Here is a 55283-nt window from a genome sequence, read left to right on the forward strand (position 1 = left end):
TGCAGCAGGTGCGTGACCACCATGTCCTTGTAGGCGCCGGTGCTCTCGTAGAAGTTGGCGCGCTGGTCCAGACCGAGGGTCTCGGGGATGTCGATCTGGATGTGGTCGATGAAGTTGCGGTTCCAGATCGGCTCGAACAGCCCGTTGGCGAAGCGGAACGCCAGGATGTTCTGTGCGGCCTCCTTACCCAGGAAGTGATCGATGCGGAAGATCTGCCGCTCGCGGAACGTGTCGTGCACGAAGTCGTTCAGTTCGACGGCACTGGCCAGGTCGGTGCCGAACGGCTTCTCCATCACCACCCGGGAACGTTCGACCAGACCGGCGTCGCGCAGCATGGCGATGACGGCGCGGGCGGCCTTGGGCGGCACCGAAAGATAGTGCAGCCGTTGTGTGTCCGGTCCCAGCTGCGCCTCGGCGGTCGCGACGGCCGCGGCCAGGGCCTCTGGCCCGGCGCCCTGCGGCACGTAGGTGATGCGGCTGGCGAAGCTCTGCCACTGCTCGTCGGTCAGCTTGTGCGTGCTGAACGCGTCGACCGCCTCCTTGGTCAGCGCCCGGAACTCGTCGTCGGTGAGGTCCTCCAACGACGTGCCCACGACGCGGATCTTCGGTGCCAGGGACGACAGGACGAGATAGGCCATTCCAGGCAGCAACTTGCGCTTCGCCAGGTCGCCGGTCGCGCCGAAGAGGACGATCACGTGCGGTGCCAGCGCTGCATCGTCGTGGCGGTGGGGGCGCGCGCCCGGTGCGGGGTAGGCGATGGTCTGCGGATTGTCCGGCTGGTCTGTCGTCTCTGCTGCCACGGAGTTGATGCTTCCACTCGCTGGTGAACTGCGCACGACACTGCGCAGACCCCGCTAATGTCGCGGCATGGCAACCAGTGATTCGCGTGAAGTCGTCATTGAAGCTACGCCCGAGGAGATCCTGGACGTCATCGCCGACGTCGAAGCGACGCCGACGTGGTCACCGCAGTATCAGAAGGCGGAGATCCTCGACCGCTACCCCGACGGGCGGCCCAAGCAGGTCGAGATGACGGTGAAAGCCGCAGGCCTGACCGACGTCATGGTGATTGAGTACACCTGGTCTGACAACGGCGTGACGTGGACCCTGGTGTCGTCCGGGCAGCTGAAGGCGCAGGACGCCGGCTACACGCTGACCCCCTTGAGGGATACGGCGGACGAGAAGACCCGAGTCAAGTTCGACATGAAGATCGACCTGTCGATTCCGATGCCCGGCTTCATCCTGAAGCGCACCTTGAAGGGTGGGATGGAGACCGCAACCGACGGGCTGCGGAAGCAGGTCCTGAAGGTCAAGAAGGGTTGAGCACGGGACCCCTGGCGGGGGTGCGGGTCATCGAGCTCGGCGGTATCGGACCGGGCCCGCACGCGGCCATGATCCTTGCCGACATGGGTGCCGACGTCGTGCGTGTGCGGCGACCCGATCCGGGCGAGCGAGGCGACGGGACAAAGAGACCGCTCAAGATGCCTGCCGAGGACCTCGACCTGCTGCACCGCGGTAAGCGCATCGTTGATCTCGACGTGAAGGCCGACCCCCAGGCGTTGCTCGCCCTGGCGGCGAAGGCCGATGTGCTGCTCGACTGCTTCCGGCCGGGCACGTGCGAGCGGCTCGGCATCGGGCCCGACGACTGCGCGGCGGTCAACCCGCGGCTGATCTTCGCGCGCATCACCGGATGGGGGCAGGACGGGCCGATGGCCACCACGGCGGGCCACGACATCAACTACCTGTCGCAGACCGGGGCGCTGAGTGCCATCGGCTACCGCGACCGACCACCCGTCGCGCCGCTGAATCTCGTCGCCGACTTCGGTGGTGGGTCGATGTTGGTGGTGCTCGGCATCGTCGCCGCCCTGTACGAGCGGGAACGCTCCGGCAGGGGGCAGGTGATCGACGCCGCGATGGTCGACGGGGTCAGCATCCTGGCCCAGATGATGTGGACCATGAAGGCGACCGGCTCTCTGAAGGATCAGCGCGAGTCGTTCCTGCTCGACGGCGGCGCCCCGTTCTACCGCACCTACGAGTGCTCCGACGGCGGGTACATGGCCGTCGGGTCCATTGAGCCGCACTTCTTCGCGCAACTGGTCAGTGGGCTGGGCCTGAGCGCCGATGAGGTGCCCAACCAGTCCGAGCTGGGCCGCTACGACGAGATGCAGACGATCTTCGCCGAACGATTCGCGAGCAGGACGCGCGATGAGTGGACGGCGGTCTTCGCCGGTACCGATGCGTGTGTGACGCCCGTGCTCACCTGGACCGAGGCGGCGGTCAGCGAGCACCTGACGGCTCGGTCCACGATCGTGACCGCAGACGGGGTGACACAGGCTGCGCCCGCTCCCCGGTTCTCCCGCACGCCGTCCGGCCCCGCCGGTGCGCCGCCGCAGGTGACCACCCCGATTGACCAAATCGGCTGGTGAATCTCGGTTAGCTGGGCGTACGGCCTGCGACCCGCCGGAGTAAGGACTAAAATTTGCTCTATGGCAGTGCGAGCCAGTCGGGAAGTGGTGTTCGACGCATCACCCCACGCCATCCTCGATGCGCTTGCGGACATCGAGGATGTGCCGTCGTGGTCGACGCTGCACCGGCACGCCGAAGTGCTCGACCGGCATCCAGACGGTCGGCCACACCACGTCAAGGCGACGCTGAAGATCATGGGTATCACCGACAAGGAAGTGCTGGAGTACCACTGGGGTGAGGACTGGGTGGTGTGGGACGCCGAGGACACGTTCCAGCAGCGGGGTCAGCACGGCGAGTACAAGCTGACCCGCGAGGGCGATCAGACACGAGTGCGGTTCGACCTCATCATCGACCTGGCCGCGCCCATCCCGGAGTTCCTCATCAAGCGAGCCAAGAAGCAGGTCCTCGACGTTGCCGTGGACCGGCTTCGATGCCGCGTGACGCGCAATCACGGGTAGCTACCGGTCAGACTCGTGGTGATCCGAAGGGAATGCCTGCGTAGCCGCGTGCGGTTGTGAGCGATATGCCCACCGGAGTAGTGCTCTTGCCAGATGCTCGTGCCGACAACCACGTCGACGACGTCGTCGAGCAGGCCCGTAAGGCCTTCGATGTCGGTGTCCGCCAGATTTGGCTGGCCCAGCAGTTCGACCACGATGCCATCGCGCTGGCCGGGATCGTCGGCGCGGCCGTACCCGGCCTCGGTGTGGGTACATCGGTCGTGCCGATCAACCCGCGACACCCGCTGATCGTCGCGTCGCTGGCGCAGACCGCGCAGGCGGCATCGCACGGAAACTTCAGCCTCGGGCTAGGTCTCGGCGCGCACGCCCCCGAGCAGACGGCCTTCGGCACCGCGTGGCCCAACACCATCGACCGACTGCGCGAACACCTGCAGGTCCTGCGATCGATATTCGACACGGGTGCCGTCGACTTCCACGGGAACGAATTCACCGCAAGCCCGGAGTGGCCCGTCACGGTACCGGGCGGAAACCCAGTCCCGGTGTACGTCGCAGCCATGGGGCCCAAGGCTTTACGCGTGACCGGCGAACTGGCCGACGGCACGCTGCCGTTCCTCGCCGGGCCGCGCACCATCGAGGAACTCATTACGCCGACCATCACCGAGGCGGCGGCCGCGGCCGGACGTCCCGCACCGAGGGTCATCGCCATGGTTCCGGTTCTGGTCACCGACGACGTCGACGGGGGCCGTGAGGTTGCGGCCGAGCAATTGGCGTTCTACGGGACGATCCCGTCCTACCAGAAGGTCATCGCCCGCGAGGGTGTCGGCTCCGTCGCCGACTTGGCCGCGGTGGGTGACGCGGAATCCGTTCTGCGACAGTTACGTCGCTACCTCGACGCCGGTGCGACTGATGTCGTGCTGAGCCCGCTGCGCGGTGTCGATGCGGATCCGCGCCCGCTCTGGGAAGCCGCGTCGGCGATCTGAGGGTCACGGCATCAGGATGGGCGTCACGTCCAGCCCCAGTGTGGAGCCGGCGTGCATGATCACGTCGTCGACACCGGCGCGATCGTGTATTGCCCGGTAGGCCAGCCAGAATGCCGGGTCCGGCACCGAGGCTGCCGAGAGTCGTGCCGCGAGTGCCTCGATGAGCGCAACAGTGGCGGCCTTGGTGCTGTACTCCAGGACCAGGCATGGTTTCGTGTTGATCTGATCAAACGAGGCCAGCCCGTCGATCAGGTAGCCGCCGTCCAAGTCGGCCTGTTCCACCCGAATCGGAACCAGGTGTTTGGTACCGGAGATGGCCCGGCGCGGTTCGGTTTCAGCCGGCTTGTCATGTTCGGGCGGGTGGGCGCGCACCGCATCGAACGGGTCCGTTCGTGACCCGAGATTCTTCAGAAGCAGTGGTGTGATGCTCAGCCGGGGATGTTCAGCGGGGGAGGCCACTCTGCGCCGGTGCTCTTCGGCCAGATGCAGTACGTCGGAGTCCGACACCGTGGAGGTCTCGTTGTCGCGCAACAGCTTCGGCCGGGTACTTCGACGGTACTCCGTCGGGGTCTGATGAAACCAGTCGACGAAGCTGCGGGTGAAGTACTTGAGGTCGGAGAAGCCGCTGGCCGCCGAGATCTCCAGCACGGTGGCATCGGTCGCCAACAGCAGTCGTTCGGCCGCGGCGACCCGCAAGAACACGAGCAGATCGCGCAAGCTGATCGAGGACACCTCCTTGACCAGGTGGGAGACATACGACTTGGAGTAATGCTGCTGCGCGGCAATGAGATCCAGAACATCACGCTGGTTCGCGTGCTCGACGAGATGGCGGAAGATGGTCAGGAACTTCTCGCGGCGGCCGGTGCTGATGGGGGCGTCACGGTTGTAGTAGTGCTCCAGTGAGTACCCGTCGCACAGCAGGCGGATCAGCTCGTCGCATCTGGCGTGTGAAGCCGGCGTCCGGCCGCTCTCCGACGTGGTCGCCGCATCCTCGATGAGGCCGAGGAGCAGGCCACGCAGCAGGGCTTCCTGCCCGCGCCAGCGAGCGAGGTCGAACGACTCGCATGCGAAGACGATGTGCTCGACGAACGGGTCGACGTCGGCGAACGCGGCCAGGTCGAAATGCAGGACGGCGGTGACGTTGTCAGTCGAACCCTCGAGGTAGTGCGGGTCGCGTCGGTTGATCACCGCGTAGTCGCCTGGCTCCAGGTCGAAAGCCTCGCAACTGACCTGTACGTGCAGCTGGCCACGCAGCACGTACACGATCTCGAGTGCGTTCGGGTGCATGTGCATGGCTGTGGCGCGGATCGCCAGCATGTCGGCGTGCATCGGGAATCCCGGTTCGAACTCGACCGCCGCTTGAAACATCACCCCGCCGCCCGTGTGGAGGCCTCCCGGCCTGCGGCGCCCAGCCTAGTGGGCCGGTCGGTGGGCTACCAAGCGAACAGGCCGTCCTTCACCGTGAGCTTGCCATCGCAGAACGTGAGGTAGATGTTGTTGACGTCGTAGATGACCATCGGATCCTGCGTCGGGTCCTGGCGCAACACCAACAGATCGGCGAGCTTGCCCGGCTCGACGGTGCCGATCAGGTGCGACATCCCGACGGCCTCGGACCCCACCTGTGTCGCGGCGGTGATCGCCTCGCTGGTTGTCATGCCGTACTCGACCAGTGCGCGGAACTCCAGCGCGCTGTACTCGCCGTACTTGGTGAGCGGCTCGTACACCGTGTCCGAGCCGAGCGCGATCTTCACGCCCATCGACTTCGCTGTCTGGAAGCTCTGCACGGCCTTGCTGCTGTACTGGTGACCGAAGGCCTCGTCGTGGGTGTCGTACAGGTCGCGGTAGAGGAACGCATCCGGACGCGGTTTGGGTTGTGCGGCATCGCCGACCGGGACGAAGTCGCGATACCAGTTGACGATGAGCTGGAGGGTCGGCACCAGGATGGTGCCGTTGCGCGCCATCTTGGCCGCCAACTCCTCGTCGATGTCCTCACCGTGCTCGATGGTGTCGCACCCGGCGTCGACCGCCATGTTGATGGCTTCGCGGTTCTCGGCGTGGCACATCACGATCGTGCCCTTCTGCCGATGCGCCTCCTCGACGCAGGCCCGCAGTTCCTCGAACGAGTAGTGCACGTCGGCATTGCGGTCATGCGGCCAGTTGTCGCCGCCGCTGGCGAAGACCTTGATCGCGTCGGCGCCCTCCCGTAGCAGCAGGCGCACCGACTTGACGATCTCGTCGCAGCCGTCGGCCATGATGCCCCAGACGCCGTTCTCCTGGACGTAGTCGTGCGTGAACTGATGCAGATCGGCGTGCCCACCGGTGCGGGTCAGCCCAGGACCGCAGGCAATGACCTTCGGGCCGGGAATCTGCTGCTCGAAGAAGAGCCGCTTGAGGTAGAGGCCGTTCCACGACACGTCGCGGGCGGTGGTGACACCGCGTTTGAGCAGCTGCTGCGCCTCGTAGACCGAGCGCACCGCCCGCATCAGCTTGGGCTCGGCGATAACGCCGATCTCCTGGTCGTCGATCTGCGCCCGCCCACCCGACAGGTGGACGTGCGCGTCGATCAGGCCCGGCATGACGTAGTGGCCGGCCAGGTCGATTTCCTGCACATCACCGGTGCGCCGGTACTGCGACATCGGCAGCACGGCATCGATGCGTCCCCTTCGGACGATCACGGCCTGACCGTCGACGGGCGGTCCGCCGTACCCGTCGACGACGCTGACCGAGGTGAGGGCGAAGTTGTCTGCCACCTTCATCGGGGATTGGACTCCTGTTCCTGTAGGTCGTCGTCTTCCAGCCGCAACTCGACCGGCTTCTCGCGGAAACCCTTGGTGCTGAACGCCAGGTAGCCGACGCCGAGTGCCAGCCAGATCAGGCCCAGCAGCTTGGCGGAGGTATCGACGTTGAACCACAGCACCAGGCTCACCAGCACTCCGACACCGGGGACGATCAGGTACCGAACCAGGTCCCAGCCGTGACGCCGGTTGCCGCGGATGTAGTAGTGGTTGATCACCGAGTAGTTGACCAACACGAAACCGGTGAGCGCGCCGAAACTCATCAACGATGCTGCGCCGGAGAGGTTGTCGGCGTAGAAGATCGCGCTCAGTGCGATCAACGAGGTCAGCACGATGTTGTTGACCGGTGTGCGGAATCTGCGGTTCAGGGTGCCGAAGAAGCGCCTCGGCAGCGCCCCGTCGCGGCCCATCCCGTACAGGATTCGGGAGGCGGCGGCGAGTCCCGCCATCGCGCAGATCAGGCTGGCCAGATTGTCGGTGATCAGGAATGTCGTGGACAGCGCGGTGCCACCGATGCGTTCGAGCAGTTCGAAGATGCCAGCGTCCTGGTCGACGATCTCGGTGTAGCCCTGCGGCCACGCGATCTGAGTGAAGTACGAGATCAACGCGAAGCCAAGTCCGGCGGCGATCGGCACGATCATGATGGCTCGCGGGACCGTCTTGGCGGGGTCGATGGTCTCCTCCGCCATGGTGGACACCGCGTCGAAGCCCAGGAATGAGACGGCCAGGATCGAGGCGGCCAGCAGAACGTTGCCTGAGTCGAAGTTGCCCGGGTTGAGCAGTGCGGACGGGACGAACAACGATCCGCTGCCGTTGCCGCGCACCACATATCCGGCGATCAGTCCGATGAGCACGACGGAGAACAGGATCTGCGCGGCGATGATGACGGTGTTGATACGCCCGGTGGCCTTGACGCCGACGATGTTGGTCCAGGCGCCGATGACGGCAGCCGCCACCACCCACAACCACGTCGGCACGGCCGGAACGAACTCGTTCATGTAGATGCCGACCAGTAGGTAGCAGATCATCGGCAACAGCAGATAGTCGACCAGCATCACCCAGCCGGTGAGGAACCCGAGCCACGGATTGACGGCCTTGCGGACGTAGGTGTACGCCGAGCCTGCCACCGGATACGCCTTCACCATCGCGGCGTAGCTGTACGCGGTGAAGCACATGACGACTGTGGTGATCACGTAGGCCAGCGCCATCATGCCGCTGGTGAGGTTGGTGATGATGCCGTAGTAGTTGAACACCACGGTGGGTGCGAGGTACGCCAGGCCGAAGACGATCAGATACCGCAGGGTGAGGACGCGTTTGAGCGAGACACCCGATGCCGGCTGGCTGGCGTCTGTCATCTGGACCTCCCGGTAGGCGTGCATGGTCGGGGGCAAATGTAGGCCAGCCCCGGGGGGCGCGAACATGCCAAAGGCGCTCGGTGGACATGACGATGACGCTCTGCTGAGCGGTGACGCCCGAAAATGTCGCCAAACCCAATCCCATGCCGGAAGGGACCTACACAGTGTCACGGGCTTGGGTCGATCGCTTACACAATGGCAACGATCGTCTGCTGCCGCACCTGGCAGTGTGACGTGTCACATACAACTCCTGCTTGAGGTCGATAGTCGTGCCCGACACCATCTTCGAACGCCAACCACCATCGGAACACGTTGTGCGCCAAGCGCTGCGCGACACCGAGCTGGGGTGTTTCTGGGCTGCAGACCTCGGCGCGGTACCGCGGTATCCGCGTGCGACGGCAACCGCCCACTATGACCTGGTCATCGTTGGTGGTGGCTACACCGGACTGTGGAGCGCGCTGCTCGCGACGCAGCGCGATCCCGGTATCCGGGTGGCGCTGCTGGAGGCGGGGACGATCGGAAACGCCGCCTCGGGACGTAACGGCGGGTTCGTCGAGGCCAGCCTCACCCACGGTGAGGCGAACGGCCGCAGTCGCTGGCCCGCAGAGTTCGACACGCTGCAGCGGCTGGGTTACGAGAACCTCGACGACATCGAGAAGTCGGTGGTCGAGCTGGGTCTGGACTGCGACTTCGAACGCAACGGCGTGATCAACGTCGCGGTCGAGGACTACCAGGTCGAGGAGTTGCGGCAGTCCTCCGCCGGCCCGGATGTGACGCTGCTGGACCAGCGCCAGGTGCGTGAGCAGGTCAACTCCCCGACCTATCTGGCGGGCGCGTGGTCGGTCCGCGACGCCGCGACGGTCCAGCCGGCGAAGCTGGCCTCAGAACTCGCCCGGATGTGCCAGCGAAACGGTGTCAAGATCCACGAGAACACCGCCGTCACGGGGTTGACCGGTGCGCGCGGGCTGTCGCCGATTCAGATCGCCACCGACGCCACGACGTTGTTGGCCGACCGAGTCATCCTGGCTACCAACGCCTTCCCGTCGCTACTCAAGCGCTACCGGTATCACACCGTGCCGGTGTACGACTATGTCCTGATGACCGAGCCGCTCACCGGTGAACAGCTCGAGTCGATCGGGTGGTGGCGGCGACAGGGCGTCGCCGACATGTCCAACAAGTTCCACTACTACCGGTTGTCCGCCGACAACCGCATTCTGTGGGGCGGATACGACGCGGTCTATCACTACGGCCGACGGATCGACCCGAGCCTGGAGGACCGGCCCAGCTCCTACGCCACGCTGGCACGCCACTTCTTCACCACGTTTCCCCAGCTCGAAGGTATCAAGTTCACCCACCGCTGGGCTGGCGTCATCGACACGTCCACCCGGTTCTGCGCGTTCTTCGGCGCCGCCAACAAGGGGCGCATCGCCTATGCAGCCGGGTTCACCGGACTCGGCGTGGCGGCGACGCGGTTTGCCGCGAACGTCATGCTCGACAAGATCAACTCCCAGCGCACCGAGCGCACCGAGCTGTCCATGGTGTCGTCGAAGCCGCTGCCCTTTCCGCCGGAACCGTTGGCCTGGCTGGGGATCTCGGCGACAACGTGGTCGCTGGACCGGGCCGACCATCGCGAGGGCAAGCGCAACGTGCTGCTGCGGGCCTTGGACGCTGCTGGACTCGGATTCGATTCCTAAGGGAGGCAACAGATGTGCAACGATGTCCTTGCCGCCGGGCGCCCTGCCATCCCGGTCAGTCGCTGTCCGCGCAACCTGCCGCCACCAGCGCTCGATCAGTGGAGTTGGCAGCTGCACGGGCTCTGCCGGGATCATCCGGCAGAGGTCTTCTTCCCGGATGAGATTCGGGGTCGCCGTCTGGTGCGGCGTGAGGAGACGGCCAAGGGGATCTGTCGCGAATGTCCAGTCCTCGACCGGTGTCGGCAACATGCGATGACCGCGCCCGAGCCCTACGGCATCTGGGGTGCGATGACGGCACGTGAACGCGCCGCTGTGCTCGCCAGGACCGCTACCCCAGCACCTGCAGACGTCTGATCGCCTCGTCCATCGTCTCGTCGCGCTTGCAGAAGGCGAAGCGCACCAAGTGATTCCAGTCGCCGATGTGTTCGGCCTCGGGATCGCAGAACGCCGACATCGGGATGGCGGCGACCCCGGCGCGTTCGGGCAGCTGCGCGCAGAACGAGGTGCTGTCGGTGTAGCCGAGCGGGCGCGGGTCGGCGCACAGGAAGTAGGTGCCGAAACTGGGGTGCACGTTGAAGCCGATGTCGGTGAGCGCGGTGGCCAGCCGATCGCGCCTGTCCTGGAAGGACGCCCGCAGCTCGGCGACCCACGCGTCCTCGGTGTCAAGGGCGAGGGCGACGGCCGGCTGGAACGGGGCACCGCCGACGTAGGACATGTACTGCTTGGCCGCTCGCAGGCCGGCGATGAGGTCCCTTGGCCCGCATGCCCATCCGATCTTCCACCCGGTGGCGTTGAACATCTTTCCCGCACCTGAGATGGTGACGGTGCGCTCGGCCATGCCGGGGTAGCCGGCCAGCGGCAGGTGGCTGTGCCCGTCGAACACCAGTTGCTCGTAGACCTCGTCGGTGATGACCAACAGGTCGTGCTCCACGGCGATGGCGGCGATGGCGGCCAACTCCGCGTCTGAGGCCACCATGCCCGTCGGATTGTGCGGTGAGTTCAGGATCAGCGCCCGCGTCCGAGGCGTGACGGCACGCCGCAACCGGTCGATGTCGATCGCGAAGCCGCCTGCGTCGGATATCAGCGGGACGCTGACCCGATGACAGCCGGCCATCGCGATGACGGGGGAGTAGGAGTCGTAGAACGGTTCGATCAGCAGCACCTCGGAGCCCGGCTCGACCAGGCCGATCACCGCCGCGGCGATGGCCTCGGTCGCGCCGACCGTGACGAGCACCTCGGTGTCGGGGTCGTAGTCGATGCCGTAGTGCCGACTGCGCTGTGCGGCGATGGCCTCCCGCAGCGGGGCGATGCCCAGACCCGGCGGGTACTGGTTGACGCCGTCGGCGATGGCGTTCTGCGCCGCCTTGAGCATCGCCGCTGGCCCGTCCTCATCGGGGAAGCCCTGGCCCAGGTTGACCGCGCCCAGTCGCGCGGCCAGCGCGGATGTCTCGGCGAAGATCGTCACCGCGTAGGGCCTGAGCCGTTCGACCGTCATGGTCGCCGAGCCTAGGTGCTAGCCGACTCCCTCGAGGGCATCGGTCTCGGTCTGACCGATCCTGGCGATGACATCCGGGCGTTGACGTGCCAGCCGGAAGTACCACGCCAGCGCGACGGCGATGGTCGCCAGGAACAGGTACGGAATCACGTTGAGCGGGAATGCCGGGACCGGATAGACATTCGCGAAGAACGTGTACGCCATGGCGAGCACCGCGACGACGGCTGCGGCCCAGACAAGCCGGTTCGGCTGGCCCGTGCGCCGGGTGTAGATCACGCAGGCGACGGCGACCAGCGAGTAGGCGACCATGTAGCCGTAGGTGCCATAGGTGTCCACCCACACCACGATGTCCATGGGATGGACGTTGGCCGCGAGCAACAGGATGTCCAGGACTATGGCGGCGGGCCCCGCGATGAGCAGTACCCGGTGCGGGGTCAGATGGCTGTCATGGGTGCGACCGAACCGGTCAGCCACGACACCCTCCTTGCCCATCACGTAGACGATGCGTCCCACGACGTTGAGGGGGGCGACCACCACGGCGAAGAACGACGCGCCGACCCCGAACAGCAGGATCGGGGTGAACCACGACGGCATGCCGATCATGACGGAGATGTCCTGCAACGGATTCGCGCTCTCGGCCAGACCGTCCTTCAGCACTGCGATCTGGGTGTACGCGGCGAACACGTACAGAACTCCCACCACCAGGGCGCTCCACATGATCGCGCGGGGTATCGCGGTGTAGGGATTGCGTGCCTCGCGGCCCAGCGCGTCGGCCGAGGAGAATCCGACGAAGCCGAGAATGCCGAGCACCATGCCCGTCGCGACACCCTGCATCGGAACATCTTTCAGCGAGAACTGCGACGGGTCCCAGGCAGCCGGTCCCGCCCACACCAGCGCGAGCACCAGTAGGACGATGATGATGGAGACCGATATCAGCTCCAAGGTCAACGACACTCGCGCCGAGAGCCGGATACCGCGAATGGTGAACAGTGTCGCCAGGCCGCCGAGCACAATCGTGAGAGCGATCTGCCACCCCACGCCGTTGGCGGGAACTCCGAGATCCAACAGGAAGTCGTTCATGTACGACACGGCGCCGCCGAGGGAGCCAGCGGTGATCCCCCAGCACCCGACCAGGAGCGCGACACCCGCGAGGTAGGCGCCGAACGGTCCAAGCCCCTTGGACACATAGGTGTACAGGGAGCCCGCCGATGCGTGACGTCGCGCGAACACCACGACGCAGTAGCCGACGGACAGAATCACCACCGTCGCGAGGGCGAACGAGATGATCGTCCCCTTGCCCGCGGTGAGGTAGATGGCCGCCGCGGTGAACGCGATGACAGCGCTTGGGGCGATGTTCGCGATGGCCTGCGCAGCCAGTTCAGGTCCTGACATCACGCCGTGCCGAAGCCCGGCGTCCTCAGAGGTTTTGGTAGGCACGGTCATGTGTGGTCCTCGGAATTGGGAGTCATTCGTGGGCAACGTTTCTCAGGGCACCAGGAGGGTGCGTAGGGCCTCGCCGGACTCGAGATCGGCGAAGGCTGCGGCAGCCTCACCGAGAGGCCTGCGCGCCCAGATCAGTGCGTCGAGCTTGAGCTGACCGTCCATGTAGCGGTCGACGAGCGCGGGGATGTCGATCGACGGCCGAACTGATCCGTAGTTCGAGCCGAGGATGCGCTGATCGGCCTCGGCGAGCACCAGCGGTTCGAACGATGCCTTGGCGCCCGTCGGGGGAAGCCCGACCACCACGGCGGCGCCACCCAGGCCCAGCATCCGGATCGCCTGTTCGGTGGTGCTGGTGTGGCCGAAGGCGTCGAACGCGTAGTCAACGCCGTCGGGGATCAGGGCGCGGAGCTGTTCCTCGGCGTCGCCCTGGGAGGCGTTGATCCGATCGGTGGCACCGAACTGGATGGCCATCTGCGTCTTGTCATCACGGACATCGATCGCGATGATCCGGGCCGCGCCTGCGAGCTTCGCGCCCTGGATGACGTTGAGTCCGACGCCGCCACAGCCGATGACGGCCACGGTCGCGCCGGGCTCGACAGCGGCGGTGTTGAGGACCGCGCCGACGCCGGTGGCCACGGCACAACCGACCACCGCGATGACGTCCAGCGGGGCGTCCTCGCGCACCTTCACCGCGCCGGAGGCAGGCACGATGACCTCTTCGGCGAAGGAGGAGACGCCCAGGTAGTGATGGATCGACTCGCCGTTCGACGACAGGCGGGAGGTGCCGTCGAACAGCGTCCCCAAGGGGGCGACCACGGTGGCGACCTTCTGGCAGCGCGCCTCGTGACCGGAGCGGCAGTAGCGGCATTCGCCGCACGGCGGCACCCACGACAGCACCACGTGATCACCGACAGCGAGTGTGGTGACGCCCTCACCGAGCTGAGTCACGACACCGGAGCCCTCATGTCCCATGACCAGCGGTGCGGGCGCGTCCCACTCGCCACGCTTGACGTGCAGATCGGAGTGGCACACGCCGGCCGCGGCGATCTTCACCCGCACCTCACCGGCCTTCGGGCCTGCTAGGTCAACGTCGGTGTACTCGATGGGCAGAGCGGGTTCTCGGAAGACGATGGCTTTCACGGGGCTCCTTATGGCTCCTGGCGGGGCGTGAATCCCACGAATCGTAAGAAGCCGGTGACCGTATTGTCAGCCGCAAAAAGTGTGGTTCTGCTGTCAGCAATCATCATTTCGTACACTCGCTGCATGGCCTATGACGTGCGGTCGATCGCGGAGTACCTCGATGCCGAACTCGTCGTCGGCGCGGTGGACGGGGCGACGCCGGTCGAGGGCGCGATCCCTCTTGCCGACCTGGTGGTCGCGAGTACACCGGGATACGCCACCCTGGCCGTCGCCACAGCGGACCAGTGGGTACAGACACTGGAAGCCGACACACGGCTCCGCTCGTTGACCGGATCCGTGGCGGTCATTGCCGGCGGGCCGGCCGATCCTGGAATCAGGGCTGCGCTGAGCGGCCACGACCTCACCGCCGTCATCGTGTCTGACCTGGCCGCCGACGTCGTGCATCCGAAGCTGACCGCGCTGATCGCGGCCGACCAGGCTGCGGAGGACCGGCGGGTCACCACGGGAACCAAGGTGCTCACGCAGGTGGCCCGACGCGGCGGTGTGGTGGCCGTCGTCGCCGAACTCGCGCACCGAATCGACGGGTGGGCCGTGCTCCTCGACGCGCACGGTGAGGTGATCACCACGGCCGGCGCGGGCAGTCTGCATGTGCGGGACGCGGGATCAGTTGCCTTCGGCCGGCGAGTGCGCATCCGCCATCCGGGACTCCAGGTGCATCCAGTGGGACAGGGCGAGGATGTCAGTGCGTATCTCGTCATAGGTGCGCGCGGATCCACGAGCCGAAGCCGTGACCTTGCCTCTCAGGTCGCCGCCCTGCTCGACCTCATGTTGCACACCCCGAATCACCCCGCCACCGAACGCCTGGGCCGTGAGGTGATGTTGTCGACGCTGCTGCGTGGCGGCGCCGATGCGGCAACTCTGTTGCGCCGCTGGGGAGTTCACGACCCATCGCTGACGGCCTTCGCGGTCTCATCGCAGTCGCGTGCCATCGACCCCGAACGCCAGACCATCGGCTGGCTCGATGAGCTGGGCGCCATCCACGTCGTGTCGGCCGAGCGTGGGAGGGTGCTCGGTTTCATCGGCGACGATCGCGCGAACGAACTCGCCACGATGGTGGAACGACTGAGTGCAGATGCAGGCATGCCGCTGCGGATGGGGCTGGGTTCGTCGGCGAAACCCGAAGCGCTGGCCCGATCTGCCGCCGAGGCACGGCAGGCGCTGGAGATCGCGGTCGTCGACTCACGCCCGGTGGTCTGGTACCGCACGTTGGCCACGGTCTCCTATGTGCTGGATCATCTCGACGACAGCGCAACGACGCGCATCGCCGCGGTACTGGACCCGCTCCGAGACGATGGCGGTCGCCACGGTGCACTGGTGCGGACGCTCGAGGTGTACCTGGCCGAACACGGAGCGTGGGGATCGTCGGCCAGCCGGCTGAAGGTCCATCGCCAGACCCTGGCTGCCCGGATACAGCGCATCGAGGAACTCACCGGGCTGTCGATGTCCAGTCCGGACGACCGGGCCGCGGCGTGGCTGGCAATTCGTGCCCTGAAGAGCCCGGCGCGGCCTCGAGTCGGCTGACGCCCGGGGAATGAATGGGGCCATCGAGGCGCTTCATTGCTGCGTGACTTTCAAACTCGACGGCGACGCCGCACTGCTGAAGCCCATCCAGGTCGGCGCCACCACCGCGGAGAACCGAATCTTCATGGCGCCGTTGACGCGATCGCGCGCGCAGGCCGACGGCACCCCCTCTGAACTGGCAGCGCAGTACTACGCGCAGCGTGCATCCGCGGGCATCATCATCAGCGAGGCCACGGCGGTGTCCCAGGGTGCCAACGGTGCGTACGTCAACACACCCGGCAATTACACCGACCGGCATCAGGAGAAGTGGGCCGAGATCGCGGCCGCGGTGCACGAGGCGGGTGGCCGGATGTTCATGCAGCTGTGGCACGTCGGGCGGATGGCGCATCCGGAGATCAGCGGCGTCGAATCAGTGGCACCCTCGGCGGTCGCGGCGGACCTGTCGGCGCACACCCCGACCGGCAAGAAGCCGCTGCCCGCGCCCCGTGCGCTGGACACCGCCGAACTCGCTCCGATCGTCGAGCAGTTCAGGGCTGCGGCACGCCGCGCGGTCGACGCGGGCATGGACGGCGTCGAGATCCACGCCGCGAACGGCTACCTGCTGCACCAGTTCGCCTCCGATGTCACCAACCAGCGCATCGACGCCTACGGCGGGTCGCCGGAGAACCGGGCCCGCCTGGCAGCCGAGGTCGTCGAGGCCGTCGCCGCGGAGATCGGCGCGGGCCGCGTCGGGCTGCGCATCTCGCCGGGGAACACCGCGGGCGACATGCACGAGGTGGACACCGTCGGCGCGTACGAGGCGCTGCTGAATCGGATCTCCGCACTCGACATGGCCTATCTCCATGTCCTGATCGACCCCTCGGCACCCGAGTTCGGCACAATCCGCGCGCTGTGGTCGGGGACCCTGGTGCTGAACACCGGCCGAAATGTGGACACGAAGTTCTGCCAGCTCGAGGAACTCGCCGAGTGGGGCGTGATCGGCGCCGCGGCCGTCGGCCGAGGATTCCTCGCCAATCCGGATCTCATCGATCGACTCCGCGTCGGCGCGGAACTCAACGAGCCGGACCTCGCCACGTTCTACGCGCCCGGCCCCGTCGGCTACACCGACTACCCGACGCTGGCCGATCTCCGGCAACCCGAGTCCGCCTGACGCATCTCCACCCCTCCCGCGAGACTGAGGTCGTCGGGGAGGCTCCAGAGGGCTCGGACGCTGCCCAACCAACGGGTTGGGCGGGGCTGATAGGCTGGGCAAAGCGAGGACTAGCCTCCTACGTGGGCACGCGCCTGCTCGACCCAAATTGCACCGAACCATACATAGGCCTGGAGAGTCAGAACATGTCTGAAGAAGCCTTCATCTACGAGGCGATCCGCACGCCGCGTGGTAAGCAGCGCGGCGGCGCGCTCAACGAGATCAAGCCGGTGAACCTCGTCGTCGGTCTGATCGATGAGATCCGCCACCGCCACCCCGATCTGGACGAGAACCTCATCAGCGACGTCATCCTCGGCGTCGTCTCGCCAGTGGGTGACCAGGGCGGCGACATCGCCCGTACCGCCGCGCTCGTCGCGAAGCTCCCCGAGACCACCGGTGGCTTCCAGCTCAACCGGTTCTGCGCGTCGGGCCTCGAGGCCGTGAACACCGCGGCGCAGAAGGTGCGCTCCGGGTGGGACGACCTGGTGCTGGCCGGTGGTGTCGAGTCGATGAGCCGCGTGCCCATGGGTTCCGACGGCGGCGCCTGGGCCTCTGACCCCGAGACCAACTACCGGATCGGTTTCGTGCCCCAGGGCATCGGCGCCGACCTCATCGCCACCATCGAGGGCTTCTCGCGTGAGGACGTCGACGCCTACGCCGCGCGTTCGCAGCAGCGGGCCGCCGACGCATGGTCGGGTGGCTACTTCGCCAAGTCCGTGGTGCCGGTTCGTGACCAGAACGGCCTGATCGTTCTCGACCACGACGAGCACATGCGGCCCGGCTCCACCGTGGAGAGCCTCGGCAAGCTCAAGACCGCGTTCGACGGTGTTGGCGCGATGGGCGGTTTCGACGATGTGGCGCTGCAGAAGTACCACTACGTCGAGAAGATCAACCATGTCCACACCGGCGGCAACAGCTCGGGCATCGTCGACGGCGCGGCGCTTGTGCTGGTCGGCTCGGAGGCCGCAGGTAAGTCGCAGGGGCTGACCCCGCGGGCCCGGATCGTGGCCACCGCCACCAGTGGTGCGGATCCCGTCATCATGCTGACCGGTCCGACCCCGGCCACGCGCAAGGTGCTCGACCGCGCGGGTCTGACGGTCGACGATATCGACCTGTTCGAGCTGAATGAGGCGTTCGCCTCGGTGGTGCTCAAGTTCCAGAAGGATCTGAACATCCCCGACGAGAAGCTCAACGTCAACGGTGGCGCGATCGCGATGGGGCACCCGCTGGGTGCGACCGGCGCAATGATCACCGGAACCATGGTCGACGAACTCGAGCGCCGCGGCGCTCGTCGTGCCCTGATCACGCTCTGTGTGGGCGGCGGCATGGGCGTGGCCACCATCATCGAGAGGGTTTAAGCACATGGCCGAGAACACAATTGCTTGGGACAAGGATGCCGACGGCATCGTCACCCTGACGCTGGACGACCCGACTGGTTCGGCCAACGTGATGAACGAGCATTACAAGGAGTCGATGCACACTGCCGTCGAGCGTCTCTACGCCGAGCAGGAGTCGATCACCGGTGTGGTGATCACCAGCGCGAAGAAGACGTTCTTCGCAGGCGGTGACCTCAAGGGCATGATGAACGTCGGCCCCGACGACGCCGCGGGCGCCTTCGCCGAGGTTGAGCACATCAAGGCCGACCTTCGCACGCTCGAGACGCTCGGCAAGCCGGTGGTGGCCGCCATCAACGGTGCTGCCCTCGGCGGTGGCCTCGAGATCGCACTCGCCACCCACCACCGCATCGCCGCGGACGTCAAGGGTTCGGTGATCGGGCTGCCCGAGGTCACCCTCGGTCTGCTGCCCGGTGGCGGTGGCGTGGCCCGCACCGTGCGGATGTTCGGCATCCAGAAGGCGTTCATGGAGATCCTGAGCCAGGGCACTCGGTTCAAGCCCGCCAAGGCCAAGGAGATCGGCTTGGTCGACGAGCTCGTCGGCTCGGTCGAGGAACTGGTTCCCGCCGCCAAGGCGTGGATCAAGGCCAATCCCGACAGCCACACCCAGCCGTGGGACGTCAAGGGCTACAAGATGCCCGGCGGCACCCCGTCCAGCCCCGGACTGGCCGCGATCCTGCCGTCGTTCCCGGCACTTCTGCGCAAGCAGCTCAAGGGTGCCCCGATGCCCGCTCCGCGCGCCATCCTGGACGCCGCCGTGGAGGGTGCGCAGGTCGACTTCGACACCGCCAGCCGCATCGAGAGCCGGTACTTCACGTCGCTGGTGACCGGCCAGGTCGCCAAGAACATGATCCAGGCGTTCTTCCTGGATCTGCAGTACATCAACTCCGGTGGTTCGCGGCCCGAGGGCATCGGCAAGACACCGATCACCAAGATCGGTGTGCTGGGCGCGGGCATGATGGGCGCAGGTATCGCCTACGTGTCGGCCAAGGCCGGCTTCGACGTCGTGCTCAAGGACGTCGCCATCGAGGCGGCGCAGAAGGGCAAGGCCTACTCGGAGAAGATCGAGGCCAAGGCCCTCGAGCGTGGCCGCACCACGCAGGAGCGCTCCGACGCGCTGCTGGCGAGGATCACTCCCACCGCCGACGCGGCCGACTTCGCCGGTGTCGACTTCGTCATCGAGGCCGTCTTCGAGAGCCAGGAACTCAAGCACAAGGTGTTCGGCGAGATCGAGGACATCGTGGAGCCCAACGCAGTGCTGGGCTCGAACACCTCCACGCTGCCGATCACAGGTCTGGCGACCGGCGTGAAGCGCCAAGAGGACTTCATCGGCATCCACTTCTTCTCTCCGGTCGACAAGATGCCGCTGGTCGAGATCATCAAGGGCGAGAAGACCTCTGACGAGGCGCTGGCCCGCGTGTTCGACTACACCCTGGCCATCGGCAAGACCCCGATCGTCGTCAACGACAGCCGTGGGTTCTTCACCAGCCGCGTCATCGGCACCTTCGTCAACGAGGCGCTGGCGATGCTCGGCGAGGGTGTGGCACCGGCCAGCATCGAGCAGGCCGGCAGTCAGGCCGGTTACCCCGCGCCGCCGCTGCAGCTGTCCGACGAGCTCAACCTCGAGCTCATGCACAAGATCGCCGTCGCTACGCGTTTGGGTGAAGAAGATGCGGGACGAGTCCATATCGCGCACCCGGCCGAGGCCGTCGTCGAGAAGATGATCGAACTGGGTCGTCCGTCGCGGTTGGCCGGTGCAGGCTTCTACGAGTACGCCGACGGTAAGCGCGTCGGTCTGTGGTCGGGGCTCAAGGAAGCCTTCAGCTCGACTTCGATCGATATTCCGTTGCAGGACATGATCGACCGCATGCTGTTCGCCGAGGCGATCGAGACGCAGAAGTGCCTCGACGAGGGTGTGCTCACCTCGACCGCCGACGCCAACATCGGCTCGATCATGGGCATCGGCTACCCGCCCTACACCGGTGGCTCGGCGCAGTACATCGTCGGCTACGAGGGACCGGCAGGCGTTGGCAAGGAGGCCTTCGTGGCCCGCGCCAAGGAACTGGCCGCCAAGTACGGTGAGCGCTTCAACCCGCCCGCCTCGCTGACCAGCTAGCTCCAACTGAACGGGAAAAGCCCCGAAACACTCAGTGTTTCGGGGCTTTTCGCGTGTCCAGTGTCAGTCGCTGTCGCTGCTGCCCGAATCGGAGCCGCTGCCCGAGTCCGAACTTCCCGACGCGCTCGCGCCGCCGGTCGTCGCGCTCGCGGTGTCCTTGTCGGAGACCGGCTTCGTCTCGGAGACGGGCTTCGTGTCCGTCGACTCGGTCTTCGTCGCGGACCCGCTATCGGTGCCTGACGTGAGGCCACTCTTGCCGGGTTCGGCCTTCAGGCTGTCGCGTGTCACGGTGGTGGAACCCTTCGTGACGGTGGTGTCGGCCTCCGAAGCTGTCGTCTCCTTGGCCGGCTCCTCCGTGGTTGTCACTGCGGCGGTGACGGTTTCGGTTTCCGGCGCGGTGACGATGGTGTCCGCCACGGGGAGAGTGGCGACGGCTGTGTCCTCCTCGGCAACGGTGCCAGGCACCGACGTCTGCGTGGACTCGGTCTCAGCCGCGACCTCGGTCACCGTGCCCGCCGTGCCGTCGGTCGGTACCGTCGGTGACTCGGTGCCGGTGGCCGGTGCCGTCAGCTCCGCCGCTGCTGTCTCCGGCGCCGCGCCCGCAACGCTGAGGGCGGTCACGGGGTTGGGCGCCTGCAACGCCCTGACGATCGTGTCGCGGATGAAGGGGACAGTACCGGTCGTGAAGGCGTCCAGCTGCGTGATCAGGTTGAGCGTCACATCCGCGAAACCGTGCTGGATGGCGTTCAGCACGTTGATGGGGTTGAGCGTCGTCACCGCGGTCAGCACGGACTGGGTGCTCTTCACGATCTGCTGAATGAACGGTGTGGTTCCCGTGTCGAACCCGATACCGACCGTCGAGATCACCGCGGCCAGGGTGAGGCTCAGCGCCGCATCGAACAGGGCTGGCACCAATGCCTGGCCAACCGCAAACGGACGCTGCAACACAGCCTGCAACGGTGTCCAGACGCCGGTGATCATGCCTATGATCGGGTTGAGGCCGGCCGAGATGATGGCGTCGATCGCGCCGTTGACGTCACCGACCGCGAGCTTCGCGCCGGCGGCCTGCAGTGCCGCCGGGAGGCCGGCCGCCAGCTCGCCCACGCCCTTGGCTCCAGCCTGCACTGCCTGGAGAACCCCTGCCGCCGTGGTGATCTGGTTCGTGGCGATCTGCTGCAGGATGGGGAATGGGTTGGCGATCTCGCTCTGGATCGTCTTGGTGATCCAGCTACCCGCGGCGTCGACCACAGGCGCGAACACCTGGATGGGGTTGTCGATCGACGCGGTGAGATTCACCGCCGGCATGTGCACGGCGGAGGGCGGGGCGATGGGTGTCACCGCAATGACGCTGGCACCGACGAGCGCGATTCCAGCCGTGACGTACGGCCTGAGAGCCAACTGCATTGACATAGCTGATGATGTCCGTTCTTTGTGTTCGTTCACCGGATTCCCCCGGGCACGCGGAAACCTACCCACCAGTAGGTTGGGCCGCCAGCAAATCTCAAAAGTGGTGGCGCCTGCCACTTTTCAGAAACTGACAGACAACGAATTCATTGCATTGCCAGGGGAACACGTCGCGATCGGCGACTTGTCACATGGCTGATACATCTTCCATGTGTGTTACCAGCGTCGCGGCGCGACAACTCCTGCATTCGCGGCAAAATCGCCGCCATCCAGGGATTGCTGCGCGCTCAAAATCCATACGCGGACTTAGGTTTCCGCGCGTCCACATCGTGAGATGCGACGCGGTTTCGTGGCGTTAGAACGCGCCCAAGTCCGCCGACAGCCAGTGCTGCGGCTTCATGTAGATGGCCACGTTCTCGCCAAGGTTCTCGCGGGCGAATTCCAGGTAGCGGTCGGCAGACTCGCCCTCGAGGTAGCGCCGGGTGACCTCCTCCAGCTGGGCGTCCGTGGCGGTCTCGATGCGGCTTACGGCGCCGTCGACGGAGACGTATCGGGTCGTGGGCTCGGTCCGCTCGACCATCAGGGAGAAGTAGCCAGCGGCTTCGATCAGCCGATGCTTGCGCGAACCCGTCCCAGTCAGCACCCAGAGATCTCCGCCGGGCGAGTACCCATACCAGATGGGAACGGTCAACGGGCCGCGGTCAACCCCGGCGGACACGGACAGCGCACCGACGTGCGGCTCGGCAAGAAATTCTTCGCGGTCTTCTAGGGAGAGTGCCATGACGTCGAGGGTAATGACGAACAGTGACAATGCCCCCGGGTCAGGGGTTCTGGGCCAGCCACGAATCGGTGATCCGGACGATGTCGACTATTCCGTTGGCGAGTTGGCCTGCGATGAAGCCTGCGATGGAGCCACCGATGAGCGGAACGCCGACCCTGACGCTCGCGGTGCCCGCCAGCTGCGTCCCACGGCCGGACGGGGACAGGTGCACTGCGCCGTCTCCAGAGATGGGGGTCCGCTGCGCATCGATGACGATCTCGCCGCGTACGTTTCCGTCCGTGAGGGCATTCCAGCGCTCATGTTGAACAATCTGCAGTGAGCCCAGCCGCAACCGTTGAAGTGGTCCCGGAAGCTGGTCACCGCCGAACCGCATGGTCATGGTGACTGACGTCGTGCCTGCCTCGTCTGTCGCGAGGTCATCGAGGGTCGGCGCCGCCGCCTCGAAGTTGGCCAATCTGGCCCGCCAGTACCGCTCGTCGTCGAAGGCCGACCGAATTCGCTCGAGGCTGTTCGGTGACTCCGCGGTCAGACTCAATGAGCGTGGCACAGCAGGGCACGCTACAGATGCGGCCTGTTCGTCGCGACAAGTGCACGCGGTGGCGCTGCCGGCAAATGCCTACCGATGGGCGCTGCGGAAGTTGCGATGTGCACTAATTTGCGCCCGCGTGGATTCTCGCCACAGGTAACCGCATACACATCAGCAATGCTGGCTATCACGAAAAAAGCTGTCATTCAGCATTCGTATGGCTATACAGCAACTTATACGCGAGTTGCCACGACCAAGATCAACGCCGGATTTGATCGGGGGAATGTGAGAAGGGTCTGCCTGAGTTGAGGCAGTCCTGCTAGCTTGGCGAACATGCTGAAGGGGTCAGCTGACCTGCGCCGTCTTCAGGCCGACGTCACCAGCGGCGGCGGTTCAACGGTCGTCCGCAAGGGTCGGATTCGATCGCACGGTTCATGCAGCTGCGGCTGGGAGGGCAAACCCCACCTGTTGGTAGGTGTCGCCGTCCACGATGCCCATATGCACGCCGTGACTTCGCGGTGCCACCCCGCCGCGCCATTGGTGCGCTGAGCGGGCTGACTCCTTGGACGCTGGTTGGCTCTCGCCGATCAGATGAAGGGGATGCCGGGCGTCAAGTCGGGTGGCGGGGGAAGCCCAAGGGGATTCAGCGGGTTGATCGAGGGAAGCTTCGGCGCGCCAATCTGCGGCGTGGGAAGGTTCCCCAGGCCGCCCACACCGGAGCCCCCGAGTCCGCCAATATTGATCGGGAAGTCGGGGACGAGGCCGATGCCGAGGCTGGGTAGCACCAGGTCGGGCGCGTTGATGGTCCCCAGTGACGGGAAGCCTCCACCAACTCCCGGGATGCCCCCGCCGCCGCCCCCGCCGAAGCCGGAGAGCGAGGGGGGTGCCGGCAGGGCCTGCAGCTGCTTGCTGATGCCCGCCATCAGGTCGACGCACTTGCCGTTCTCTTCGTCGACGACCGTGCCGTCAGGGCAGGTGATCCCGCGGTCTTGCTGGCCACACTCGGCGCCTTCGGCCGCGCCGGCCTCGGTGCACTGGTCTGCGTTGCTGGCAGCTGGGGTGACCACCGTCGCGAATGCCATTGGTGCGATGGCCAGCGCTGACCCGGAAACGAGCGTCAGCAGCATCTGCTTTACGCGTGCGGTCATGAGAATCCCTTGAAATCGGTGCTCAACGAGTGAATGGGTTCGAGTGTAGACAATTCTCGGGCATGTAGGCCGCCCAGCCAAAAAACGGTCATAAGGAATGATTTGCTCGGCGGACTGCCAGCCGCGCCAGGATGACGCTTCTCACCTGGGTTGACCGTGGCTTTGCCATCGACTCACCCGATCCCCGCGGCCTAGAGTGGGCTCTCGTGCGCTTCGGACTCTTCATCCCGCAGGGTTGGCGGCTCGACCTCGTTGACATTCCCCCCGCAGATCAGTGGGAGGTGATGCGCGACCTCGCCCAGTACGTCGACGGCGGCCCGTGGGACTCGCTCTGGGTCTACGACCACTTCCACACCGTGCCGGTGCCGACGGAGGAGGCCACGCACGAGGCGTGGTCACTCATGTCGGCCTACGCGGCGACGACGACGAGGATCAAGCTCGGGCAGATGTGTACGGCCATGAGCTATCGGAACCCCGTGTATCTGGCGAAGGTCGCTGCAACGGCCGACATCATCTCCGGTGGTCGTGTCCAGATGGGCATCGGCGGCGGGTGGTACGAACACGAGTGGCGTGCCTACGGTTACGGCTTCCCGTCAGCAGGTGTGCGGTTGGGGCGCCTGGACGAGGGCGTGCAGATCATGCGCGACGCCTGGCGGGACGGGAAGGTCAGTTTCGACGGCAAGCACTACCAGGTGGACGGAGCCATCGTCGCGCCGCGGCCGCTGCAGGCCGACGGCATCCCCCTCTGGATCGCCGGCGGCGGTGAGAAGGTGACGTTGAGGATCGCCGCCAAGTACGCGCAGTACACCAACTTCACATCCGAGCCCGACGGGTTCAGGCACAAGTCGGAGGTCCTCCAGGGCCACTGCCGCGACGTTGGGACGAACTACGACGCCATCGTTCGCTCGGCCAACTTCAATGCCGTGGTCGCCACATCCGAGGCCGACCTCAAGGACCGCATCGGGCGGATCCGCGCGCGGCAGAGCGCCAAGGCCAATCCGGATGCCGTCGAGGGGATGCTGTCGACCGTCGCCTCACCCGACTCGGCCAGCGGTACGCCGGAGCAGATCATCGAGCGGCTGACCCGGATGCGCGACCTCGGGTGTGAGTACGCGATTCTGTACTTCCCCGAAGCGGCGTACGACCGCTCGGGTATCGAACTCTTTGAGCGCGAAGTGATTCCAGCCCTCAGCTGAGTCTCCTTGCGCTCTAGTCAGCCCGCGACGCCTGGTACTGGACAACCTCCCACCGGTCAACGGTTCGGACCAGCGTCACGCCGACGTTCAGCTCCAGTGCCGATCTGTCGACGAAGGAGAACGTCGCGGACAGGTAGCCGAGCACGACATCGTCTGCTGGCTTGCGGCTTTCGAGGATCCGGTACGCCACCGTCATGCCACGGGGCTGGGAGTCGTAGTAGTCGGTGACGGCGCCGCGGCCCACCCCGTATGGCCGCAACCCCTGGAACACCGCGTCCTCGGCGAACACCGCCGCCACGCGGCCGGGGTCGTGTGCGTCGATCCCGGCCGTCCACTCGTCCATGACACTGGCGACGATCTCGTCGCTGGTCTTCCGTGCGGGTGACATCAGTGGCCTGCGCTCTGGCCGCCGTCGAGGTGCAGGATCTCCCCGGTGACGAACGAGGCGTTCTCCAGGTACAGGACTGCGTCGACGACGTCGGTGACCTCGCCGACCCGGCCGACCGGATGCAGGCTGGCGAGTGCGTCATATGCCGAGGGCTCGTGCATGGGTGTCCTGATCACGCCGAGCGAGACCGCGTTGGAGCGGATACCGCGTCCGGCGTATTCGATGGCCAGGGCGCGGGTCGCAGCGTTCAGGCCGCCCTTTGTCAACGACGCCAATGCTGAGGGCACCTCAGAGTTGGCGTGCTCCACCAGCGTCGTCGAGATGGTGACCAGGTGCCCGCCCTCGCCTTGGGACAACATCGCCGCGACCGCAGCTCGCGAAACCTCGAAGAAGCCACGAAGATTCACGCCTGTGATGGCGTCGAACTCGTCGTCGGTGTAGTCGACGAATGCCTTGGGGATGAAGATCCCCGCGTTGTTGACCACGGTGTCGACTCGCCCGAATCGTTCGAGCGCCGCGTCAACGATCCGTTGCCCGACGCCGGGTTGGGCGATGTCGCCCGGTACCGCCAGCACCATCGGGTCATCGCCAGCACCGATGGTCCGGGAGTTGGCGGCGACGGCGTAGCCAAGCTTGCGGTAGCCGGACACCAGGCCCGCGCCGATGCCCTGGGATGCGCCGGTGATGATCGCGACGCGGGGAGTGGAGGTCGTGGTGGTGGAAGTCATGGTGGTGGTCCCTTCTCGTGTGTCTTGCCCATCGCAACGCAGCATCGGGTAGGTGCACTCCCCGCCGCCATGACCGGTTTGCTCGCTGCTGGTAGGTATCTCCTTCCACAGCCCACTACGCTGAGCCGGATGGAGCTGCGACAGCTGCGCTACTTCGTCACGGTCGCCGAGGAGTTGAACTTCGGGCGGGCTGCGCAGCGGCTGCGTATCGCGGGTCCGTCGCTCTCGCAGCAGATCAAGGCGCTCGAGCGCGATCTCAAGGTGCAACTGTTCGACCGTGACCGTCGATCGGTCGCCCTCACCGCTGCCGGCTCGACGCTGCTGCCGCAAGCGCGTGCTCTGATCGACCAGGCCGACGACCTCCGGCGACAGGCGTTGGGGCTGTCCGCGTCGGAGCCGGTCAGGATCGGTTGTGTGCAGTGGTGTCCGACGGACTGGGCGGAGCGAGCCGCGGGTGTTGCGCAGGTGCGAGTCGACACCTGGGTAATGCCGTCGCACGCGCAGGCCGCGCGGGTCGCCGATGGAAGCCTGGATCTGGCGATCTGCTGGGTGGAGTGCTCCGATCTCGATGCGCTGTCCCTCGACGCGCGACTGGTCGGGGCCGATCGGCTCTATGCGCTCAGTGCCGGAGCGGACACGTCGCAGGTGCAGGCCGGTGATGTGGCGGTGTTGCTGGATGCAGACGAGGCCAGCTGGTCGTCGTGGAATCGGTACGCCGAGCAGTTCGCCCGCGAGACGGGGGCGCACGTGGTCCGTGTGGAGGATGGTGGGGTCACCGGTTCGACATTCTTCGACCACGTCCGGCGCTTGCGGCGACCGGTGTTGAACAATCCCAAGGGGCAGAACGATGTAACGCCGGGTGATCTCACACGGCGGCCCGTGGTCGGCCCGACGCCGATGTGGACGTGGTCACTGGTGTGGCGACGCGGTGAGGGCAGCGGCGCGGTGCGCGCGGTCATCGAGGCGTTCACGGCCGACTTCGACCGATCGATGCTGGACGGCCCAGGAGTGTGGCTTCCGGCGGACGATCCGCATCGGCCGGCCGCGGGCTGAGGTCGGGGCAGCGCACACGTAGCCACATCGCGGTGAGCGCCGCCATCGACACCACGACGGCCGAGGTGATGAGTGCGTACCGGAAGCCATCCTGAACCCCTTGGTGCAGAAGGGGAGTCACCACCAGGGGGCCCAGGATCTGACCGACCGAGTACCCGCTGGTGAGCACGGCAACGGCCCGGGGAAACGCGAGCAGCCGTCCCGCAGCCAACGCGATGGTGCTCACGCCGATGAAGGTACCGCCGAACAGTACGGCCCCGATCAGGGCAGCCGCCACTCCACCGGCCAAGGCGGGCAACGCTATTCCGACAGCCTGAAGGACAAGGGCCGCCGTGAGCAGCGTCGGGTGCGACCACCGTGTGCTCGCCCAGGCCCACAACGCCGCGGACGGCGCGGCGGCCACGCCGACGACGATCCAGGCACCGTTGCCCAACCATCCCGCCGAGTGCTGCCCGATGGCCGCGACCAGGAACGTGCCCGCGATGATGTAGCCGATGCCCTCGAGTGTGTAGCAGGCGAACAACGCGACGAACCAACGGCGTGAATCAGGCTGCCGCGACGGCGAAGTCGCCTCCTGGGGCCGTGCATCCGGCGCGCCCCGCATGTGCCATGCCACCGCTGCGACGAGCGCGGCAAGCCCCGCCGATGTCCACCACGCGGCGCGCCAGCCCGAGGCTGGCAGCATCAGTACCAGTGCGCCGGACAGGGCAATGCCGACGCCGACGCCACCGAAGCCCCACCCGGGCAGCTGCGCAGACCGTCCACGGGCATGATCGAGCATCCAATCCACGGCGATGACGAAGAGGACGGCGCTGGCGAATCCGGCGACCACTCGGATGGCCAGCCAGACGATCACGCTGTGCGTCAACGGCATGGCGGCGAGGCTGGCGACGATTGCCGCCAGGGCTATTCGCCAGGTGGCCGTCGTGCGGACCAGTCGAGGAGCGGCCACGCCGGCGAGGGCGCCCGCCAGGTAGCCGACGTAGTTCGCCGTGGCGAGGCCGCCCGCCGACCCCGGGCTGAGACGGGCTTGCGCGGTCATCAGCGGCAGGATCGGTGTGTAGACGAATCGTCCGATGCCCATGGCTGCGGCCAGGCCGGCCGCCCCTCGGGCGATGTGTGCGTGCGCGTGCTGGCGGGACATCCTGCCATCGTCGACACTGTGCCGCAGCGTCGCCACGACATGTTTGCTTGCAGCTGGAAGGCGTTACCTCACAGCGGGGTTCGAGCTATGGCGTCGGCAGCAGTGGCGGCGGTGGGGGCGACACTCTCGGCTGGTACCCACCCGGCACGGGAGCCGGCGCGGGCGGAGGTCCATCGAAGTACCCGGGCGGCGGTGGCCCGTTCAGTGAGTAGTACCCCTCTGGCAGAGGCGGCCCACCCTCGTATGTCGCCGTCGGCGCAGGGCCGTTGGACGCCGGGTCGGTCAACGACTGGTATCCGGGTGGCAGCGGTGGTGCTGCACCGGCCCCGGGCGGCGGTGGGGTGGCAGCGGGCACCTCACCGGGCGCCATGCCCTGGAATCCGTACGGGTCCTGGGCCTGGTGCCAGGCATCCCTGAGGAAGCCCAGCGGGCCGGACGACTTACCGGACCCGTAGACCTGGTTCGCAACCTCCGGCACCATCGGCTCGCCGACCGGTGGTGGCGCGGGCGGAGGTGCGGGGTCGTCGGCAGCCACGATGACGGGCTGTCCGGGTGCGGGGGGAGGTGCCCCCGGCGTCACAGGCACCGGGACCGGCACGGCCGGGTCCACGGGTTCTGCGGCGGCGGGCCCCGCCAGAACCAGTGCGCCCAGGCTGACGGCCACGCCGGCCAGTGTCATCCTGGCGGCGTTCGTGGTCGAGGAGGCGCGGATGCGCTGTCGTCCAGTCATGAGTGTCGAGGTTAGCGCCTCACGCGGGTCTGTGTGATGTCGCGGGAGAAGTCGATGAGTGGGGCGGGCCCGAGGTGGTGCTGGCCGAGACCGTTACCTAGTCGCGGTGACTCAGCACGTTGACGACGTTGCCCGCACCGTCAGCGAAGAAGAACCGCCGCACGCCCCATTCCTCGTCCGTCAGGGGATGCACTATCTCCAGACCTGCGGCCAGCGCGTCGCGGTGCGCTGCGTCGACGTCATCGACCTCGACCGAGACCGTCGGATTGACGGTCGCGGTGCGGTCGTTGGTCATCAGGCTCAACTGATGGGTGCGCTCGGCGTCTGCCAGGGTGACTATCCAGCCGTGGTTCATCACCTCGATGAGCCCCAGCGTTGCCATGTAGGTACCGCGGGCCGCATCGACGTCATCGACGGTGAGGATCGGAACCACCCGCCGCACGGTCAAATCGCAGGTCCCAACAGGTCGTCGGCGTCCTTGATGATGTAGCCGTAGCCCTGCTCGGCCAGGAAGCGCTGTCGGTGCGCGGCGTACTCGGCGTCCAGGCTGTCCCGCGAGACCACGGAGTAGAAGATCGCTCCACCGCCGTCGGCCTTGGGTCGCAGCAACCGGCCCAACCGCTGCGCCTCCTCCTGCCGCGATCCGAAGGTGCCCGAAACCTGAACCGCCACGGAGGCTTCCGGGAGGTCGATGGAGAAGTTGGCCACCTTGGACACGACCAGGGTCTGAATCTCACCGCGCCGGAACTGGTCGAACAACAGTTCGCGCTCGGCGTTCTTGGTGGAACCCTGGATCACGGGCGCATTCAGCTCGGTGCCCAGCTCGTCCAGTTGGTCGAGGTAGGCGCCGATCACCAGCGTCGGCTCATCGGGGTGGCGGGCCAGGATCGACTTCACCACCGCGATCTTGGAGTGCGCCGTCGAGCACAACTTGTAGCGTTCCTCGGGTTCGGAGACCGCGTAGAGCATGCGCTCGTTGTCGGTCATCGTCACCCGCACCTCGATGCACTCCGCGGGAGCTATCCAGCCCTGGGCCTCGATGTCCTTCCACGGGGCGTCGTACCGCTTCGGCCCGATCAGGCTGAAGACATCGCCCTCGCGGCCGTCCTCCCGGATCAGCGTCGCGGTCAGGCCCAGTCGACGCCGAGACTGCAGGTCTGCGGTCATGCGGAACACCGGCGCGGGCAGCAGGTGCACCTCGTCGTAGATGATCAAGCCCCAGTCGCGGCTGTCGAAGAGCTCCAGGTGGCGGTACTCACCCTTCGTACGGCGGGTGATCACCTGGTAGGTAGCGATGGTCACCGGCCGTACTTCCTTGCGTTCACCGGAGTACTCGCCGATCTCCTCCTCGGTGAGCGAGGTGCGGGCGATCAGCTCGCGCTTCCACTGCCGCCCGGCCACCGTGTTGGTCACGAGGATCAACGTCGTGGCCCCGGCCTTGGCCATCGCCGCCGCGCCGACGATCGTCTTGCCCGCGCCACACGGCAGCACAACCACCCCGGACCCGCCCGCCCAGAACGAGTCGGTGGCCATCTGCTGGTAGTCGCGCAGATCCCAGCCGTCCTGGTCGAGGGTTATCGGATGCGCCTCACCGTTGACGTATCCGGCCAGGTCCTCGGCGGGCCAGCCGATCTTCAGCAGCATCTGCTTGACGCGCCCGCGCTCGCTGGGATGGACGAGCACCGTGTCATCGTCGATGCGGGCGCCGAGCATCGGGGCGATCTTCTTGTGGCGGAGGACCTCCTCGAGCACGGCGCGGTCCAGGCTGACCAGCATCAGGCCGTGCACGGGGCTCTTCACCAGCTGCAGACGGCCGTAACGGGCCATGGTGTCGACGATGTCGACCAGCAGGGGTTGGGGCACGGCGTACCGCGAGAACGACACGAGGGCGTCGACGACCTGCTCGGCGTCGTGGCCGGCCGCGCGCGCGTTCCACAGCGCCAGGGGAGTGATGCGGTAGGTGTGGATGTGCTCGGGAGCGCGCTCCAGCTCGGCGAACGGCGCGATGGCCGCTCGCGCCTCACCCGCCAGCTCGTGCTCGACTTCGAGCAGCACCGTCTTATCGGACTGCACGATCAGGGGTCCGTCGGTCATGCGCGATCCCGCTTCACTTCTCGCTGGTCGGTCATGCGCGATCCCGCTTCGCTTCTCGCTGGTCGGTCATCTCACCCATTATCCCGACTCGGCGGACACTACCGACGTCACGCGGTGAATCGCGAACTCGCGCACCCGGCCCGCCGCCGGGTCATACGCGGTCAGTTGGCCGCCCCGGACGTTGACGGGGGCCACCACCCGTTGCGTCGCGACACCGGCCGCGTCGACGTAACCGATGACCACCGACGCCTGCCGGTGCGCGGCCGACTGCAGCTGGGCCATCGCCTCCGCGGGGTCCAGCCGCGACCCACCGACCGGCGCTGACGCCATCTTGCGCAGCACCGCGACGATGGCACCGAGGGTCTGTGCGTTCGGCGTCGACAGCGGCCGGTAGCCGCGCCTGCGGCTCGGCGCCGCGACCCGAGCGCCTCGGGCCCGGATGTCGACGATCGTTCCCGACCAGTCCTCGGCAGCGGGTGCGAAACCTGCCGCGCGCAGGCCGGCGAGTACGTCGGCGATCGGGGCCGCCGACACCGCCACGGTGGGAGCCAGCGTCCGCATCTCCACGGCCGCCATCGCGGGCGCGGCGACCGCCTGGGCCAACAGGGTGGGGTCCTCGCACCGGACGAATGACGACGCCATTCCGACCCGCAGCTGGCCGTGGCGTCGCGCGACGTCGTCGATGAGGTAGGTCAGGCCCTGCGGCACGGGTGTCTTGGAATGGCGTTCGAACAACGCGTGCAATTCGGCCGCCGTGGACCCGCCGTCGAGTGCCCGCCGGATTGTCGTCTCGCTGATCCGGTACACCATCGCCGCGCCCGCCGACTCGACGGTGGCGACCGTTGAGAGTTTCTCGGCCAGATCGCGTTCCAGCGGGCCGGGCACGACGACGGTCAGGTCGGCCTGGAGGAGGAAGTGGTCGATGGCCTTGGGCAGCACCTTGGTCATCGCCGCCGTGACCTCGTCCTCGGACGCGTCGGTGAGCAGCAGACGGATCGGCGTCGCGATCGCGCCGCGGCCGACGACGCCCATCGCATGCGCCTCGGTGAGCAGCGCCGCGACGGGTGCGAGCTGAAGTCGTGCCGACCACCGCGGCCGTCGCCACGCCAGCGCCGCGGCGGCACTGGCGGCGTCGACGCCGGCACCGGGCGCCAGGTCAGCGAGAACCTCCAGGAACAATCGGCGATCCAGCGGTGCGGCGGTCGAGTACAGCGAGTCGGATAACGCGACATACGGCTTGCCGTCGGGCCCGCGCTCACCGATGAGGCTTGGGCGCGCAGCCAGTTCCAGCCACGTCGAGGCCAGCAGGTACCAGCGGGTGGCCGTCGAGGACTCGATGAACCGGTCGGCCGCCACCGTGGGAGCCCAGAAGCTGCCCGCCCCGTCGGCGGGTTCGGGGTCGGGCAGGCCCACGGCGATCAGGCCCGCCGCCGCGGCGACCTCGAGGATCAGCCCGAGGCGTTGCTCGTCGATGCCTGTCGTCTTGGTGAGTCGCTTGGCCTCGCGCACGCCGAGACCGCCGTTGCGCAGTTCGGGCACCGGTGCACCCGACATCGCCTCCAGCACCACCTCGACCTCGCGCAGCATGTCGATGGCCGCGCCCGCGGCGGTCGCGTCAGCGTCGGCGGGCTTCATCGTGGTCACGACGGGGTCGGGCGGATCGATTCCGCTTGGGCCGGTCTGTTGGCCACGCATCACCTGGCCGACCAGGCGCGGCAGGATCACGGTGTCGTCGTCAACCTGTCGCAGCAGGCCCGCCGCCAGCAGCCGCTGCACGGGGCGTTCGGGTGGTGTGCCGGGTGCGGCGTCCTTGGTCCGTCCGACCGGGGACCCGTCGACCAGGCGCTCCAGCAGATCGCGTTCCGCGGCGCCCACGCCCGAGAGTCGTTCAGCGATGGTGGCGGCGTCGGTGTCGGCGGACTCCAGGGTGACCTGGCCCGGGTACCACGGCAGACCCGATGTGGCCTCGGCCGTGACGCGGATGGCCGGATCGCCCCACACCAGGGCGCGGCTTCGCAGGCCATCGATGGCCGCCGTGATCTGCGTGGAGGTGTGTTTGCCCCCGCCGAACGTCGCGAGCAATTTGGCCACGGGCACCGCCGCGGCGTCGGCTTGCAGCAGCAATAGCGCGTCCAAGACGGCCAGGTGCAGGAAGTCGAGGTCGTCGGTGGCGGCCTTCACCGACTGCCGGGACTGCGCCCTGGCGGCCAGGGCCGCGATCGAGCCGGGCGGCGGCTGCGTGAGGTCGGGTCGCAACTCCAGCAGTCGGATCAGCTGTTCGTCGGACAGGTCGGCCAACCAGGCGCCCAACGGTATCGCGGAGTTGGGTTCGGTCATTGACCACCAGCCTAAGCCAGCCGACCGGTCTCGCCTGTCATCGATGCGCCTGTCACAATGTGGGGCGTGGCTGACAAGAAGGCTAATGACAAGGCCCAGAAGCACTACGTCGACAACGGCTGGCCGGCCGTCGAGGACGGCGATCACGCCGTCAGCGAACTCGCGACCGACCGGACCGGCGCTCTGTCGCCGTTCGGCGAGGTGACGTTCCCGCTGCCCGCTGAGCAGCTGCCGTATATGCACCCGGTCACCGTCGTCAACAGATAGCCGTGGCAGCCCAACCGCATCGGCTCTCGCACCTGGACGAATCGGGCGCGGCGCACATGGTTGACGTGACCGGCAAGGACGCGACCAAACGCACCGCCGTCGCGACGGGAACGCTGCGCACCCGCGCCGACGTCGTCGAACTCATCGCATCCGGCGGACTGCCCAAGGGTGACGCGCTGGCAACCGCGCGCATCGCGGGCATCCTGGCCGCCAAGCGAACAAGCGACCTCATCCCGCTGTGCCACCAACTCGCACTCACCGGAGTCGACGTCGAGTTCTCCATCGGCACAACCGATGTCGAAATCACCGCGACGGTGCGCACCACCGACCGCACGGGCGTCGAGATGGAGGCACTCACCGCGGTGAGCGTGGCCGCGCTGACGCTCTACGACATGCTCAAGGCCGTCGACCCGGCCGCCATCATCGATGGCATCGCCGTGGTGCGCAAAGACGGCGGCAAGACCGGGGCCTGGGAGCGGCAGTGACGGCCGCTCGCGCGCAGAGCCGTCGATGACACCTCGCACCGCCCGGGTCGTCATTGCCTCGACTCGCGCCGCTGCCGGCGTCTACGAGGACCGCACCGGTCCCGTCATCGTTGACTGGCTCACCCAGCGTGGTTTCGATGTGGCGCCCCCGACCGTGGTGTCCGACGGTGTCGCGGTCAGCCGGGCGCTGATAGGTGCTGTCAACGAGCGGGTCAACCTGATCCTGACATCTGGTGGCACGGGTATCTCGCCCACCGACGGGACCGCAGATGCGACCGCGGTGATCGTCGACTACGAGATTCCCGGGCTGGCCGATGCCATCCGGCGCTCCGGACTGCCGCATGTGCCCACCTCCGTGCTGTCACGCGGAGTGTGCGGAGTGCGGGACGGGACGCTCATTGTGAACCTGCCGGGCTCTCCCGGCGGTGTGAAGGACGGGCTCGGCGTCCTTGCCGATGTGCTCGAGCACGCCCTTGACCAACTCTCTGGAGGGGACCACCCACGATGACCGAAGTGCTGCGCGTCGCGCTCACCGAGGAGACGATCGACCTTGCCGAGTACGAGGCACTGGTCTCCCACGAGGCCGCAGGGGCCGTGGTCGGATTCTCCGGTGTGGTGCGCGATCACGACGGAGGACGAAGCGTCGTCCGGTTGGAGTACTCGGCACACCCGACCGCGCTGCAGACTCTGACCGACGTGGCCCAGGAGATCGCCAGCAGCTGTCAGGGCGTCCGTGCGATCGCGGTGAGCCACCGCATCGGCACCCTGCACATCGGTGATGCGGCGTTGGTCGCCGCTGTGTCCGCCGATCATCGAAAGGCCGCATTCGAGACGTGCGCGCTGCTCGTCGACACCGTCAAGGAGCGGTTACCGGTGTGGAAGCACCAGTACTTCTCCGACGGCACCGAGGAGTGGGTCGGCTCGGCCTAACCGCGCACCGACCCACCCCTGCGTGACTACGCCGGGGGCAGCGGTGCTTCGGGAAGAACCGGTGCGGGTCCAGGTGCCGGCACGGGAGCCCCGGGAGGTGGCGGCGGTCCGGCAGCCGGATCGACGGGGCCGAGCGGAACGTTCGGGCCCGGAGCCTGCTCGGGGTACGGCGTGTTCATGCCACGCTGAGCGATACCCATGATCAGGGCTTCCTTGCCGCTGATCTCCTGGCTCTGCACGGCCTGCCACAGATCCTTGAGGTAACTGACATTGGGGCGCTCGTTGCCCTGGGCGCTGGGATCCATCGTGGACCCCGGGGGAAGCGCATCCGGGCTGGGGATGTGCGGGGTGCCCTCTGCCGGCGCGGGAAGCGTGCCTGCGGCCTCGGCGACAGGCGCCGTGCTGTCCACGGCGTTCAGCGGCGCCAGTGGATCGGCTGCGGCTGCCGGCGCTGCGGCAGGTGCCGGCGGGACGGGAGGCAGTGGCGGCGCGGGAAGCACGGGGTCGAGTGCGAGGTCACCCGCGTGCAATGCCCAGACCTCAGGCTGCTCGACGGGGGCCGGTGCCTCCGGTGCGACGTCCCAGTTGGCTGCCTCGATCACCGGCGGAGCCGGTGGCGGGGGAAGCATCGGGTCGACAGGTGCGGGGGCGCCGACGGTCAGCGCGGGATCGATCGGTGCGTCGAGTGGCATGACGGCCGGGTCGGCCGGCGGTGCGAGGGCCGGATCGACGGGCAGCGGTGCGTCCAGCGGTGCGGCGCCCTCGGGGGGCGGCGGCGGCAGGTCGGGTGCGGGCGGCGGTGCGAGGGCCGGATCGACGGGCAGCGGTGCGTCCAGCGGCACGGCACCCTCAGGGGGCGGCGGGGGAAGGTCGGGTGCGGGCGGCGGTGGCGGAGGGGCCTCCGGCAGCGGTGCGTCCAGCGGCATGAAGCCCTCGGGCGGCGGCGGCAACTCGGGAGCCGGCGGGGCGGCCGGGACGGGTGCTGCCCACAGCTCGGGAGCGGGCGGCAGTTCGCCGTTGATCTGGGGGTTGTCGAGCGGCTGCGGGGCATCGGCGAGAACGTTGCGCGGTGTCGATGCGGAGAGTCCGCGGCCGCAGGTGGGCCATGCGCCGCGGCCCTGCGAGGCCAGCACGCGCTCAGCGACGGCGATCTGTTGGTCCTTGCTGGCAAGGTGCGCGGCGGGGGCGTACTCGCCACCGCCGTGGCCCGACCAGGTGCCGGGCGAGAACTGCAGCCCACCCTGGTAGCCGTTGCCGGTATTGATGGCCCAGTTTCCACCGGATTCACAACTTGCGACGGTGTCCCATTCGCCGTCGGTCGCAGCGCCTGCCTGTCCGGCGAGGGCAAGGCTGCCGCCGCCGATCACCGCGCCAGTGAAGGCGATCTTGGCGACGCTTTTCGCAGTGGGGGATGCAGTTGGCTTACGGTGCCGTGCACTCATAGGTACAAGAAGTCCTCTCGTCCACGCCTACGAGGTCAGCTGTCGGGTTCGGGCTCAAGAGGTTGCCCGGCCGGCACGAGTGTCGGCTTCACCCCAAGGGATCGCATGCGATCCCTGGTCCTTATTGCTCGGTGGACCGGTTGGGTCCCCCGCCTCCATCCACGAAGTTGTTGTCAGCCGTGCCCAACGGATGGAAGTTCGGCGTAATCGGGCACAGCGGGCCACCCAATGGGGGTCAAGTGGCTTGGGGTCTGACGCTAACGGGTAGGCCCAGTCCCGTCATCTTTTGCCGCCCACGGCGTTTCCGGTTCTGGCAAATATTATGAGGACTTTAAAGGCGCAGGCCGCTCGGACGTTTCCCCTGGAGTTCAGACACATAACTACTGGTGGTGGCCAGTTCGTGACCATTTCGTTATGTGACGCAAATCACGATTATCCACCGGCGAACGGTGGCAAGACATCGACCGTCTGATTTGTTGCGAGCCGCGCGGTGCGGTCCCGTACGGCCATGCCGTCGCAGAGGAATGAGCATCGGTCGAGCACGCTGGCCAGGTCGGCGCTCCGGCCCCGCAGCGCTCCCACCAGGCCGTCGATGGTGGTGCCGGGCGCCAGGCCCAGCGTTTCCGACTCCGTGCCGGCAGCGGCGCGCGCGGCAGCGAAGTATCGAATGGTCACCTCAAGCACCGTCAGCCCCCGATCGCGCTCATGGGCCGGTCCGGCTGTACGAAGCCGGGCTCGTTGATGCCGTGCCCCGCTGGCTTGGCCCACATCGCGGCCCGCCAGGCACTCTCGATCGCGTCGTCTGATCCGCCGGAGCGCAGTAGTCGCTTGAGATCGGTCTCCTCGGTGGAGAACAGGCAGCTTCGGATCTGGCCGTCGGCGGTGAGGCGGGTGCGGTCGCATGCCGAACAGAAGGACTCCGACACCGACGCGATGACGCCGACTGTGGCTGGCCCGCCGTCGACCCGCCAGAGCTGCGCGGGGGCGGATCCTCGGGGCTCGCTATCGGGCTGCAGATCGAAGTGGCGGCGCAGCGCGCCGAGGATGTCGGCGCCGGTGATGTTCTCGTCGCGGCGCCACAGGTGTTCGGCGTCCAGCGGCATCTGCTCGATGATGCGCAACTGATAGCCGTGCAGCAGGCAGAACCTCAGCAGTTGCACCGCGTCGTCGAGACCCGTCACGGGATCCAGCACTGCGTTGACCTTCACCGGTGCGAGGCCCGCGGCCGCTGCGGCGGCGAGCCCCTCGAGGACGTCGGTGAGCCGGTCACGCCGGGTGATGTGGGTGAACCGCGCGGCGTCCACCGTGTCCAGTGAGACATTCACCCGGTCCAGGCCCGCCGCCTTGAGCTTCGCCGCCCGCCGGGCCAGCGCGACGCCGTTGGTGGTCAACGCGATCTGGGGGCGGGGTCGCAGTGCTGCCGCCGCGGCGATCACATCCTCCAGATGGCTCGACACCAGGGGCTCGCCGCCGGTGAACCGCACGTTGGTGATGCCGAGGCGGGTGACGGCGATGCCCAGCAGCCTGGCCAGCTCGGCCGCGGTCAGCAGCTGCTCCCCGGGAAGCCAGTCCAGCCCCTCGGCGGGCATGCAGTAGGTGCAGCGCAGGTTGCAGCGGTCGGTGAGGCTGACGCGCAGGTCCTTGGCCGCGCGCCCAAAGGTGTCGAGCAGGGGGCCGTCGGCCGGCGCCTCGGACACCGGTCCGCGGGGGCGCTGCACCGTTGGCAGGCCGAGATTGGTCGGGGTCATGCTGACGCTCCCAGGCGGCCCGACGCGACGTCGGCGGGGACGATCTCCTTGCCGAGTGGGAACAGTGAGACCGGGATCAGTTTCAGATTCGCCAGTGCCAGCGGGATTCCGATGATGGTGATCGCCATTGCGATGGCGGTCAGAACGTGGCCGATGGCCAGCCAGATACCCGCCACGATGACCCAGATGACGTTGCCTATCAGCGCACCGGGGCGGGGGCCGGGCTTGTCGACCACGGTGTAGCCGAACGGCCACAGCGCGTAGACGCCGATGCGGAACGCGGCGAAGCCGAAGGGGATGGTGACGATGAGGATGAAGCAGATGATCCCCGCGAGGAAGTACCCCAGCGCGAGCCACAGGCCGCCGAAGATCAACCAGATGACGTTCAGTATCAGGCGCATTGTCTTCCTCCTGCGGTGGTTCTCAGGCTACCGACCAAAGGGGTCGCTGGCCGTGGCGGCGTCCGAGTAGGATCGTCGGCATTCGCGTCCTGCTTAGGCGGGACGCGTTAATGATGTTATTGATGATGTCCAGCGAGATGACGAGCGGGTGAACTCCAGTGCCGACCGGCAAGGTTAAGTGGTACAACGCCGACAAGGGTTACGGCTTCCTTTCCCAGGAAGAGGGCGAGGACGTCTATGTCGGTTCGTCGGCTCTGCCGTCGGGGGTCGAGGAACTCAAGCCCGGCCAAAAGGTCGAGTTCGGCATCGCCGCGGGACGGCGCGGGCCCCAGGCGCTGAGCGTCAAGGTGCTCGACCCGCCACCGAGCCTGACCCGCACGCGCCGCGAGGCCGCCTCATCGGCCGTCGAGCGCAAGCACACCCCCGATGAGCTGCACGGGATGGTCGAGGACATGATCACACTGCTCGAGGGAGCGGTGCAGCCCGAGCTGCGCAAGGGGCGTTACCCCGACCGCAAGATCGCGCGCCGGGTGTCCGAGGTGGTCAAGGCCGTCGCGCAGGAACTCGACGCCTAGGTCTGGTGTCCGCCGAGCGTGAAGAAATGTGCGAACTCGCGCTGATTTCTCACACACGAGTTCACGTTCGGCGCGCAAGACTGGGTGGGTGAGCTACGTGAACCCCAAGGGCGAGTTCTCCCGAGACACCAACTACATCTCCACCCGCATCACCGCCGACGGTAGAGACGGCTATCCCGTCGAGCCGGGTAGATACCGTCTGGTGGTCGCCAGGGCCTGCCCGTGGGCGAACCGTGCGATCATCGTCCGTCGGCTACTGGGGCTGGAAGACGTTCTGTCCATTGGGTTCTGCGGGCCGACACATGACCAGCGGTCCTGGACATTCGACCTGGATCCCGGCGGTGTGGACCCGGTGCTGCGGATTCCGCGGCTGCAGGACGCCTACTTCAAGCGCGATCCGCAGTACCCGAAGGGCATCACGGTGCCGGCGATCGTCGACGTGCCCACCGGAGCGGTCGTCACCAACGACTTCGCCCAGATGACGCTGGACCTCTCGACGGAGTGGACGGCGTATCACCGCGACGGCGCGCCGAAGCTCTACCCCGAACCGCTGCGCGCCGAGATCGATGAGGTCGCCAAGCGCGTCTACACCGAGGTCAACAACGGCGTCTATCGGTGCGGCTTCGCCGGTTCACAGGAGGCGTACGACGCCGCCTATGACCGACTGTTCACCGCTCTGGACTGGCTCACCGAGCGGCTGAGTGGTCAGCGATACCTGGTGGGGGACACCATCACCGAGGCCGACGTGCGGCTGTTCACCACGCTGGCGCGCTTCGATCCCGTCTATCACGGCCACTTCAAGTGCAATCGGGCCAAGCTCGCCGAGATGCCGGTGTTGTGGGCCTACGCGCGTGATCTGTTCCAGACGCCCGGATTCGGCGACACCGTGGACTTCGTGCAAATCAAGGCGCACTACTACATCGTGCACGCCGACATCAACCCGACCCGCATCGTGCCCAAGGGGCCCGAACTCGCCGACTGGCTCGACCCGCACGGTCGAGAGGCGTTGGGCGGCAGGCCGTTCGGTGACGGCACCCCACCCGGGCCGACGCGCGAGGGTGAGCGCGTGCCCGAGGGCCACGGGGCCGGCTAGGACCAGACGGTCCGGACCGACCACTCGGCGTGCGGCCACGGGAACTGGTTGTCCTGCTCGTCGCGCACCAGGGTGGGCAGCATTACCGCGATGCCGGTGAGCCTGCCGCGGTGCGGGTCGACGGTCGGGATGGTCACGGCGATCTTGCTGTCGGGCCGGAACTCCTGGGTGTCCTCGGACTTCCCGTCCTCGTAGGACCGCAGCAGCACCCACGGGGCACGTGCGATGGCCGGGGGCACCGAGAGTTGCACGGGATCACCCGACGAGACGTTGAGCTCGCCGACGGTCTCGGGGATGTCGCAGCGGTTGAGGTCGTAGACGTCGCAGTAGCGGTACGGCCCGACGCGCTCCAACTGACCGTGCGTGTACGCGCTGATCTCGGGATGCCCGGCGTGATGACCGCGGCTGAGCTGCCAGATCAACACCGCCGTGGCCGCCGTGGCCAGCACCGCCACGACGCCCAGTACCGCGATGACCTTCTTCACTTTCGGGACACCGGCGCCGAGTTCATCCGTCCGCCCTCCTGGTTGGCCAGCACTGGGCGGTTACCGCCAAAGCCTGGGATTAGCGAGTCGCCGTTGTAGCTCACCAACGTCTGGGCCAGGCCGAGGATGAGGACGGCGGTTATCGCGGTGAACCCTACCCACAGGTCGGTGTAGATCAGCACGCCCATCGCGCCGCCGGACACCCAGCCCAACTGCAGAAGGGACTCCGACCGGCCGAATGCCGAGGCACGGGACTCCTCGGGGAGGTCATCCTGCAGCGAGGCGTCCAGCGAGGCCTTGGCCACCGCGCTCGCTCCCGACGTGACGAGAGTGGCGAACGCGGCGACGTACAGGTTGCCGGTGACCGCGGTCAACAGCGCCACGGCGGTCACCGCGGTCACCGCACGCACCACCAGCTTCGCGGGATGGCCGAGACGCAGGCGCGCGCTGGCGAAGTTGCCCGCGAAGTTTCCGATGGCCGCGGCCGCGCCTATCAGCCCCAGGATGCGCAGCTGCTCCCACCCGCTGGCGTCGTGGGACTTGGCGACGAAGGCCGGATAGAGGAACAGGAACCCGACCATGACCTTGATGGTGACGTTGCCCCACAACGAGGTGATGATGTTGCGGCCCATGGGTTGTCGGGCGGGCTTGCCGGGCCTGACGGGGTGGCCGTCGACGGTCCGGCCGAGCTTCTCGGTGGGGCCGTGATAGCTGAAGGTGGTGGGCACCTCACCCTCGGTGACCTCCACCCACTTCGGTATCCGCATCGAGAGCACCGCGCCGGCCACCGTCACCGCAACCATGACGTAGAGCGCGCCGGGCAGTCCGAACATGTTGAACAGATACTCCACGCCCGCGGCGATGGCCCCGCCCACGATGGTGCCGCCCAGCAGCCCGAACACGGTCAGCCGCGAGTTCACCCGAACCAGGTCGATGCTCGGTGGCAGCACGCGAGGCGTCATCGCGCTGCGGAGGACGCTGAACGACTTCGACGACACCATGGCGCCGAGCGCGCAGGGGTAGAGCACCCAGGACGGGAAGCTGCCGTTGGCGCCGTCGTAGTTGGCGATGAGCACCACTGCCAGCACGGTGCGCAATCCGAATGACAACGCCAGCGCGACGCGGCGGCCGTGCTGCAGCCGGTCCAGGGCGGGACCGATCAGCGGGGCGATGATGGCGAACGGGGCGATGGTGATCAGTAGGTAGAGCGCGACCTTGCCCTTGCTCTCCCCGGAGGCGGCGGCGAAGAACAGGGTGTTGGCCAGCGCGACAGCCATCGCGGAGTCGGCCGCGAAGTTGGCCATCACGGGATATGTCAGTGCGGTCAGCCCGGATTTGTCAGCGCCGTCGGCGGTGGCCGCACGATGGAACAGGCCGTACGCCTTGGATCCGATCTCGCGGCTGCGCTGTGCGGCCGCACGGGTGACGGTGACTCGCTGCCCGGCGCTCTGGCCCACGCCGGCGCGCGGCGAGTCGGAGTATCTCTCGTAGCTCTGCTGGCCCTGGGGTTCGTCGAGCGGTGGCAGCCAGCGGTTCGCGCTCTCCGACGATGAATTTCGACGGGTCCGCCGGCGGTACTCGGCGTCGCCGCTGGGGTAGTTGGCCATCCCCGGGTGTTCGGCGCCACGGTCGGTGGGCGGCCGTGGCGGGTGGTACTGGTGATGCCGCGGGTCCCCCTGATCGGCGGGGTCATGACGCGGTCCGTTCACACTCTCGATTGTTCCCCATGCACCAGACGGCGGCCCGCAGGGCAGCCGGTGTGGCTTTGCTCGCCCTGCGTCAGGCAGAATCGACTGTGATGGACAGCATGACCGAACCCGCCGAGCTCGACTCCGCAGCCGCTTCGCCGATTAACTCGGTGGATCTCACCGCGGTGCTGATGGGCGCCGTGGACTTGGCGCGCTCCGCGATCGTCGACGCCTCGGGGGAGGCAGCCGAGGATCAGGTCGGCGAATACCTCGGCGCGAGCTTCGACGATCTGACCGCCGCCACGCACCGCTTCCTCGCGAACATGCCGGGCTATCAAGGCTGGCAGTGGGCCGTTGTGGTGGCCGCGTATCCGGGCGCAGACCACGCGACGGTCAGCGAGGTCGTGCTGGTTCCCGGGCCGACGGCGCTGTTGGCGCCGAAGTGGGTCCCGTGGCACGAGCGGGTGCAGCCGGGCGATCTGGGCCCCGGTGACCTGCTGGCACCGCCGCCCAACGATCCCCGTCTGGTGCCGGGGTTCCTATCCTCCGGTGACGAGGAACTCGACGAACTCGCTGGCGAGATCGGCCTTGGCCGCAAGCAGGTGCTCAGCGATCTGGGCCGCGTCGAGGCGGCGCAGCGCTGGTTTGAGGGCGACTACGGGCCGGGATCGGCGATGGCCAAGTCCACCCGCAAGGTGTGCCGCGACTGCGGTTTCTACCTCCCGCTGGCCGGATCACTGGGCAGGATGTTCGGTGTGTGCGCCAACGACATGTCGGCCGACGGACACGTGGTGGCGGATGAGTACGGCTGCGGTGCGCACTCGGACACACCGCCTGCCGCGCAGATCGGCTCGCCGCTGTTCGAGCCGTTCGACGACGGTGTGATCGACCTCACCGACCCGTAGCTAGGCCTCCGCGGCCGCTGATTCCTAAACCGCCTCCGCGGCGGCCTTGATACGAGATAACGAATCGTTCATCCCCTCGAGCAGTTCCTGTTCGAAGCTGGGCACACCGCCCATCAGGGAGTTCACCAGAGCGTTCGACACGGCCTTGACGCCGTTCTCGGCGTGCCGGCTCTCGATGAGGCGGGTGCCGGTGGCAGTGGGTTCCAGTTCGTAGGACCAGACGGTGTTGTTCTCGTTGACCCGGAACGCCAGCCTGCGCTCCGGGTCGAACTCGGTGATCCGGCTGGTGGTCGGCCAGAACATGTAGCCGCGCCGGTTCAGGTTGACGGTCCGGGTGCCCGGGCGAAGCGGGCCGAACGCCCGCATCATCCGGCACTGCGGGCTCCAGCGAGGCATCTGGGAGAGGTCCGACACCAATGCCCACACCTTGGCGGGCGGTGCGGTGATGTCGATCTCGGCTTGCAACAACGGTTCCGCCATTACCCCTCCAGCTTTCAGGTCAGGCCGCTCTGGGCTCCACGGGAGCCGCGGCGTACGGCGCGACGTTGCCACAGAAAGATCGCTGTGCCAAGGACTCCGACGCCGAGGCCCGCGATGGTGACGGGGCGACACTCGTGCAGAGCGGGCAGCGTGAAGGCCAGGATTGCCGCGATGAACCACCCCGCGGCGATAACCACGATGACCGGCCACGGCTGCAGCAGGGCGGCAGGCAGCGCGGGTGGTTCGGGCGCCTCCCGCTGGGCGGGCGCGCCGGGGTCGGATCCGGCCACAAAGTCAACCTAGTCGATGCGCGGCTGCGTCCCTGCGACCGATCCAGGTGGCCGGTCGGTAGTCTGATGCCTCGTGAGCGACGCCAACGCCCGCCTGGCCAGCGACCTGTCGTTGGCGGTGGTGCGGCTGGCCAGGCAGTTGCGCTTCCGCAGACCGGATTCACCGGTGTCGCTGTCGCAGTTGTCGGCACTGGCCTCGCTGGCCAAGGAGGGACCGATGACCCCCGGTGCGCTGGCCGTGCGTGAACGCGTGCGTCCGCCGTCGATGACGCGGGTTATCGCCTCGCTGGCCGACCTGGGCTTCGTGAACCGGGCCGCTCATCCCGACGACGGCCGCCAGGTGCTGGTGTCGGCGTCGCAGTCGGGTCTCGAGCTGATCGAGGCGGAGCGCCGCGCCAGCCGCGAGTGGCTGCAGCAGCGGCTGGCCGAACTGACGCCCGACCAGCGCGAGACCCTGCTCCAGGCCGCCGATCTCATGTCGGCGATCGTCGACGAAGGCACGTGAGCGGGCCCGCCCGCGCGGCCAACGTCGTTGACGTTGACGATCCGGCCGACCCCCGACTCGATGACTTTCGAGACCTCAACAGCATTGACCGCAGGCCCGATCTGCCGAGCGGCAAGGGTTTGGTGATCGCCGAGGGTGTGCTGGTGGTGCAGCGCATGCTGGTGTCGCGGTTCACCCCGCGCGCCTTCCTCGGAACCGACCGGCGGCTGCGCGAGCTGACCGACGACCTCGCACGCACCGACGCCCCGTACTACCGCGCCAGCGCCGAGGTGATGGCCGAGGTGGTCGGCTTCCACCTCAACCGCGGGGTTCTCGCGGCGGCTGCCCGGCCCGCGGAGTTGACGCTGGAGGCGGTGCTGGACGGCGCCCGCACCGTGGCGGTGCTCGAGGGTGTCAACGACCACGAGAATCTGGGCTCGATATTCCGCAACGCGGCGGGCCTGGACGTTGACGCGGTGGTGTTCGGCACCGGCTGCGCCGATCCGCTCTATCGGCGGGCGGTCCGGGTCTCCATGGGGCATGCGCTGCTGGTGCCCTACGCTTGGGCTCCGGACTGGCCGGCTGATCTGGATACGCTGCGAGACAAGGGGTTCCGGTTGCTGGCCATGACACCCGCTCCGGCCGCGCCATCGCTGGCGGAGGCGATGTCGGGGCTGGCCGATGATCGGGTCGCGATGCTCGTCGGCGCTGAGGGGCCCGGCTTGAGCGAGCGGGCGATGCGTGCGAGCGATGTGCGCGTGCGGATCCCGATGTCGCGTGGCACCGACTCGCTCAACGTCGCGACTGCTGCCGCGCTGGCGTTCTACGAGCGGGCTAGGGTTCACCCGTGACGGACGAAGCCACGCCCTGGGGGACCGGGCTGACGGTGGCCGCATTCGTCGCGGCGCTGACGGCTGCGGCGATCATCGTGCTGAGCCTCGGTCTCACCCGTGTGCATCCACTACTGGCGGTGGGCCTCAACATCGTCGCGGTCGGTGGTCTCGCACCGACGGTGTGGGGATGGCGCACCCGCCCGGTATGGCGGTGGTTCGTCCTGGGCAGTGCCGTCGGCGTCGCGATCGGTTGGGTGGCGATGCTGGCGATCGTGCTCGGCGGCTAGACCGCCAGGATCAGCTCACGGCTGGGTGCCGGAGCGGACGCCCAGCAGGACGTCCTCCCAGGCAGGCACCTCGGGCTTGCGTCGACGCGCGCGTGCCGGCTTGGCCGCGGGAGGGGCGGCTGGCGGTTCGGGTGCGGCGACCGGTTCAGGCGCAGGAGCAGGTGCCGGCGGGGCAACAGGTGCGGGCATCGAGAAGTCCAGCTGCGGCACGGGTGCCACGGCGCGCAGCGGGCGCCGGTCGAAGTCGGGGTCGACGAGTTCGGCGGCGGCATCGTCGAACGCGGTGGCCGTGCCGCCGTGTGCGCCGGGCGTGAACCGGAAGTGCGCGACGTTATCCGACCTGCCGGCCTTCCACGCCAGCTGTACCGTCCAGCGGCCGTCCTCATTGCGCCAGGCATCCCAGTTCGTCGACTCCGGGTCGAGGCCGCGTCCTACGAGTGACGTCGTCACCGTCTCGAGCAGTGTCAGCACCGACGGGCCGTCGGCGAGCACCGGGTGTGCGGCGGTCGCGAGTTCGGCCGCGCGCGAGCGCTCGAGAAGCACCGGGTGAGCGAATCTCTCGACGCGTGCGATGTCAACACCGGCCGCCGAGGCGACCTGTTCGACGGATGCGCCCGCGCGGATCTTGGCTTGGATGTCTCGGGGGCGCAACGTGTTCGGAATCTCGACCTCGACTTCGGGTTGACGCGATATGACGCGCTCCCCGCGCACTGCGGCGCGCAGGCGGTCATCGACATTCAGGATGAACTTCTCTGGGGAGTCCGTGCTTTCGCAGATGATGCGATCGGCGTCGACGTCGAGTCCAACAACCTTGAGTTCCCGCATTCCAGACCTCCTCTGGCCGCCGGACCTAGCGCGGCTTAATCGATGACCCTACTGCGTTACCGACTCGTGACCGCGTTGACACGCGGGGGTTGACTGCAGGTGCTGCCTACAACCGCTCAACGACCCAGTCGACGCACGCGGTGAGCGCACTGATGTCGTCGGGTTCGACGGCGGGGAACATCGCGATCCGGAGCTGGTTGCGGCCGAGCTTGCGGTACGGCTCGGTGTCGACGATGCCGTTGGCGCGGAGCACCTTGGCGACCGCGGCGGCATCGACCGAATCGCTGAAGTCGATGGTGCCGACGACCTGCGAGCGCAGGGCGGGGTCGGCAACGAACGGTGTGGCGTAACTGGATGCCTCGGCCCACGTGTACAGCCGCGACGACGAGTCGGCTGTGCGCTTGACGGCCCAGTCGAGGCCGCCGTTGCCGTTGAGCCAGTCGAGCTGCTCGGCCATCATCACCAGCGTGCCGATGGCCGGTGTGTTGTACGTCTGGTTCTTGAGGCTGTTGTCGATCGCGATCGGCAGCGACAGGAAGTCGGGCACCCACCGGCCCGACGCGGCGATCGACTCGACGCGGGCCAGCGCGGCCGGGCTCATGACGGCCAGCCACAGCCCGCCGTCGGAGGCGAAGTTCTTCTGCGGCGCGAAGTAGTAGGCGTCGGTATCGGAGATGTCGACGGGCAGGCCGCCGGCCGCCGACGTCGCATCGATGACGACCAGGGCGTCACCGGCCGGACGCTGCACTCCAAGTGCGACGCCCGTCGAGGTTTCGTTGTGGGCCCATGCGACGACGTCCACCGACGGATCCGACTGCGGCTGCGACGCGCTGCCTGCGTCGGCCTTGATGACGATGGGGTCGCCGACGAAGGGGTTGGCCGCCACCGCCGAGGCGAACTTCGCGCTGAACTCGCCGTAGGTCAGATGCAGCGAACGCTTGTCGACCAGGCCGAACGCGGCGGCGTCCCAGAACGCGGTGGAGCCGCCGTTGCCGAGGATGACCTCGTAGCCGTCGGGCAGCGCAAAGAGCGACCGGATGCCGTCGCGGACCCGACCGACCAGGTTCTTCACCGGAGCCTGCCGATGCGACGTGCCGAACAGGTGGCCCGCGGCGGCGAGCGCCTGCAGCTGTTCGGGGCGGACCTTGGACGGCCCGCATCCGAAGCGTCCGTCGGCGGGCTTGAGGTCGGCGGGAATCACGAGTTCGGCCATGCCGCTAAGGGTAGTGACCGGACTTGCGCACTTTCTGGCCGGGGAGGGCGTGCAGAAAAACCCGAAATGTGGGTACCCCCTCCTTGCATTGAACCCCGTGGTGTCCACCCGGGGAGGGGTCGGGGACTGACCTCTTGGAGGGCATGTGATCAGTCGCGGAAGAATTTCGACGCTTGACTCGATATGTGTGGCGGCCATGGTGGTGTTCGGAACGGCGCTCGCCGCGGTGCCGGCCCAGGCCGACGGCCCGGACGGACCCGTAGGCGGTGATCAGGGCGGCGCGGTGCTGAGCGAGATCAACGCGACTCGCGCGGCGAACGGCTGTGGGCCCGTCGCGGCCAACCCGCAGCTGACTGCATCCGCGGAGCGGCACGCCAGGGACATGCTCGTGAGCGGGGTGGCCGAGCACACCGGTTCGGACGGCTCCTCCCTGGTCCAGCGCGTCACGGACGCCGGCTACACGCAGTACGCCGAAGTCGGCGAGGTCGTCTTCTGGGGCACCGGCTCCGCGGGCAACCCGGCAACCGCGGTCACGTCGTGGATGAACAGCCCAGGTCACCGCGCGATCATCACGGACTGCGGTTTGACCGAGGCGGGGTTCTCGGCGGTCAGCGACGGCAACAAGATGACCGCGACGGGGGATTTCGGGACCCGGTAGAGCCGCCGAAATGCCTCCCGGCCGTCGTCAGTTGGTCAGGATTCGGGCACCGTCGGCGGTGACGGCGACGGTGTGCTCACTGTGCGCGGCACGCGCCCCGCTGGCGGTGCGCAGCGTCCAACCGTCGGAGTCGTGCTTGTAGTCGTCGGAGCCGTCGGCGATCAGCATGGGTTCGATCGCGATGACAAGGCCGGGCCGCAGTTTCATGCCCTTGCCGGGACGGCCCTCGTTGGGCACGTGGGGATCTTCGTGCATGGTGCGGCCGATGCCGTGACCGCCGTGGTCGGCGAGCATCCCGTAACCTGCGCGCCGCGCGGACGTGGCGATCGCGTGGCCGATATCGCCGAGGGTGTTCCCCGGTCGGACCGCGGCGATACCCGCGGCCAGGGCGGCGTTGGTTGCCTCGATGAGTGCGGTGTCGCGGGGATCTGCCGCGCCGATGACGAAGCTGCGGGCGGCGTCACCGCACCAGCCGTTCAGGACGGCACCGAAGTCCACCGAGACCAGGTCGCCCTCGGCGAGCACCGCAGTCGTGGGGATGCCGTGCACGACGGCGTCGTTGACGCTGGTGCACAGGACCGCGGGAAACGGTGAGGGCGCCCACCGCGGGTGGTAGTTCAGGAACGGCGATGTCGCCCCGTGCCTGGCCAGCACGTCGGCGGCCACGGCGTCGAGGTCCCTTGTCGAGCAGCCCGGAGCGGCGTGCGCGACGACTGCGCGCAGGGCCTCGGCGACGACGGCACCCGCCGCGGCCATCGACTCGATCTCGGCGGCGCTCTTCAGCTTCACCATTTGACGTGACCTGCCTCACATGTGACTGGGATTACCTGGCTGGCGCACATATCGCGCAAGTCATGTTCAAAACCTGGGACCACGGGTACTGTGTTTAGACAGCAAGCCGACAAATGTAAACCTCACGGGAGGCTTCGAATGGCCGTCAAGACCGCACCCAATCCGGGTAGGACGCGCATCATCCGGCGCTGGCGCAAGAACATGGACGTCCTCGACGACACCGCATACGTGGACATGCTCAACACACTGTCCGAGGGCTCGGTGCGACGCAACTTCAATCCCTACACCGACATCGCGTGGGACTCGCCGGAGTTCGCGGTGATCCCGAACGATGAGCGCTGGATCCTGCCCGGGACGGACCCGTTCGGAAAACACGCCTGGTACCAGGCGCAGTCCAAGGAACGTCAGATCGAGATCGGCATGTGGCGCCAGGCCAACGTCGCCAAGGTCGGCCTGCACTTCGAGTCGATCCTGATCCGCGGCCTGATGGAGTACGCGTTCTGGGCGCCCAATGGTTCGCCGGAGTACCGCTACTGCCTGCACGAGGCGGTCGAGGAGTGCAACCACACCATGATGTTCCAGGAGATGGTGAACCGCATCGGCGTCGATGTGCCCGGCATGCCGCGGCTACTCAAGTGGATACAGCCGACCATCCCGCTGGTCGCCGGACCGCTGCCGATCCCGTTCTGGTTCGGCATTCTCGCCGGCGAGGAACCGATCGACCACACGCAGAAGAACGTCCTGCGTGAGGGCAAGACCCTGCATCCGATCATGGAGCGTGTCATGGCCATTCACGTGGCCGAGGAGGCGCGGCACATCTCATTCGCCCATGAGTACCTGCGCAAGCGCGTTCCCCATCTGCCGCGACGCAAGCGGTTCTGGCTGTCGCTCTACGTCCCGCTGACGATGCGGATCCTGTGTTCGGCCATCATCGTGCCGCCGCGGGCGTTCTGGAAGGAATTCGACATCCCGCGCTCGGTGCGCAAGGAGATCTTCTTCCGCTCGCCCGAGTCTCGGCAGATGCTGCGCGACATGTTCGGCGACGTGCGGATGCTGGCCCACGACACCGGCCTGATGAACCCGCTTGCCAAGCTCATGTGGCGGATCTGCCGGATCAACGGCACACCCAGCCGCTACCGCAGCGAGCCGCAACGCCAGCACCTGGTCCCGGTCGCGTAGGCGCATGCCTCATGTGATCACCCAGTCGTGTTGCAGCGACGGGTCCTGTGTTTACGCGTGTCCGGTGAACTGCATCCATCCATCACCGGATGAGCCGGGCTTCGCGACGGCGGAGATGCTCTACATCGACCCAGTGGCATGCGTCGACTGTGGGGCGTGTGTCTCGGCCTGTCCGGTCGGCGCCATCGCGCCCGCCTCGAAGCTCGAGCCCGAGCAGCTGCCGTTCATCGAACTCAACGCGTCCTTCTACCCGAAGCGCGAGGGCAAGCTGCCGCCGACGTCGAAGCTGGCGCCGGTGATCGAGGCACCCATGATTCACCCGCGTCCGAGCGGCCCGTTGACCGTGGCGATCGTCGGGTCCGGGCCGGCAGCCATGTATGCCGCCGACGAGCTTCTGACGCAAAAGGGTGTGCGCGTCAACGTCTTCGAGAAGCTGCCGACACCGTACGGGTTGGTCCGGGCCGGCGTCGCCCCCGATCACCAGACCACCAAGCGCGTCACCTGGCTGTTCGATCGGACGGCACGCACGTCGGGGTTCACCTTCTACCTCAACGTCGAGGTCGGATCCCATGTCAGCCATGCCGAGCTGATGGCACATCACCATGCCGTGCTCTACGCCGTGGGAGCGCCCAACGACCGTCGGCTCGATGTCGAGGGTATGGGTCTGCCGGGCTGCGGAACCGCCACCGAACTGGTGGCGTGGATCAACGGGCATCCCGACTTCACCACGCTTCCGGTGGATCTGAGCCATGAGCGGGTGGTGATCGTCGGCAATGGCAACGTCGCATTTGATGTCGCCCGGATTCTGACGAGTGACCCGGACAGGTTGGCCCGCACCGACATATCCGATCAGGCGTTGGCAGCGCTGCGCGACTCGCGGGTACGGGAGGTCGTGATCGCGGCCCGGCGTGGTCCCGCGCAGTCCGCCTTCACGCTGCCTGAGTTGATCGGGTTGACGAACACGCACGAGGTGGTGCTCGACACTGCGGATCACGAGCTGGTGCTGCGCGACCTCGCGAACGAAACCGATCCGTTGACGCGCAATAAACTTGAGGTCCTGTCGAAGCTCGGCGACGCCTCGACTCCGAGCATGCGACCCCGCATCAGGTTGGCCTACCAGCTGACCCCTCAGCGCGTGCTCGGTGAGTCGCACGTGCAGGGTATGACCTTCGCGGTCACCGGCACCGACGAGCTTCGGTCACTGGAGGCCGGGTTGATACTCACGTCGATCGGCTACCGCGGCAAGCCAATTCGCGACCTGCCGTTCGACGACGACGCCGACGTGGTGCCCAACGACGCCGGGCGGGTCCTCGACCCCGGCAGCGGGACGGCAGTGCCCGGCACGTACGTCGCGGGCTGGATCAAACGCGGCCCGACAGGGTTCATCGGCACCAACAAGTCGTGTGCGGCGCAGACCGTCGCTGAGTTGGTGGCCGACTACAACACGGGCCGGCTCGCCGATCCGACGGGTGGATCGGCCGCGATGGACCGGCTGGTGCGTAGCCGTCAGCCCGACATCGTCGACGGTGCCGGATGGAAGGCCATCGATGCCGCGGAGATCGCCCGCGGCGGCGATTTGCGGCCCCGCGACAAGTTCACCACGATCCCCGAGATGCTCGATGCCGCGGCGAGCGCACCGACCCCCTCACTGGGACGGCGCCTGCTCGCGGGATTGCGCCGCTAGCGGTTTCAGCCCTGACCCATCGACTTGGCGACCTCGTCCATGTCCACCTCGCGAACGGTCTGCGCCAGTGACCAGTGATGCCCGAACGGATCACGGACGGCGCCGTAGCGGTCGCCCCAGAACTGGTCCTCCAGCGGGGCGATGACGGTGGCGCCGGCATCAAGTGCCCGTTGGAATCTGGCATCGACGTCGTCAGCGAACTGCAGGTGGATGGTGACTGGGCTGCCGCCCAGGGCGGTCGGCGTCATCGACTTTCCCCCGCTCATCTTGGGAAAGTCGTCATTCAGCATGACCATCGTCCCGTTGATGTCCAGCGCGGCGTGGATCAACTTGCCATCGGGTCCGGGCATGCGTATCCACTCGGTGGCCCCGAATGCCTTGACGTAGAAGTCAATGGCTGCGGCAGCGTCGTCGACGACGAGGTGGGGGACGAGGAAGGGGGCGGTGGGACGTGTCGGCTCGGTCATGGGGAGCTCCTCTCGAGGGCGGGTGTTCACCACTACCGACCATCCGCTCGAGGGAAACTCATCGCAATGGGATTTCACCAGCCTCGCGCTACACGACGGAGAATCCGGCGGGCAGCGGCGCGCGGCCCGTCAGCGACAGCAGCACCGCCTCGCCGTGCCCCAGGGCGACACCGATACGCGCGGCAAGCGCGGTCGCCTCGTCGAGGACTGGTGCCGGCGGCGTGAAATCGATTCCGGTGGCGCGGGCGATGTCCAGACCGTGCACGGCCATCTCGAAGGTGCGCGTCGGCAGATAGCCGCTCAGCCGGATGCCCAGCCCGCCGATCACCGCGATCAACGGGTCGTCGTCGATAGCGGCCAGGTCGGCCAGCACGCGGCGGCGCAGATCGGCCACCGCCACGGCGGGGTCGGCGCCGAGGTCTCGGCCGGCCTGCCTGCCCCGCTCGGTGACGTCGGCGGCGCCGAGGGAGGCCGCGACGTCGCGCATGCGGGTGTAGTACTCGACAGGGCCCGCGAGGTCCTCGCGCTCAGCCGGGGTCTGCAGGTAGGTGCTCACCGTGATCAACGAACGCGAGGTGTGACCGACCAGCGAGCGCACATCCCAGTCGCCAAGGCCGGGCCCGTCCCACGCATCGGCGGGGATGGCACCGACGAGGTCGACGAACGCCTCGGCGGCGGTAGCGAAGGTCTTCGACGTCGAGGCGCTCACGCGACCGAGACGCGGTCCCACCCGACGACCGACTCCACGCTGCGTGGCTGCGGGCCGACGTAAATGGCCGACGGGCGCACCAGCTTGCCGAGACGCTTCTGCTCCATGATGTGAGCGCACCAGCCCGCGGTCCGACCGCAGGTGAACATGGCGGGCATCATCGTGGTGGGTACCTCGGCGAAGTCCAGCATCACCGCGGCCCAGAACTCGACATTGGTCTCGATGGCACGGTCCGGGCGGCGTTCGCGCAGTTCGGCGAGCGCGGCCTGCTCGAGCGCGGCGGCCACCTCGTAGCGGGGTGCGTCGAGCCGTTTCGCGGTCGCCCGCAAGACCCGGGCGCGCGGATCCTCGGCCCGGTAGACCCGGTGCCCGAAGCCCATCAGCTTGTCCTTGCGGTCGAGGATGTCCTTGACCACTGCGCGCGCATCACCGCTGCGCTCGACCTCGTCGATCATCGGCAGCACCCGGGCCGGTGCGCCACCGTGCAGCGGCCCGCTCATCGCGCCGACCGCCCCGGACAGCGCAGCCGCCACGTCGGCACCTGTGGAGGCGATTACACGGGCGGTGAACGTCGACGCGTTCATACCGTGTTCGGCCGCGCTCACCCAGTACGCGTCGATCGCCTCGACATGCCGGGGATCCGGGTCGCCCTTCCAGCGGGTCATGAAACGCTCTGTCACGGTGGAGCATTGGTCGATGGTGCGCTGCGGCACTGCCGGTTGATGGATGCCGCGGGCGGACTGCGCGACGTAGGACAGCGCCATCACCGAGGCGCGGGCCAGCTGGTCGCGGGCGGTCTGATCGTCGATGTCGAGCAGCGGGGCGTAGCCCCAGATCGGGGCCAGCATCGCCAGGCCCGCCTGAACGTCGACGCGGACGTCGCCGCTGTGGATGGGCAGTGGGAATGGCTCGGCGGGCATCAACCCGCGGTCGAACTCCCCGTCGACCAGCAGCGCCCACACGTCGCCGAACGTGACGTGTCGGTCGACCAGCTCTTCGATGTCGACGCCGCGGTAGCGCAGCGCGCCGCCGTCCTTGTCGGGTTCTGCGATCTCGGTCGTGAAGGCTACGACGCCTTCCAGGCCGGCGACGAAGTCGTCGGGCACCCCAGGCATGCCACTCATAGTTCGGATTCTTGCACTTGGCTCGAATGGGGTCACCAGCGGTCGGTAAAGGGGCGGTGAACAGGCGGGCGTAGCGTCGACGCGTATGGCGCACGACGACGGCGGGCACTTGGCACGGATGCGGGCGGAGTACGGCTCGGTGGAGAAGGACGGCAGCCCGGATCTGGACGCCGACTGGCTCGCCGACGGATGGATCACGTTGTTGCGCACGTGGATATCCGACGCCGAACGGGCAGGCCTGCCAGAGCCCAATGCGATGGTGGTCGGCACTGTCGATTCGCGGGGAAGGCCCGTCACCCGAAGTGTGTTGTGCAAGAGCGTGGACGAATCCGGGATCAGCTTCTACACCAATTACGACTCGGACAAGGGCGCCCAGATCGCCGCGAACCCCTACGCGTCGGCGACCTTCCCCTGGTACGGAGTGGGCCGCCAGGTTCATGTCCGCGGCCACGTGACCAAGGTGTCCGCCGAGGCCACCGCCGACTACTGGTCCAAGCGTCCCCGGGGTTCCCAGTTGGGGGCGTGGGCGTCGCATCAGTCGCACCCAATCGCGTCGCGGGGGGCGCTGTTGGGGCGACTGGCCGAGGTCAGCGCCAAGTTCGAGAAT

General features: G+C 67.4%; 58 protein-coding genes and 1 riboswitch (2 of these 59 running past the window's edge). Of the genes, 26 read left to right on the forward strand and 32 right to left on the reverse strand.

The genetic code is table 11. From position 1 onward, the window contains the following. Positions 1–800 carry the 5' portion of a glucose-6-phosphate dehydrogenase gene (gene zwf / locus ACZY0X_RS07570; RefSeq protein WP_463769064.1) on the reverse strand. Its footprint begins 715 nt before the window's first position, so only the first 800 of its 1515 coding nucleotides appear in the window; its start codon is at positions 798–800; its stop codon lies beyond the left edge, outside the window. Positions 801–867: 67 nt separating this feature from the next. Here zwf and ACZY0X_RS07575 point away from each other — a divergent pair, with 67 nt between their 5' ends. From ACZY0X_RS07575 to ACZY0X_RS07590, 4 genes are all read left to right on the forward strand, one after another. Then, entirely contained in the window at positions 868–1320 is a 453-nt protein-coding gene (locus ACZY0X_RS07575) for an SRPBCC family protein (protein ID WP_463769066.1), read from the forward strand. Then, on the forward strand, positions 1317–2423 hold the full coding sequence (locus ACZY0X_RS07580) for a CaiB/BaiF CoA transferase family protein (protein ID WP_463769068.1): 1107 nt from the start codon (positions 1317–1319) through the stop codon (positions 2421–2423). The genes ACZY0X_RS07575 and ACZY0X_RS07580 overlap by 4 nt, the downstream gene beginning before the upstream one ends. Positions 2424–2483: 60 nt before the next feature. Then, entirely contained in the window at positions 2484–2921 is a 438-nt protein-coding gene (locus ACZY0X_RS07585; protein ID WP_463769070.1) for an SRPBCC family protein, read from the forward strand. 65 nt (positions 2922–2986) lie between these two features. Continuing rightward, entirely contained in the window at positions 2987–3901 is a 915-nt protein-coding gene (locus tag ACZY0X_RS07590) for an LLM class F420-dependent oxidoreductase (RefSeq protein ID WP_463769072.1), read from the forward strand. A 3-nt stretch (positions 3902–3904) separates the two neighbouring features. Here the strand turns inward: ACZY0X_RS07590 and ACZY0X_RS07595 are convergent, their stop codons facing one another. The 3 genes from ACZY0X_RS07595 to ACZY0X_RS07605 form a co-directional block, all read right to left on the reverse strand. Then, positions 3905–5269, reverse strand: a complete 1365-nt coding sequence (locus ACZY0X_RS07595; protein WP_463769074.1) for a helix-turn-helix domain-containing protein — start codon at positions 5267–5269, stop codon at positions 3905–3907. 65 nt (positions 5270–5334) lie between these two features. Next, a complete protein-coding gene (locus ACZY0X_RS07600; RefSeq protein WP_463769075.1) occupies positions 5335–6657 on the reverse strand; it encodes a metal-dependent hydrolase family protein in 1323 nt (440 codons plus the stop codon). Beyond that, complete coding sequence (locus tag ACZY0X_RS07605) at positions 6654–8051, reverse strand: APC family permease (RefSeq protein ID WP_463769077.1); 1398 nt, start codon at positions 8049–8051, stop codon at positions 6654–6656. Before ACZY0X_RS07605 ends, ACZY0X_RS07600 begins: the two co-directional genes overlap by 4 nt. Positions 8052–8320: 269 nt before the next feature. Here ACZY0X_RS07605 and ACZY0X_RS07610 point away from each other — a divergent pair, with 269 nt between their 5' ends. Next, the gene (locus tag ACZY0X_RS07610) at positions 8321–9745 is read left to right on the forward strand and encodes an NAD(P)/FAD-dependent oxidoreductase (RefSeq protein WP_463769079.1); all 1425 of its coding nucleotides are present in this window, start codon (positions 8321–8323) and stop codon (positions 9743–9745) included. A 12-nt stretch (positions 9746–9757) separates the two neighbouring features. After that, positions 9758–10099, forward strand: coding sequence for a WhiB family transcriptional regulator (locus ACZY0X_RS07615; protein WP_463769081.1), 342 nt, complete (start codon positions 9758–9760; stop codon positions 10097–10099). Here the strand turns inward: ACZY0X_RS07615 and ACZY0X_RS07620 are convergent. The 3 genes from ACZY0X_RS07620 to ACZY0X_RS07630 are packed head-to-tail and all read right to left on the reverse strand — an operon-like array spanning position 10074 to position 13823. Continuing rightward, the gene (locus ACZY0X_RS07620; RefSeq protein WP_463769083.1) at positions 10074–11240 is read right to left on the reverse strand and encodes a pyridoxal phosphate-dependent aminotransferase; all 1167 of its coding nucleotides are present in this window, start codon (positions 11238–11240) and stop codon (positions 10074–10076) included. The two genes, ACZY0X_RS07615 and ACZY0X_RS07620, sit on opposite strands and share 26 nt — an antisense overlap. Before the next feature lie 18 nt (positions 11241–11258). Further along, positions 11259–12683 (reverse strand): APC family permease, encoded by a 1425-nt coding sequence (locus tag ACZY0X_RS07625; protein WP_463769085.1) that lies wholly within the window; start codon positions 12681–12683, stop codon positions 11259–11261. A 42-nt stretch (positions 12684–12725) separates the two neighbouring features. Then, positions 12726–13823, reverse strand: coding sequence for an alcohol dehydrogenase catalytic domain-containing protein (locus tag ACZY0X_RS07630; protein ID WP_463769087.1), 1098 nt, complete (start codon positions 13821–13823; stop codon positions 12726–12728). A 123-nt stretch (positions 13824–13946) separates the two neighbouring features. Between ACZY0X_RS07630 and ACZY0X_RS07635 the strand changes: the two genes are divergently transcribed. From ACZY0X_RS07635 to ACZY0X_RS07650, 4 genes are all read left to right on the forward strand, one after another. Then, positions 13947–15404 (forward strand): PucR family transcriptional regulator, encoded by a 1458-nt coding sequence (locus tag ACZY0X_RS07635; protein WP_463769089.1) that lies wholly within the window; start codon positions 13947–13949, stop codon positions 15402–15404. Positions 15405–15447: 43 nt separating this feature from the next. Next, complete coding sequence (locus ACZY0X_RS07640) at positions 15448–16554, forward strand: alkene reductase (RefSeq protein ID WP_463769090.1); 1107 nt, start codon at positions 15448–15450, stop codon at positions 16552–16554. Between the two features lie 185 nt (positions 16555–16739). Next, positions 16740–17951: an acetyl-CoA C-acetyltransferase gene (locus ACZY0X_RS07645; RefSeq protein WP_463769092.1), complete on the forward strand. Its 1212-nt coding sequence runs from the start codon at positions 16740–16742 to the stop codon at positions 17949–17951. Positions 17952–17955: 4 nt separating this feature from the next. Next, positions 17956–20103, forward strand: a complete 2148-nt coding sequence (locus tag ACZY0X_RS07650; RefSeq protein WP_463769094.1) for a 3-hydroxyacyl-CoA dehydrogenase NAD-binding domain-containing protein — start codon at positions 17956–17958, stop codon at positions 20101–20103. A gap of 63 nt (positions 20104–20166) precedes the next feature. On the opposite strand, the gene ACZY0X_RS07655 is transcribed toward ACZY0X_RS07650, so the two are convergent. The 4 genes from ACZY0X_RS07655 to ACZY0X_RS07670 all read right to left on the reverse strand — a co-directional run bounded on the left by ACZY0X_RS07655 (position 20167) and on the right by ACZY0X_RS07670 (position 23962). Beyond that, positions 20167–21507 (reverse strand): hypothetical protein, encoded by a 1341-nt coding sequence (locus ACZY0X_RS07655; RefSeq protein WP_463769096.1) that lies wholly within the window; start codon positions 21505–21507, stop codon positions 20167–20169. A 355-nt stretch (positions 21508–21862) separates the two neighbouring features. Continuing rightward, positions 21863–22288: a pyridoxamine 5'-phosphate oxidase family protein gene (locus ACZY0X_RS07660; protein WP_463769098.1), complete on the reverse strand. Its 426-nt coding sequence runs from the start codon at positions 22286–22288 to the stop codon at positions 21863–21865. A 40-nt stretch (positions 22289–22328) separates the two neighbouring features. Continuing rightward, positions 22329–22835 (reverse strand): DUF2505 domain-containing protein, encoded by a 507-nt coding sequence (locus tag ACZY0X_RS07665; protein ID WP_463769100.1) that lies wholly within the window; start codon positions 22833–22835, stop codon positions 22329–22331. Between the two features lie 566 nt (positions 22836–23401). Next, positions 23402–23962 (reverse strand): hypothetical protein, encoded by a 561-nt coding sequence (locus ACZY0X_RS07670; protein ID WP_463769102.1) that lies wholly within the window; start codon positions 23960–23962, stop codon positions 23402–23404. A 206-nt stretch (positions 23963–24168) separates the two neighbouring features. On the opposite strand from ACZY0X_RS07670, the gene ACZY0X_RS07675 reads away from it, so the two are divergent. Next, positions 24169–25158, forward strand: coding sequence for an LLM class F420-dependent oxidoreductase (locus tag ACZY0X_RS07675; protein WP_463769104.1), 990 nt, complete (start codon positions 24169–24171; stop codon positions 25156–25158). Between the two features lie 13 nt (positions 25159–25171). Here the strand turns inward: ACZY0X_RS07675 and ACZY0X_RS07680 are convergent, their stop codons facing one another. Further along, positions 25172–25546 (reverse strand): nuclear transport factor 2 family protein, encoded by a 375-nt coding sequence (locus ACZY0X_RS07680; RefSeq protein WP_463769106.1) that lies wholly within the window; start codon positions 25544–25546, stop codon positions 25172–25174. After that, the gene (locus ACZY0X_RS07685; protein ID WP_463769108.1) at positions 25546–26274 is read right to left on the reverse strand and encodes an SDR family NAD(P)-dependent oxidoreductase; all 729 of its coding nucleotides are present in this window, start codon (positions 26272–26274) and stop codon (positions 25546–25548) included. Before ACZY0X_RS07685 ends, ACZY0X_RS07680 begins: the two co-directional genes overlap by 1 nt. A 129-nt stretch (positions 26275–26403) precedes the next feature. On the opposite strand from ACZY0X_RS07685, the gene ACZY0X_RS07690 reads away from it, so the two are divergent. After that, positions 26404–27327, forward strand: coding sequence for a LysR family transcriptional regulator (locus ACZY0X_RS07690; RefSeq protein ID WP_463769110.1), 924 nt, complete (start codon positions 26404–26406; stop codon positions 27325–27327). Here the strand turns inward: ACZY0X_RS07690 and ACZY0X_RS07695 are convergent. The 5 genes from ACZY0X_RS07695 to ACZY0X_RS07715 all read right to left on the reverse strand — a co-directional run bounded on the left by ACZY0X_RS07695 (position 27242) and on the right by ACZY0X_RS07715 (position 33632). After that, a complete protein-coding gene (locus ACZY0X_RS07695; RefSeq protein WP_463769112.1) occupies positions 27242–28507 on the reverse strand; it encodes a YbfB/YjiJ family MFS transporter in 1266 nt (421 codons plus the stop codon). The two genes, ACZY0X_RS07690 and ACZY0X_RS07695, sit on opposite strands and share 86 nt — an antisense overlap. A gap of 49 nt (positions 28508–28556) precedes the next feature. Next, a complete protein-coding gene (locus ACZY0X_RS07700) occupies positions 28557–29201 on the reverse strand; it encodes a hypothetical protein (protein WP_463769114.1) in 645 nt (214 codons plus the stop codon). A gap of 97 nt (positions 29202–29298) precedes the next feature. Continuing rightward, entirely contained in the window at positions 29299–29649 is a 351-nt protein-coding gene (locus tag ACZY0X_RS07705; protein ID WP_463769116.1) for a VOC family protein, read from the reverse strand. Next, positions 29646–31295, reverse strand: a complete 1650-nt coding sequence (locus ACZY0X_RS07710; protein WP_463769118.1) for a DNA repair helicase XPB — start codon at positions 31293–31295, stop codon at positions 29646–29648. The genes ACZY0X_RS07705 and ACZY0X_RS07710 overlap by 4 nt, the downstream gene beginning before the upstream one ends. 78 nt (positions 31296–31373) lie before the next feature. Then, positions 31374–33632, reverse strand: coding sequence for a helicase-associated domain-containing protein (locus ACZY0X_RS07715; RefSeq protein ID WP_463769120.1), 2259 nt, complete (start codon positions 33630–33632; stop codon positions 31374–31376). 57 nt (positions 33633–33689) lie between these two features. Here ACZY0X_RS07715 and ACZY0X_RS07720 point away from each other — a divergent pair, with 57 nt between their 5' ends. From ACZY0X_RS07720 to ACZY0X_RS07735, 4 genes are read left to right on the forward strand one after another with little or no spacing between them, the layout of a single operon-like run. Further along, a complete protein-coding gene (locus ACZY0X_RS07720) occupies positions 33690–33899 on the forward strand; it encodes a hypothetical protein (protein ID WP_241403189.1) in 210 nt (69 codons plus the stop codon). Between the two features lie 56 nt (positions 33900–33955). Next, positions 33956–34384, forward strand: a complete 429-nt coding sequence (moaC, locus tag ACZY0X_RS07725; protein ID WP_463770547.1) for a cyclic pyranopterin monophosphate synthase MoaC — start codon at positions 33956–33958, stop codon at positions 34382–34384. Positions 34385–34409: 25 nt separating this feature from the next. Further along, positions 34410–34892, forward strand: coding sequence for a MogA/MoaB family molybdenum cofactor biosynthesis protein (locus ACZY0X_RS07730; protein ID WP_463769122.1), 483 nt, complete (start codon positions 34410–34412; stop codon positions 34890–34892). Beyond that, positions 34889–35314: a molybdenum cofactor biosynthesis protein MoaE gene (locus tag ACZY0X_RS07735; protein ID WP_463769124.1), complete on the forward strand. Its 426-nt coding sequence runs from the start codon at positions 34889–34891 to the stop codon at positions 35312–35314. The genes ACZY0X_RS07730 and ACZY0X_RS07735 overlap by 4 nt, the downstream gene beginning before the upstream one ends. Positions 35315–35340: 26 nt before the next feature. On the opposite strand, the gene ACZY0X_RS07740 is transcribed toward ACZY0X_RS07735, so the two are convergent. The 4 genes from ACZY0X_RS07740 to ACZY0X_RS07755 all read right to left on the reverse strand — a co-directional run bounded on the left by ACZY0X_RS07740 (position 35341) and on the right by ACZY0X_RS07755 (position 38905). Further along, entirely contained in the window at positions 35341–36756 is a 1416-nt protein-coding gene (locus tag ACZY0X_RS07740) for a transglycosylase family protein (protein WP_463769126.1), read from the reverse strand. 9 nt (positions 36757–36765) lie between these two features. Continuing rightward, positions 36766–36945: riboswitch (cyclic di-AMP (ydaO/yuaA leader) on the reverse strand. Positions 36946–37188: 243 nt separating this feature from the next. Next, positions 37189–37440, reverse strand: a complete 252-nt coding sequence (locus ACZY0X_RS07745; RefSeq protein WP_463769128.1) for a MoaD/ThiS family protein — start codon at positions 37438–37440, stop codon at positions 37189–37191. A 2-nt stretch (positions 37441–37442) separates the two neighbouring features. Then, positions 37443–38504 (reverse strand): GTP 3',8-cyclase MoaA, encoded by a 1062-nt coding sequence (moaA, locus tag ACZY0X_RS07750; RefSeq protein ID WP_463769130.1) that lies wholly within the window; start codon positions 38502–38504, stop codon positions 37443–37445. Continuing rightward, positions 38501–38905: a YccF domain-containing protein gene (locus ACZY0X_RS07755; protein WP_354523565.1), complete on the reverse strand. Its 405-nt coding sequence runs from the start codon at positions 38903–38905 to the stop codon at positions 38501–38503. The genes moaA and ACZY0X_RS07755 overlap by 4 nt, the downstream gene beginning before the upstream one ends. Positions 38906–39063: 158 nt before the next feature. Between ACZY0X_RS07755 and ACZY0X_RS07760 the strand changes: the two genes are divergently transcribed. Next, positions 39064–39480 carry a cold-shock protein gene (locus ACZY0X_RS07760; protein WP_241403196.1) on the forward strand — a complete coding sequence of 139 codons (417 nt, stop codon included), beginning with the start codon at positions 39064–39066 and terminating at the stop codon, positions 39478–39480. Positions 39481–39568: 88 nt separating this feature from the next. Further along, on the forward strand, positions 39569–40573 hold the full coding sequence (locus tag ACZY0X_RS07765; protein WP_463769132.1) for a glutathione S-transferase family protein: 1005 nt from the start codon (positions 39569–39571) through the stop codon (positions 40571–40573). Here the strand turns inward: ACZY0X_RS07765 and ACZY0X_RS07770 are convergent. Beyond that, positions 40570–41058, reverse strand: a complete 489-nt coding sequence (locus ACZY0X_RS07770) for a DUF2771 domain-containing protein (RefSeq protein WP_463769134.1) — start codon at positions 41056–41058, stop codon at positions 40570–40572. The two genes, ACZY0X_RS07765 and ACZY0X_RS07770, sit on opposite strands and share 4 nt — an antisense overlap. Continuing rightward, a complete protein-coding gene (locus ACZY0X_RS07775; protein ID WP_463770549.1) occupies positions 41055–42665 on the reverse strand; it encodes an MFS transporter in 1611 nt (536 codons plus the stop codon). The genes ACZY0X_RS07770 and ACZY0X_RS07775 overlap by 4 nt, the downstream gene beginning before the upstream one ends. Before the next feature lie 200 nt (positions 42666–42865). On the opposite strand from ACZY0X_RS07775, the gene ACZY0X_RS07780 reads away from it, so the two are divergent. Next, the gene (locus tag ACZY0X_RS07780) at positions 42866–43651 is read left to right on the forward strand and encodes a DUF3027 domain-containing protein (RefSeq protein ID WP_463769136.1); all 786 of its coding nucleotides are present in this window, start codon (positions 42866–42868) and stop codon (positions 43649–43651) included. Between the two features lie 24 nt (positions 43652–43675). On the opposite strand, the gene ACZY0X_RS07785 is transcribed toward ACZY0X_RS07780, so the two are convergent. Both ACZY0X_RS07785 and ACZY0X_RS07790 read right to left on the reverse strand, forming a co-directional pair. Continuing rightward, positions 43676–44131, reverse strand: coding sequence for an SRPBCC family protein (locus tag ACZY0X_RS07785; protein WP_463769138.1), 456 nt, complete (start codon positions 44129–44131; stop codon positions 43676–43678). 14 nt (positions 44132–44145) lie between these two features. Continuing rightward, complete coding sequence (locus ACZY0X_RS07790) at positions 44146–44421, reverse strand: DUF2530 domain-containing protein (RefSeq protein ID WP_463769140.1); 276 nt, start codon at positions 44419–44421, stop codon at positions 44146–44148. A 73-nt stretch (positions 44422–44494) separates the two neighbouring features. Between ACZY0X_RS07790 and ACZY0X_RS07795 the strand changes: the two genes are divergently transcribed. The 3 genes from ACZY0X_RS07795 to ACZY0X_RS07805 are packed head-to-tail and all read left to right on the forward strand — an operon-like array spanning position 44495 to position 46025. Further along, a complete protein-coding gene (locus ACZY0X_RS07795; RefSeq protein ID WP_463769142.1) occupies positions 44495–44926 on the forward strand; it encodes an Rv0880 family HTH-type transcriptional regulator in 432 nt (143 codons plus the stop codon). After that, complete coding sequence (locus ACZY0X_RS07800; protein WP_463769144.1) at positions 44923–45756, forward strand: TrmH family RNA methyltransferase; 834 nt, start codon at positions 44923–44925, stop codon at positions 45754–45756. The genes ACZY0X_RS07795 and ACZY0X_RS07800 overlap by 4 nt, the downstream gene beginning before the upstream one ends. Then, positions 45753–46025 carry a DUF2537 domain-containing protein gene (locus ACZY0X_RS07805; RefSeq protein WP_463769146.1) on the forward strand — a complete coding sequence of 91 codons (273 nt, stop codon included), beginning with the start codon at positions 45753–45755 and terminating at the stop codon, positions 46023–46025. Before ACZY0X_RS07800 ends, ACZY0X_RS07805 begins: the two co-directional genes overlap by 4 nt. A 15-nt stretch (positions 46026–46040) precedes the next feature. Here ACZY0X_RS07805 and sepH read toward each other — a convergent pair whose 3' ends face one another. Together sepH and serC are read right to left on the reverse strand one after the other, a co-directional pair. Continuing rightward, on the reverse strand, positions 46041–46850 hold the full coding sequence (gene sepH / locus ACZY0X_RS07810; protein ID WP_463769148.1) for a septation protein SepH: 810 nt from the start codon (positions 46848–46850) through the stop codon (positions 46041–46043). Positions 46851–46956: 106 nt separating this feature from the next. After that, positions 46957–48063: a phosphoserine transaminase gene (gene serC, locus ACZY0X_RS07815; RefSeq protein ID WP_463769150.1), complete on the reverse strand. Its 1107-nt coding sequence runs from the start codon at positions 48061–48063 to the stop codon at positions 46957–46959. A 196-nt stretch (positions 48064–48259) separates the two neighbouring features. On the opposite strand from serC, the gene ACZY0X_RS07820 reads away from it, so the two are divergent. Further along, positions 48260–48721 (forward strand): CAP domain-containing protein, encoded by a 462-nt coding sequence (locus ACZY0X_RS07820; RefSeq protein WP_463769152.1) that lies wholly within the window; start codon positions 48260–48262, stop codon positions 48719–48721. A gap of 27 nt (positions 48722–48748) precedes the next feature. Here the strand turns inward: ACZY0X_RS07820 and map are convergent, their stop codons facing one another. Then, positions 48749–49513: a type I methionyl aminopeptidase gene (map, locus tag ACZY0X_RS07825; protein WP_463769154.1), complete on the reverse strand. Its 765-nt coding sequence runs from the start codon at positions 49511–49513 to the stop codon at positions 48749–48751. 138 nt (positions 49514–49651) lie between these two features. Here map and ACZY0X_RS07830 point away from each other — a divergent pair, with 138 nt between their 5' ends. Then, positions 49652–50692: an AurF N-oxygenase family protein gene (locus ACZY0X_RS07830; protein ID WP_463769156.1), complete on the forward strand. Its 1041-nt coding sequence runs from the start codon at positions 49652–49654 to the stop codon at positions 50690–50692. Between the two features lie 4 nt (positions 50693–50696). Then, positions 50697–52376, forward strand: coding sequence for an FAD-dependent oxidoreductase (locus ACZY0X_RS07835; protein ID WP_463769158.1), 1680 nt, complete (start codon positions 50697–50699; stop codon positions 52374–52376). 5 nt (positions 52377–52381) lie between these two features. On the opposite strand, the gene ACZY0X_RS07840 is transcribed toward ACZY0X_RS07835, so the two are convergent. The 3 genes from ACZY0X_RS07840 to ACZY0X_RS07850 form a co-directional block, all read right to left on the reverse strand. Beyond that, the gene (locus tag ACZY0X_RS07840; protein WP_463769160.1) at positions 52382–52843 is read right to left on the reverse strand and encodes a VOC family protein; all 462 of its coding nucleotides are present in this window, start codon (positions 52841–52843) and stop codon (positions 52382–52384) included. Between the two features lie 88 nt (positions 52844–52931). Continuing rightward, a complete protein-coding gene (locus ACZY0X_RS07845; RefSeq protein ID WP_463769162.1) occupies positions 52932–53552 on the reverse strand; it encodes a maleylpyruvate isomerase family mycothiol-dependent enzyme in 621 nt (206 codons plus the stop codon). Then, complete coding sequence (locus tag ACZY0X_RS07850) at positions 53549–54667, reverse strand: citrate synthase 2 (protein ID WP_463770551.1); 1119 nt, start codon at positions 54665–54667, stop codon at positions 53549–53551. The genes ACZY0X_RS07845 and ACZY0X_RS07850 overlap by 4 nt, the downstream gene beginning before the upstream one ends. Before the next feature lie 94 nt (positions 54668–54761). Between ACZY0X_RS07850 and pdxH the strand changes: the two genes are divergently transcribed. Then, positions 54762–55283, forward strand: partial view of a pyridoxamine 5'-phosphate oxidase gene (pdxH, locus tag ACZY0X_RS07855; RefSeq protein ID WP_463769164.1) — the 5' portion only. It continues 141 nt past the right edge of the window; only the first 522 of its 663 coding nucleotides appear in the window; the start codon lies at positions 54762–54764; the stop codon falls past the right edge of the window.

This window comes from Mycobacterium sp. IDUB_39 (assembly GCF_055419205.1).

Coding starts and splice junctions, on each gene's coding strand:
- ACZY0X_RS07710 (WP_463769118.1), bottom strand. CDS start 31,295: ATGACCGACGGACCCCTGATCGTGCAGTCCGATAAGACGGTGCTGCTC.
- ACZY0X_RS07680 (WP_463769106.1), bottom strand. CDS start 25,546: ATGTCACCCGCACGGAAGACCAGCGACGAGATCGTCGCCAGTGTCATG.
- sepH (WP_463769148.1), bottom strand. CDS start 46,850: ATGCGGGAACTCAAGGTTGTTGGACTCGACGTCGACGCCGATCGCATC.
- ACZY0X_RS07775 (WP_463770549.1), bottom strand. CDS start 42,665: ATGGCCAACTACCCCAGCGGCGACGCCGAGTACCGCCGGCGGACCCGT.
- ACZY0X_RS07690 (WP_463769110.1), top strand. CDS start 26,404: ATGGAGCTGCGACAGCTGCGCTACTTCGTCACGGTCGCCGAGGAGTTG.
- ACZY0X_RS07670 (WP_463769102.1), bottom strand. CDS start 23,962: ATGACCGCACGCGTAAAGCAGATGCTGCTGACGCTCGTTTCCGGGTCA.
- ACZY0X_RS07835 (WP_463769158.1), top strand. CDS start 50,697: ATGCCTCATGTGATCACCCAGTCGTGTTGCAGCGACGGGTCCTGTGTT.
- ACZY0X_RS07720 (WP_241403189.1), top strand. CDS start 33,690: ATGTGGGGCGTGGCTGACAAGAAGGCTAATGACAAGGCCCAGAAGCAC.
- ACZY0X_RS07590 (WP_463769072.1), top strand. CDS start 2,987: ATGCCCACCGGAGTAGTGCTCTTGCCAGATGCTCGTGCCGACAACCAC.
- ACZY0X_RS07780 (WP_463769136.1), top strand. CDS start 42,866: ATGACCGAACCCGCCGAGCTCGACTCCGCAGCCGCTTCGCCGATTAAC.
- ACZY0X_RS07585 (WP_463769070.1), top strand. CDS start 2,484: ATGGCAGTGCGAGCCAGTCGGGAAGTGGTGTTCGACGCATCACCCCAC.
- ACZY0X_RS07820 (WP_463769152.1), top strand. CDS start 48,260: ATGGTGGTGTTCGGAACGGCGCTCGCCGCGGTGCCGGCCCAGGCCGAC.
- ACZY0X_RS07840 (WP_463769160.1), bottom strand. CDS start 52,843: ATGACCGAGCCGACACGTCCCACCGCCCCCTTCCTCGTCCCCCACCTC.
- moaC (WP_463770547.1), top strand. CDS start 33,956: ATGGTTGACGTGACCGGCAAGGACGCGACCAAACGCACCGCCGTCGCG.
- ACZY0X_RS07715 (WP_463769120.1), bottom strand. CDS start 33,632: ATGACCGAACCCAACTCCGCGATACCGTTGGGCGCCTGGTTGGCCGAC.
- ACZY0X_RS07830 (WP_463769156.1), top strand. CDS start 49,652: ATGGCCGTCAAGACCGCACCCAATCCGGGTAGGACGCGCATCATCCGG.
- ACZY0X_RS07650 (WP_463769094.1), top strand. CDS start 17,956: ATGGCCGAGAACACAATTGCTTGGGACAAGGATGCCGACGGCATCGTC.
- ACZY0X_RS07700 (WP_463769114.1), bottom strand. CDS start 29,201: ATGACTGGACGACAGCGCATCCGCGCCTCCTCGACCACGAACGCCGCC.
- ACZY0X_RS07615 (WP_463769081.1), top strand. CDS start 9,758: ATGTGCAACGATGTCCTTGCCGCCGGGCGCCCTGCCATCCCGGTCAGT.
- ACZY0X_RS07620 (WP_463769083.1), bottom strand. CDS start 11,240: ATGACGGTCGAACGGCTCAGGCCCTACGCGGTGACGATCTTCGCCGAG.
- moaA (WP_463769130.1), bottom strand. CDS start 38,504: ATGACCCCGACCAATCTCGGCCTGCCAACGGTGCAGCGCCCCCGCGGA.
- ACZY0X_RS07595 (WP_463769074.1), bottom strand. CDS start 5,269: ATGTTTCAAGCGGCGGTCGAGTTCGAACCGGGATTCCCGATGCACGCC.
- ACZY0X_RS07645 (WP_463769092.1), top strand. CDS start 16,740: ATGTCTGAAGAAGCCTTCATCTACGAGGCGATCCGCACGCCGCGTGGT.
- ACZY0X_RS07755 (WP_354523565.1), bottom strand. CDS start 38,905: ATGCGCCTGATACTGAACGTCATCTGGTTGATCTTCGGCGGCCTGTGG.
- serC (WP_463769150.1), bottom strand. CDS start 48,063: ATGGCCGAACTCGTGATTCCCGCCGACCTCAAGCCCGCCGACGGACGC.
- ACZY0X_RS07655 (WP_463769096.1), bottom strand. CDS start 21,507: ATGCAGTTGGCTCTCAGGCCGTACGTCACGGCTGGAATCGCGCTCGTC.
- ACZY0X_RS07605 (WP_463769077.1), bottom strand. CDS start 8,051: ATGACAGACGCCAGCCAGCCGGCATCGGGTGTCTCGCTCAAACGCGTC.
- map (WP_463769154.1), bottom strand. CDS start 49,513: ATGGTGAAGCTGAAGAGCGCCGCCGAGATCGAGTCGATGGCCGCGGCG.
- ACZY0X_RS07575 (WP_463769066.1), top strand. CDS start 868: ATGGCAACCAGTGATTCGCGTGAAGTCGTCATTGAAGCTACGCCCGAG.
- ACZY0X_RS07635 (WP_463769089.1), top strand. CDS start 13,947: ATGGCCTATGACGTGCGGTCGATCGCGGAGTACCTCGATGCCGAACTC.
- ACZY0X_RS07740 (WP_463769126.1), bottom strand. CDS start 36,756: ATGAGTGCACGGCACCGTAAGCCAACTGCATCCCCCACTGCGAAAAGC.
- ACZY0X_RS07850 (WP_463770551.1), bottom strand. CDS start 54,667: ATGCCTGGGGTGCCCGACGACTTCGTCGCCGGCCTGGAAGGCGTCGTA.
- ACZY0X_RS07660 (WP_463769098.1), bottom strand. CDS start 22,288: ATGGCACTCTCCCTAGAAGACCGCGAAGAATTTCTTGCCGAGCCGCAC.
- ACZY0X_RS07735 (WP_463769124.1), top strand. CDS start 34,889: ATGACCGAAGTGCTGCGCGTCGCGCTCACCGAGGAGACGATCGACCTT.
- ACZY0X_RS07600 (WP_463769075.1), bottom strand. CDS start 6,657: ATGAAGGTGGCAGACAACTTCGCCCTCACCTCGGTCAGCGTCGTCGAC.
- ACZY0X_RS07730 (WP_463769122.1), top strand. CDS start 34,410: ATGACACCTCGCACCGCCCGGGTCGTCATTGCCTCGACTCGCGCCGCT.
- ACZY0X_RS07625 (WP_463769085.1), bottom strand. CDS start 12,683: ATGACCGTGCCTACCAAAACCTCTGAGGACGCCGGGCTTCGGCACGGC.
- ACZY0X_RS07785 (WP_463769138.1), bottom strand. CDS start 44,131: ATGGCGGAACCGTTGTTGCAAGCCGAGATCGACATCACCGCACCGCCC.
- ACZY0X_RS07685 (WP_463769108.1), bottom strand. CDS start 26,274: ATGACTTCCACCACCACGACCTCCACTCCCCGCGTCGCGATCATCACC.